The sequence below is a fragment of the Streptomyces sp. NPDC018000 genome, from assembly GCF_044328025.1.
Lineage (GTDB): Bacteria > Actinomycetota > Actinomycetes > Streptomycetales > Streptomycetaceae > Streptomyces.
The window spans coordinates 1-57671 of the sequence record NZ_JBIRGM010000016.1; the positions used below are offsets into that span (position 1 = coordinate 1).

48 protein-coding genes and 2 pseudogenes are annotated in these 57671 nt (G+C 68.8%); 27 read left to right on the forward strand and 23 right to left on the reverse strand.

Annotated elements, in window-relative coordinates; translation table 11 throughout:
* Positions 1–198: 198 nt before the first annotated feature.
* Complete coding sequence (locus tag ACH4EW_RS25450; RefSeq protein WP_398260597.1) at positions 199–867, reverse strand: CBS domain-containing protein; 669 nt, start codon at positions 865–867, stop codon at positions 199–201.
* Positions 868–1146: 279 nt separating this feature from the next.
* Here ACH4EW_RS25450 and ACH4EW_RS25455 point away from each other — a divergent pair, with 279 nt between their 5' ends.
* The 3 genes from ACH4EW_RS25455 (at position 1147) to ACH4EW_RS25465 (ending at position 6133) form a co-directional block, all read left to right on the forward strand.
* Positions 1147–2049 (forward strand): universal stress protein, encoded by a 903-nt coding sequence (locus ACH4EW_RS25455; protein WP_398260599.1) that lies wholly within the window; start codon positions 1147–1149, stop codon positions 2047–2049.
* 261 nt (positions 2050–2310) lie between these two features.
* A complete protein-coding gene (locus ACH4EW_RS25460; RefSeq protein ID WP_398260601.1) occupies positions 2311–4230 on the forward strand; it encodes a multicopper oxidase family protein in 1920 nt (639 codons plus the stop codon).
* Positions 4231–4504: 274 nt separating this feature from the next.
* Positions 4505–6133: a GAF domain-containing sensor histidine kinase gene (locus ACH4EW_RS25465; protein ID WP_398260603.1), complete on the forward strand. Its 1629-nt coding sequence runs from the start codon at positions 4505–4507 to the stop codon at positions 6131–6133.
* 19 nt (positions 6134–6152) lie between these two features.
* On the opposite strand, the gene ACH4EW_RS25470 is transcribed toward ACH4EW_RS25465, so the two are convergent.
* The 5 genes from ACH4EW_RS25470 to ACH4EW_RS25490 all read right to left on the reverse strand — a co-directional run bounded on the left by ACH4EW_RS25470 (position 6153) and on the right by ACH4EW_RS25490 (position 10270).
* Complete coding sequence (locus ACH4EW_RS25470; protein WP_398260605.1) at positions 6153–6863, reverse strand: response regulator; 711 nt, start codon at positions 6861–6863, stop codon at positions 6153–6155.
* Positions 6864–6996: 133 nt separating this feature from the next.
* Positions 6997–7620, reverse strand: a complete 624-nt coding sequence (locus tag ACH4EW_RS25475) for a CBS domain-containing protein (RefSeq protein ID WP_398260607.1) — start codon at positions 7618–7620, stop codon at positions 6997–6999.
* A gap of 49 nt (positions 7621–7669) precedes the next feature.
* Positions 7670–8131: a Crp/Fnr family transcriptional regulator gene (locus ACH4EW_RS25480; RefSeq protein ID WP_398260609.1), complete on the reverse strand. Its 462-nt coding sequence runs from the start codon at positions 8129–8131 to the stop codon at positions 7670–7672.
* A 179-nt stretch (positions 8132–8310) separates the two neighbouring features.
* Positions 8311–9657 (reverse strand): nicotinate phosphoribosyltransferase, encoded by a 1347-nt coding sequence (locus tag ACH4EW_RS25485; RefSeq protein ID WP_398260611.1) that lies wholly within the window; start codon positions 9655–9657, stop codon positions 8311–8313.
* Positions 9658–10042: 385 nt separating this feature from the next.
* Positions 10043–10270, reverse strand: a complete 228-nt coding sequence (locus tag ACH4EW_RS25490) for a hypothetical protein (RefSeq protein WP_398260613.1) — start codon at positions 10268–10270, stop codon at positions 10043–10045.
* Positions 10271–10456: 186 nt separating this feature from the next.
* On the opposite strand from ACH4EW_RS25490, the gene ACH4EW_RS25495 reads away from it, so the two are divergent.
* Positions 10457–11353 (forward strand): aminoglycoside phosphotransferase family protein, encoded by an 897-nt coding sequence (locus tag ACH4EW_RS25495; RefSeq protein ID WP_398260615.1) that lies wholly within the window; start codon positions 10457–10459, stop codon positions 11351–11353.
* Positions 11354–11451: 98 nt separating this feature from the next.
* Here ACH4EW_RS25495 and ACH4EW_RS25500 read toward each other — a convergent pair.
* The 4 genes and pseudogenes from ACH4EW_RS25500 to ACH4EW_RS25515 form a co-directional block, all read right to left on the reverse strand.
* Positions 11452–11954, reverse strand: a pseudogene (locus ACH4EW_RS25500) (Tn3 family transposase); the annotation flags it as partial.
* Positions 11955–12575, reverse strand: a complete 621-nt coding sequence (locus tag ACH4EW_RS25505) for a CBS domain-containing protein (protein WP_398260617.1) — start codon at positions 12573–12575, stop codon at positions 11955–11957.
* 61 nt (positions 12576–12636) lie between these two features.
* The gene (locus ACH4EW_RS25510; RefSeq protein ID WP_398260619.1) at positions 12637–13329 is read right to left on the reverse strand and encodes a CBS domain-containing protein; all 693 of its coding nucleotides are present in this window, start codon (positions 13327–13329) and stop codon (positions 12637–12639) included.
* 27 nt (positions 13330–13356) lie between these two features.
* Positions 13357–14328, reverse strand: a complete 972-nt coding sequence (locus ACH4EW_RS25515; RefSeq protein ID WP_398260621.1) for a universal stress protein — start codon at positions 14326–14328, stop codon at positions 13357–13359.
* Between the two features lie 206 nt (positions 14329–14534).
* Between ACH4EW_RS25515 and ACH4EW_RS25520 the strand changes: the two genes are divergently transcribed.
* Positions 14535–15410, forward strand: a complete 876-nt coding sequence (locus tag ACH4EW_RS25520; protein WP_398260623.1) for a universal stress protein — start codon at positions 14535–14537, stop codon at positions 15408–15410.
* Positions 15411–15431: 21 nt separating this feature from the next.
* Here ACH4EW_RS25520 and ppk2 read toward each other — a convergent pair whose 3' ends face one another.
* Positions 15432–16253 (reverse strand): polyphosphate kinase 2, encoded by an 822-nt coding sequence (gene ppk2 / locus ACH4EW_RS25525; RefSeq protein WP_398260625.1) that lies wholly within the window; start codon positions 16251–16253, stop codon positions 15432–15434.
* Between the two features lie 434 nt (positions 16254–16687).
* Here ppk2 and ACH4EW_RS25530 point away from each other — a divergent pair, with 434 nt between their 5' ends.
* From ACH4EW_RS25530 to ACH4EW_RS25545, 4 genes are read left to right on the forward strand one after another with little or no spacing between them, the layout of a single operon-like run.
* Positions 16688–17563: a universal stress protein gene (locus ACH4EW_RS25530; protein ID WP_398260627.1), complete on the forward strand. Its 876-nt coding sequence runs from the start codon at positions 16688–16690 to the stop codon at positions 17561–17563.
* Between the two features lie 12 nt (positions 17564–17575).
* The gene (locus ACH4EW_RS25535; protein ID WP_398260629.1) at positions 17576–18463 is read left to right on the forward strand and encodes an oxygenase MpaB family protein; all 888 of its coding nucleotides are present in this window, start codon (positions 17576–17578) and stop codon (positions 18461–18463) included.
* A gap of 27 nt (positions 18464–18490) precedes the next feature.
* Complete coding sequence (locus ACH4EW_RS25540; RefSeq protein ID WP_398260631.1) at positions 18491–20737, forward strand: tetratricopeptide repeat protein; 2247 nt, start codon at positions 18491–18493, stop codon at positions 20735–20737.
* Positions 20738–20788: 51 nt separating this feature from the next.
* Positions 20789–22333, forward strand: coding sequence for a phytoene desaturase family protein (locus ACH4EW_RS25545; RefSeq protein ID WP_398260633.1), 1545 nt, complete (start codon positions 20789–20791; stop codon positions 22331–22333).
* Positions 22334–22416: 83 nt separating this feature from the next.
* Here ACH4EW_RS25545 and ACH4EW_RS25550 read toward each other — a convergent pair.
* From ACH4EW_RS25550 to ACH4EW_RS25560, 3 genes and pseudogenes are all read right to left on the reverse strand, one after another.
* A pseudogene (locus ACH4EW_RS25550) lies at positions 22417–22596 on the reverse strand (response regulator transcription factor); the annotation flags it as partial.
* An 81-nt stretch (positions 22597–22677) separates the two neighbouring features.
* Positions 22678–23199 carry an MFS transporter gene (locus ACH4EW_RS25555; protein WP_398260635.1) on the reverse strand — a complete coding sequence of 174 codons (522 nt, stop codon included), beginning with the start codon at positions 23197–23199 and terminating at the stop codon, positions 22678–22680.
* The gene (locus ACH4EW_RS25560; RefSeq protein ID WP_398260637.1) at positions 23178–25028 is read right to left on the reverse strand and encodes a serine hydrolase; all 1851 of its coding nucleotides are present in this window, start codon (positions 25026–25028) and stop codon (positions 23178–23180) included. The genes ACH4EW_RS25555 and ACH4EW_RS25560 overlap by 22 nt, the downstream gene beginning before the upstream one ends.
* Before the next feature lie 182 nt (positions 25029–25210).
* Here ACH4EW_RS25560 and ACH4EW_RS25565 point away from each other — a divergent pair, with 182 nt between their 5' ends.
* Together ACH4EW_RS25565 and ACH4EW_RS25570 are read left to right on the forward strand one after the other, a co-directional pair.
* Complete coding sequence (locus ACH4EW_RS25565) at positions 25211–26320, forward strand: NAD(P)H-dependent flavin oxidoreductase (RefSeq protein ID WP_398260639.1); 1110 nt, start codon at positions 25211–25213, stop codon at positions 26318–26320.
* On the forward strand, positions 26317–27867 hold the full coding sequence (locus tag ACH4EW_RS25570) for an acyl-CoA synthetase (protein ID WP_398260641.1): 1551 nt from the start codon (positions 26317–26319) through the stop codon (positions 27865–27867). The genes ACH4EW_RS25565 and ACH4EW_RS25570 overlap by 4 nt, the downstream gene beginning before the upstream one ends.
* A 316-nt stretch (positions 27868–28183) precedes the next feature.
* Here ACH4EW_RS25570 and ACH4EW_RS25575 read toward each other — a convergent pair whose 3' ends face one another.
* Entirely contained in the window at positions 28184–28402 is a 219-nt protein-coding gene (locus tag ACH4EW_RS25575; protein ID WP_398260643.1) for a hypothetical protein, read from the reverse strand.
* A 338-nt stretch (positions 28403–28740) separates the two neighbouring features.
* On the opposite strand from ACH4EW_RS25575, the gene ACH4EW_RS25580 reads away from it, so the two are divergent.
* Complete coding sequence (locus tag ACH4EW_RS25580; protein ID WP_398260645.1) at positions 28741–30249, forward strand: acyl-CoA synthetase; 1509 nt, start codon at positions 28741–28743, stop codon at positions 30247–30249.
* Positions 30250–30277: 28 nt separating this feature from the next.
* On the opposite strand, the gene paaK is transcribed toward ACH4EW_RS25580, so the two are convergent.
* Together paaK and ACH4EW_RS25590 are read right to left on the reverse strand one after the other, a co-directional pair.
* Entirely contained in the window at positions 30278–31567 is a 1290-nt protein-coding gene (paaK, locus tag ACH4EW_RS25585) for a phenylacetate--CoA ligase PaaK (RefSeq protein ID WP_398260647.1), read from the reverse strand.
* 231 nt (positions 31568–31798) lie between these two features.
* A complete protein-coding gene (locus ACH4EW_RS25590; RefSeq protein ID WP_398260759.1) occupies positions 31799–33427 on the reverse strand; it encodes an FAD-dependent oxidoreductase in 1629 nt (542 codons plus the stop codon).
* Positions 33428–33694: 267 nt separating this feature from the next.
* Between ACH4EW_RS25590 and ACH4EW_RS25595 the strand changes: the two genes are divergently transcribed.
* From ACH4EW_RS25595 to ACH4EW_RS25625, 7 genes are all read left to right on the forward strand, one after another.
* On the forward strand, positions 33695–34816 hold the full coding sequence (locus ACH4EW_RS25595) for a SchA/CurD-like domain-containing protein (protein WP_398260649.1): 1122 nt from the start codon (positions 33695–33697) through the stop codon (positions 34814–34816).
* Between the two features lie 76 nt (positions 34817–34892).
* Positions 34893–35327 (forward strand): cupin domain-containing protein, encoded by a 435-nt coding sequence (locus tag ACH4EW_RS25600; protein WP_398260651.1) that lies wholly within the window; start codon positions 34893–34895, stop codon positions 35325–35327.
* A complete protein-coding gene (locus ACH4EW_RS25605) occupies positions 35324–36592 on the forward strand; it encodes a beta-ketoacyl-[acyl-carrier-protein] synthase family protein (protein WP_398260653.1) in 1269 nt (422 codons plus the stop codon). The genes ACH4EW_RS25600 and ACH4EW_RS25605 overlap by 4 nt, the downstream gene beginning before the upstream one ends.
* The gene (locus ACH4EW_RS25610; RefSeq protein ID WP_398260655.1) at positions 36589–37839 is read left to right on the forward strand and encodes a ketosynthase chain-length factor; all 1251 of its coding nucleotides are present in this window, start codon (positions 36589–36591) and stop codon (positions 37837–37839) included. Before ACH4EW_RS25605 ends, ACH4EW_RS25610 begins: the two co-directional genes overlap by 4 nt.
* 16 nt (positions 37840–37855) lie before the next feature.
* On the forward strand, positions 37856–38113 hold the full coding sequence (locus ACH4EW_RS25615) for a phosphopantetheine-binding protein (RefSeq protein WP_398260657.1): 258 nt from the start codon (positions 37856–37858) through the stop codon (positions 38111–38113).
* A gap of 1 nt (position 38114) precedes the next feature.
* Positions 38115–38594, forward strand: coding sequence for an SRPBCC family protein (locus ACH4EW_RS25620; protein WP_398260659.1), 480 nt, complete (start codon positions 38115–38117; stop codon positions 38592–38594).
* Between the two features lie 75 nt (positions 38595–38669).
* Positions 38670–39002, forward strand: a complete 333-nt coding sequence (locus ACH4EW_RS25625; protein WP_398260661.1) for a TcmI family type II polyketide cyclase — start codon at positions 38670–38672, stop codon at positions 39000–39002.
* A 78-nt stretch (positions 39003–39080) separates the two neighbouring features.
* On the opposite strand, the gene ACH4EW_RS25630 is transcribed toward ACH4EW_RS25625, so the two are convergent.
* The 3 genes from ACH4EW_RS25630 to ACH4EW_RS25640 all read right to left on the reverse strand — a co-directional run bounded on the left by ACH4EW_RS25630 (position 39081) and on the right by ACH4EW_RS25640 (position 43128).
* Positions 39081–40157, reverse strand: coding sequence for a methyltransferase (locus ACH4EW_RS25630; RefSeq protein WP_398260663.1), 1077 nt, complete (start codon positions 40155–40157; stop codon positions 39081–39083).
* Positions 40158–40193: 36 nt separating this feature from the next.
* Complete coding sequence (locus ACH4EW_RS25635; RefSeq protein ID WP_398260665.1) at positions 40194–41285, reverse strand: nitrous oxide reductase family maturation protein NosD; 1092 nt, start codon at positions 41283–41285, stop codon at positions 40194–40196.
* Between the two features lie 211 nt (positions 41286–41496).
* Entirely contained in the window at positions 41497–43128 is a 1632-nt protein-coding gene (locus tag ACH4EW_RS25640; protein ID WP_398260667.1) for an acyl-CoA synthetase, read from the reverse strand.
* 167 nt (positions 43129–43295) lie between these two features.
* On the opposite strand from ACH4EW_RS25640, the gene ACH4EW_RS25645 reads away from it, so the two are divergent.
* From ACH4EW_RS25645 to ACH4EW_RS25670, 6 genes are all read left to right on the forward strand, one after another.
* Positions 43296–44096 carry a crotonase/enoyl-CoA hydratase family protein gene (locus ACH4EW_RS25645; protein WP_398260669.1) on the forward strand — a complete coding sequence of 267 codons (801 nt, stop codon included), beginning with the start codon at positions 43296–43298 and terminating at the stop codon, positions 44094–44096.
* Positions 44097–44111: 15 nt separating this feature from the next.
* Positions 44112–45074: a Zn-ribbon domain-containing OB-fold protein gene (locus ACH4EW_RS25650; RefSeq protein ID WP_398260671.1), complete on the forward strand. Its 963-nt coding sequence runs from the start codon at positions 44112–44114 to the stop codon at positions 45072–45074.
* On the forward strand, positions 45075–46127 hold the full coding sequence (locus ACH4EW_RS25655) for a thiolase domain-containing protein (protein WP_398260673.1): 1053 nt from the start codon (positions 45075–45077) through the stop codon (positions 46125–46127).
* Entirely contained in the window at positions 46120–47286 is a 1167-nt protein-coding gene (locus ACH4EW_RS25660) for a thiolase domain-containing protein (RefSeq protein WP_398260675.1), read from the forward strand. The genes ACH4EW_RS25655 and ACH4EW_RS25660 overlap by 8 nt, the downstream gene beginning before the upstream one ends.
* Positions 47287–47649: 363 nt before the next feature.
* A complete protein-coding gene (locus ACH4EW_RS25665) occupies positions 47650–48051 on the forward strand; it encodes an ACT domain-containing protein (protein ID WP_398260677.1) in 402 nt (133 codons plus the stop codon).
* Between the two features lie 143 nt (positions 48052–48194).
* Entirely contained in the window at positions 48195–48695 is a 501-nt protein-coding gene (locus ACH4EW_RS25670; protein ID WP_073789562.1) for a hypothetical protein, read from the forward strand.
* Positions 48696–48853: 158 nt separating this feature from the next.
* Here the strand turns inward: ACH4EW_RS25670 and ACH4EW_RS25675 are convergent, their stop codons facing one another.
* Positions 48854–51067: a germacradienol/geosmin synthase gene (locus tag ACH4EW_RS25675; RefSeq protein ID WP_398260679.1), complete on the reverse strand. Its 2214-nt coding sequence runs from the start codon at positions 51065–51067 to the stop codon at positions 48854–48856.
* 385 nt (positions 51068–51452) lie between these two features.
* Here ACH4EW_RS25675 and ACH4EW_RS25680 point away from each other — a divergent pair, with 385 nt between their 5' ends.
* Positions 51453–52784: an N-acetylmuramoyl-L-alanine amidase gene (locus ACH4EW_RS25680; protein ID WP_398260681.1), complete on the forward strand. Its 1332-nt coding sequence runs from the start codon at positions 51453–51455 to the stop codon at positions 52782–52784.
* 230 nt (positions 52785–53014) lie between these two features.
* Here ACH4EW_RS25680 and ACH4EW_RS25685 read toward each other — a convergent pair whose 3' ends face one another.
* Positions 53015–54151, reverse strand: coding sequence for a phosphotransferase (locus ACH4EW_RS25685; RefSeq protein ID WP_398260683.1), 1137 nt, complete (start codon positions 54149–54151; stop codon positions 53015–53017).
* A gap of 231 nt (positions 54152–54382) precedes the next feature.
* Between ACH4EW_RS25685 and ACH4EW_RS25690 the strand changes: the two genes are divergently transcribed.
* Positions 54383–55882: a hypothetical protein gene (locus tag ACH4EW_RS25690; protein WP_398260685.1), complete on the forward strand. Its 1500-nt coding sequence runs from the start codon at positions 54383–54385 to the stop codon at positions 55880–55882.
* 154 nt (positions 55883–56036) lie between these two features.
* On the opposite strand, the gene ACH4EW_RS25695 is transcribed toward ACH4EW_RS25690, so the two are convergent.
* Positions 56037–57482, reverse strand: coding sequence for a PP2C family protein-serine/threonine phosphatase (locus ACH4EW_RS25695; RefSeq protein ID WP_398260687.1), 1446 nt, complete (start codon positions 57480–57482; stop codon positions 56037–56039).
* Positions 57483–57671 lie beyond the last annotated feature (189 nt).

The following is a 57671-nucleotide window of genomic DNA, read 5'->3' on the forward strand; positions in this document are numbered from 1 at the left end:
TCGCAGCTACGCACCGGGATGGGGCCTTACGGTGTTCTGTCGCGAAGGCCGTCCGGCGCCGGTCAGCGGACGAGGACGGCCTCCCCGGGCCTGGGTGCGACCGCTGTCCAGCCCATCTCACGGTCGATCCGGCCTCGCAGGGTGTCGGACGACGACTCAGCGGCCCCTCGGCTCTGCGGGCGGTCCCTGCGCGGCACGCTACGGGGAAGCGGACACGGGGCCGTCCGTGTCGTGCGCGGTCACATGGTTCATGACCGCGACCACCCCGTCGAGCTGTTCGGCAAGGCGTGTCAGGATCGCGATCCGGTTCCGGTTCTCCAGCCGGCCTTCCAGGGTGACTACGCCGTCCACCACATGAATGGTGACCGTGCCGGGGCCGATCTCCATGGTGTCTTCGAGTACGTCCTCGACGAGGCGTCGTCGTATCTCCGCGTCGGGTCGCAGGAAGAGGCGCAGCAGGTCCCGGCGGGTGAGGATGCCGACGAGCCGGTCCTCGTCGTCGACCACCGGGAGCCTCTCGACGCCGCTGCGTGTCATCAGCCGGGCGGCATCCGGTGCGGTCTGCTGCGCGTGGATGGTCACGGCCGGTGCCGACATGATCTCGGCAGCGGTGAATTCGCCTTCCGACGAGGCCACGGTCCTGGTGGCGGCGTCAGGGGCGTCGCCCGTTACCGGATGCCCCGCCGCCTGTCGGCTCAGCAGGTCGCTCTCGGAGACGACGCCGACGACCCGGTCCTCGGCGTCCAGCACGGGCAGTCCGCTGATGTTGTGCTGCGCGAGCAGCTTCGCGACCTCCTTGAAGGAGGTGACCGGCACGACCGAGACGACCTCGTCGGTCATCAGGTCGCCCACTTTGATGCGCTTCATCGCGGCACCCCCTGCCGTCTCGCCAGGACTCGCACGGACGCAGCGCCCGCGTGCTGTTCAGAAACCACGATCTGCCGGGCCGTGCCCGGATGAGGAGGGCCGAACGGGTCTTGGCCGGGACCGGTCGGACCAGGCTCGGGAGTCTGGGCATCCGGGCACGGCAGGATTCCCCGTCAGGTCCATTGGGCCCCGGGGTGGTCCTGAACGGCCCTCTTGCCCCAGAGCCCGCAGTGCCAGCGTGATAGCTGACCGTTCAGCAGCCCTCGGCGAGGAGGAACTATGAAAGGCACCGCCGGCAGCCCGGAACTGGGCTCCGTCATCGTTGGCGTCGACGGCTCGGGGCCGGCCCGCCGGGCAGCGCTGTGGGCAGCGGCCGAGGCCACGCTCCGTGACAGTCCGCTGCGCATCGTCTACGCGGCCGACACGGACGGCCGGGTGCTCTACCTCTCGGCGGAGAGCATCGAGCGCGTTCGCAGCGCGGGCCACGAACTGCTGCGGGAAACCGCCGCTGCCGTCGCGGAAAAGTACCCCGGGCTGCATGTCACCACGGAGTTCAGCCGCGGCGCACCCGTCCCCGGCCTGCACCGGGCCGCCGGCCTCCGCGGCACTGTCGTGGTGGGCAACCGCGGCCTCGGCGGGTTCAAGCACCTCATGCTCGGATCCGTCGGACTGAAGGTCGCCGCAGGTGCCACGACGCCCGTCATTGTGGTCAGGGGCATTGACGAGGGGGCCGAGACCGGAGTGGTGCTCGCCGCGGTCCGCGACGAGCACGACGCCGAATGCGCCCGGTACGCGGCACGCGAAGCAGAGATCCGTAAGGCCTCGCTGAGACTGCTGTACGTGTGGAACGTTTTCGAGTCCGCCGGACTCGCCGTGACCATGCTCGACGACATCGAGGCGATCGCCGGCGAACACGTCCATCACCTGACCGCCGTGGCGGATCTGATCCGCGACGAATTCCCGGCCCTGACCGTGCGGACGGATGCTGAGAAGAGCCTGACCGTGGCCGGAGTCCTGGTGGAGGCATCGCGCCACGCGGACCTGCTGGTGATGGGCGGGCGACGGTCACCCGGATACATCGGCCCCACCCTCGGCCGGGCGGCGCACAGCCTTCTGCACCACGCGCACTGCCCCGTGCAGCTCATCCCGCGGCACGGCCCCGCACACAGGGGTGAGTCGTGACGGGCGTCGTCAGTACGTCTCTGCTTGCCCAGCACGTCCAGATCCACCGGCGACAATTCGGCTGCCGTCGGCGGTGGTCGAGAGGATCCTCGACCGGAGTAGTCCAGCAACGCACTGACTTACCGACTGCGGCAACCTGATGATGCCCAGGGCCTGCTGGTGGCGGTCTCGGGGCACTGCCGAGCGGAGTTGGAACAGACCGCAGGGCTGGAGTCAGTCCGACGAGCGCTGGAGGAGCGGGTGGTCACGAGGCGGCGTGTCGTGCAGGCAGCGGCCGGCGGAATGCTCGCGCTCCTTCCGGCCGGTTATATGGCTCCGCGGCTCCGGACGTCGGCCGGTGGGGGCCTTCTGGACCCGGGGAAGGTGGACAAGTACGTCACGCGGCTCGTCGTTCCGCCCGTCATGCCGCAGGCCGGGGGCGGCGTCGCCGATCGCATCGACCACTACGTGATCGGTGTGCGGCAGTTCCAGCAGCAGGTGCTGCCCTCCGGTCTGCCGGCGACGACCGTGTGGGGGTACGGCTCAACTCTGCATCCGCGCAGCTTCCACTACCCCGCGTTCACCGTCGAGGCCCGTGCCGGAACGCCCGCGCGGGTGAGGTGGAAGAACCAGCTGCGTGATCGCGCGGGCCGTTACCTGCCGCACCTGCTGCCGGTCGACCCCACACTGCACTGGGCGAACCCTCCGGGCGGAGTATCGGGCCGGGACTCACGTCCGGGATTCCGCTCGACACCCGGGGCGTACTCGGGCCCGGTGCCGATCGTGACACACCTGCATGGCGGGCGGAATTCGGAGGAGAGCGACGGCTACACCGAAGCCTGGTACCTTCCCGACGCGGTCGACCTTCCCGCGGGATACGCCGAAGTCGGCTCGTTCTACGATGAGTTCAAGGACAAGTTCGAAGACCGGTTCGGCGATGCCTGGGACCGGGGGGACGCCGTTTTCCAGTATGCCAACGCGGAGAGAGCCTCGACCTTCTGGTTCCACGATCACGCCATGGGCGTCACGCGCCTGAATGTGTACGCCGGACTGGCGGGGTTCTACCTTCTGCGAGGCGGACCTGCGGACCTTCCCGATGGAGTGTTGCCGGGTCCTGCACCCCGAGCCGGTGATCCGCCCGGCCGGAAGTACTACGAGATCCCTCTCGCCATCCAGGACCGATCGTTCCACGTCGACGGCAGCCTCTTCTACCCGGCCGGACGCGCTGCCTTCGACGGATTCAGGGGCCCCTACATCCCGGGCAGCGACATCTCTCCGATCTGGAACCCCGAGTTCTTCGGCAACGCGATGGTGACCAACGGGAGAACCTGGCCGGTCCTTCAAGTCGAACCGCGCCGCTACCGGTTCCGGCTTCTCAACGGATGCAACTCGCGGTGCCTGATCCTGAAGATCGTCACCCGCGCACTCGCCCACCGCCCCGCGGCCCCCGCCCTCCCCTTCTGGCAGATCGGCAGCGAGGGAGGCTTCCTCCCCACGCCCGTACGGCGCGACCAGGTGCTCATCGCTCCCGCCGAGCGCGCCGACGTGATCGTCGACTTCGCGTCGCTCCCGGTGGGGACCGAGTTGTATCTCATCAACGAGGGCCCCGACAAAGCATTCCAGGGCGGGAAGGCGGGTGCGGACTTCTCCCCGGCGGACCCGTCCACCACCGGGCAGGTCATGAAGCTCGTCGTCGAAGCGCTCACCACACCGGACACGACCGTGCCACCCTCCCAGCTGTCGCTTCCGTCGTTCGAGCCGTTGGGGAAGGCGAGCCGCATCCGACAGCTTTCCCTCAGCGAACAGAACTCCGCGTCGCTGCCGCACGTCGGCCCCCGGCAAATGCTGCTCGGAACCCTGGACCGCAACGGAGCCGCTGTGCCGATGCGCTGGGACGACCCCGTCACGGAGAATCCGGCCCTGGGCGCGACCGAGATCTGGGAGATTCACAATCTCACGAAGGATGCCCACCCGATCCATGTCCACGAGGTCCAGTTCCAGGTCCTCGACCGGCAACAGGCCGGCCGTGCCGCCCGTCCTGCCGAGCCGTGGGAGAGCGGGTTCAAGGACACAGCAATTGCCTACCCGGGTGCTGTGACGAGGCTGAAGGCGACATTCGACCGGCCAGGCCGGTACGTCTGGCACTGTCACATACTCGAACACGAAGACAACGAAATGATGCGGCCCTACACCGTCGGATGAAGGCGGAACCTTTGCCGTCGGGCAGGCCGAATCACCGGTGTTCGAGTCCCAGTGGTCCTGGTCGGGGGACCTCGGCGTCGGGGGTGCCGCGTACCGGATGCCGATCGGCGTGCGGAAACTATCGGCCCCCAGGTCGTAACGTGGAGGTGTGGCCGGCCCGGGATGCACAGGGCAAGACGGAGGCACGGTGGGCGACGACGGAACCGAACGCTGCGGCAGGGAGAGACGCCGGCTGAGCACATTGCCGGAGGACCTTCACGGGCGCCTCGACACCGTGAAACGTGGACCTGCCGAGGCGGCCCTTCTGCTGGAGGCCGTCATGTCGGTCGGCAGAGGGCTTGACCTGCCCCAGGTGCTGCGCCGGATCGTCGAGGCCGCGGTCGTCGTGGCCGACGCCGAATACGGGGCCTTGGGCGTGGTCGGTGAGGGAACCCGGCTCACGCAGTTCCTGCCGGTGGGTACAACACAAGAGCAGCGCGAGGCCATCGGACCCTTGCCCGAAGGGCACGGCATCCTGGGCGAGCTGATCCGCCACCCCCGGCCGCTGCGGCTCAGGGAACTCTCCGAGCATCCGTCCTCCTACGGGCTTCCACCGAACCATCCCCCGATGCACTCGTTCCTGGGAGTCCCCATCCGGGTCCGCGACGAGGTGTTCGGCAATCTGTATCTCACCGAAAAACGGGGCGGCCGCGCATTCGACGCAGAGGACGAAACCGTCCTCTCGGCACTCGCGGTGGCAGCGGGGGCCGCCATCGAGAACGCCCGTGTGTATGCGCAGACCCGCGACCGTCAACGCTGGCAGGAAGCCAACAGTGAGATCGTGGCGACTCTGCTGAGCGGGGCGGACGAGGCCCACGTCCTGCAGATGATCGTCGATCACTCCGCGCGCATTCTCGGCGCGGATCTCGGCGTCCTGGCGCTTCCAGCCGGGGGAGAGTCCCTCCGTGTGGCAGTCGCGTCGGGCGTTGACGCCGAAGTGCATCATGGTCTGGTTCTGCCACGTGAGGGATCGTTCGCCGGTGCGGCTCTCAACGCGGGCGAGCCGATCACCAGCGTCGATGTCGTGCACGATCCGAGGATCACCGAAGGCCCCCCGAGGTGGGCGGGGCTCGGCCCTGCTGTCGCGGTACCGATGGTGACGGGGAAGCGGACCCGAGGGGTGCTGCTGCTGGCCCGGGTACAGGAGCGTCCTGCCTTCACCGATTCGGATACCGCGCCCCTCCTGGCGTTCGCCGGGCAGGCGGCCCTGGCGATGGAGCTCACCGAGCGGCGTGAGTCCGCCGAACAGATCGCCTTGCTGGAAGAACGTGACCGCATCGCCAGGGATCTGCACGACCTGGCCATTCAACGGTTGTTCGCCACCGGGATGACGCTGCAGAGCGTGGTGCGGCTGGTGGAACAGCCACAGGCGAGCGAGCGGTTGCTACGCGCAGTGGACGACCTGGACGAGACCATCAAGATCATTCGGTCTACCATCTTCGGCCTCCGCGCCCGTGAATCGGGCCGTGCAGGCCAGGGGCTGCGCTCTCGGACGGTGACCACGGTCGAGCAGGCCGTACGGACCCTGGGCTTCCAGCCCTCTCTGCGGATGGGAGGGCTGATCGATACGGACGTGCCGGCCGAGATCGCCGAGCAGATGATCGCGGTCCTCGGCGAGGCCCTGAGCAACGTCGCCCGCCATGCACGGGCGACAGCGGTGGACATCTCGCTGGTGGTGGCTGAGGGGGCACTGAACCTTGTCGTCTCCGACAACGGTGTGGGCATGCCCGAGCACGGCGGGTCCCGAAGCGGGCTCGACAACCTCGCACGGCGCGCCGAGAAACTCGGCGGCGACATGAGCGTGGGTGCGTCGGCGCAGGGTGGCACCCGGCTGAGCTGGCGGGTGCCGCTCCGGCCTTCCTGAGGCCCTGGGGTCCGCGGAGTCACCTTTGATGGCGCTCCGTACCGTGCGGGGAGTGTTCCGTGGCATGCGCCGCGATCACGGCTGCCTGAATGCGGCGCTCGACGCCCAGCTTGGCGAGCAGACGGGAGATGTGGTTCTTGACCGTCTTCTCCGACAGGTAGAGGCGCTTACCGATCTGACTGTTGGTCAGCCCTTCACCGATCAGAGCGAGGACGTCCTTCTCCCGAGGCGACAGCCCCGACAGCGCGTCGTCCTCTGCGGGTTCAGTGCCGAATTCCTCCTCGCGCAGGCTGCTCATCAGCCGTGCGGTGGTCGCCGGGTCGAGGGTCGAGCGCCCAGAAGCCAGCGTGCGGACGGCGGCGACGAGGTCCGAACCCTTGATCTCCTTGAGTACGTAGCCTGCCGCACCGGCCATGATGGCATCGAGCAGCGCCTCGTCGTCGTCGAACGAGGTGAGCATCAGACAGGCCAGTTCCGGCATCCATGAGCGCAGCTCACGGCAGACCGTGATCCCGTCGCCGTCCGGCAGCCGCACGTCGAGAATCGCGACATCGGGGCGGAGCGCCGGCCCGCGGACCAGCGCGTGAGCGGCTGTTCCGGCGTCGCCGACGACCTCGATATCGGGTTCCGCGTCGAGCAGATCCTGTACACCGCGCCTGACGACCTCGTGGTCGTCCAGCAGGAACACGCGGATCGGCTTCTGCGCCGAGAAACCGCTCTCGTCGCTCATGGCGTCCTCCTTGCTGTCGACGTGCTGCCCGCGTTCCGCACCCACTCATCGTGGTCTGCGCAGGGGACACGCACCAGGGCTGGACGGTCCCGTCCCGGACCGGCTGCTGCGGGAACAGTGCCTGGAGAGAAAATCAGGCAAGCTCCATGCGCACGTCCACGACGCCTTCGACCGCGCGAATGGCCCGAGCCAGCAGGGGCACCAGGGAACGGTTCCGGAGTGGCCCGTGCAGGGTGACGACTCCGTCCAGCACGGAGAATTCCACGCGGTCCAGGGGAGAGAGTTCGGCGACAACAGCGGATCTGATTTCCTCGTCGATCTCCTCGTCGGGGCGAAGGAACACCTTCAGCAGGTCGCTGCGGCTCACGACGCCCTCCAGCATGCCGAGGCCGTTGACGACGGGCAGGCGCTTCACTCGCTTGCGCGCCATGATGCGGGCGGCCTCGTCGAGTGTGGCATCGGGGTGCACCGTGACGGCCGGGCTCGACATCAGCTCCTCTGCCAGTACCGCGTCGGCTTTGGACGCCTCCTCCAACTGGCCGGGCAGTGCAGGGCCGTCCTGTCGGAACTCCTCTTTCGGCAGCAGGTCCGCCTCGGATACGACCCCGACGACACGGCCCTCGCCTTCGAGAACCGGCACCGCGCTGACCTTCCACTGGTGCATCAGCTCGACGATCTCCTTGTACGACGCCTCGCGGCCGATGGCCACGGCCGTATGGGTCATGACGTCGCTGACGGTGTACCGGGATGCAGCCATGGCGTGCTCCTCGGGCGTGGCTCTTGCAGTGGTGGCACGGCGGTGTGCATCACACAAAGCCGCCGCTGCCGTGAGGGGCGTAGAGATCGAGCAGACGGATCCGAGCGGCCTGCAGCCGGTGGGCGAGCACCTGCCCGACCCAATGGCCGATGGCCGAACCGAAAGCTGTATCCGCGTCCATCATCATCCGTACCGTCGCTGCGTCGAACTCATGGGTACGGACAGGTGTCATCGCCTCCGCGCCCAGGTGCCATACGTAGGGCTCGAACAACCAGGACCAGCCCACCAGTTCGCCGGACCCGAGGCTCTCGATCGTGGCCGGGGAGTTTCCCGGTACGCGGAAGTCCAGCGTGACGGTGCCCGAACGCAGGATCCAGAAGCGGTCTGCGCGGTCTCCTTCGTGGAAGAGACGGGTTCCCTCGGCGAAATTGACCTCATGCCCGATCTGCATCAGACGGGCACGGTACGGGGCGGGTAGGGCCGTGGTGATGCGAGTGGGGGAAGTGCTCATCGGTGGCCTCCTCTGTAGCCTTCGGTTTCAGCATCGCTGGAGAGCGGGCTCGCGGACATGGGTCGACCGGCCCCCTGCGTGGACCCGTCCGGCCCGGGGCGGGACTGTGTTCGATCTTTCGCAGCACTTGGCGCCCCCGTCGGCCGAGGGCACCTTCCGTGCCGGAGTGCGAGACCGGATCAGGCGGTGCCGTGAGCGTCCCCCAGCAGATTCTTCTCGATGTACCGACGGACATCTGCGGCCAGTGAGGCGAGGCGTCCTGAGAGTTCTGCCTTCGGGGCGGTCGGCGCCCTGATGGTGCGGGCCTCCGGCGGCAGTGCGGCGAGGTCGGCGAAGAACCGCTGCCGGGCTGTTTCCAGCTCTGTGGGTTTTGAAACGCGTCTCCCCTCCCGCATGACCGACTCCAGCAGCGGGACACTGTTCGGCGGCGGCTGCTCGTCGATGAGGGACATCAGATCCGCGTATCCCGGCCGGCGGAACACCTGCTTGCGACCTGGCGCCGTCACCTTGGCCGATGACAGTTTCATCACCGGCCGACCGTCGTACTCGACCAGCTTGTACGCGGAATCCAGGTAGGGGGCATCTGCACAGACGCCGATCCGGGTGCCGACGGCGTACGTATCGATGGGCGCTCCGGAACGGACCAGCCGGTCAACGGCGAACTCGTCGAGACCACCGCTCGCGACGATCCGGGTCTCCTGGAGGCCGGCGGCATCGAGGCCGGCCCGCGCCTGTACGGCCAGGGCTCCGAGGTCACCGCTGTCCAGCCGGATGGCGCATCCCGGGCCGAGCCCCAGATCGCGCAGTACGCGCGCCGCCGTTGCCACGCCTGCAACGGTGTCGTAGGTGTCCACGAGAAAGGTCACCGGACCCGGATGGGACCGGGCGAAGGCCCGGAACGCGTCTTCCTCGGTACCGAACGCCTCGATGTACGAGTGGGCCATCGTGCCGACTGCGGTCAGGCCCTCGGCGTGAGCCGCCTCCACGTTGCTGGTTCCGGCGAAGCCGACCATGGCACCCAGCCGGGCGGCCCGGTGCCCGGCTTCGATGCCATGGGTGCGGCGCAGGGAGAAGTCCACGACCGGGTGTCCTTCGGCCGCCAGAACACACCGGGCACATTTGGAGGCGATGGCGGTCTGGTGGCTGAGCAGGTTGAGTACGTAGGTTTCTACGAGCTGGGCCTGCGGGAGAGACGCAGTGATTTCCAGCAGGGGTTCTCCGGCCAGCACGATGTGTCCTTCGGGCACTGCCCGGACCTCGCCGCTGAATTCCAGGCCGAGCAGAGGTGCCAGATCCTCGGGCCGCCGCTTCAACACAGAGGCGAAGACGTCCACGTCCTCTGCGTCCACACGGTAGGCGGAGAGGAAATCGAGGACCGAATCCAGCCCGGCACAGACAAGAAAGCCCCGGTCCGGCGGCAGATCGCGTACGAACAGACTGAACGTCGCCGAAGCGGTCATGCCCTCGCACAGGTACGACTGAGCCATCGTGACCTCGTAGAGGTCGGTGCTCGTGGCATTCGACATCGAGGCACCTTCCTCCCCGTCGCGTCATTCCTCCAGGACTGCCTCCCGGCCCCCGCGCGGTCGCGCCGCACCCGCCTGCCTCTTCCCCTTCCACTATCGGCCCCCTGTGCCTCGTGAGCCAGCCAGATGCCGGAGCAGCTGCCCGACCCGGGTGTTCGTCGGTCGAGCGTCACGTCCTCGTCCAGGACGTCGTGCTCGCGCTGGTCGGCGGGCAGCGCCCTCAGCTGCTCGACGGCGGCGTCCAGGTAGCGGGTGGTCCACAGCACCGCGGCGTTCAGCACCAGGCCGAGGGCGCCGAGCTGGTCTTATCCGAACGAGCCCAGCTGACGCTCCGCCTGAGGCAGCTGGACAGCACAGGTGCGAGGGACCGGCGGTCGCACGGCGGTCAGTCGCCACCAGGGCCTGTCGTGCTCCGGCCGGCGCTGGTGCGGAAGTCGGGCATGCCGAGGTGGACCGTGGTGTGCCGGTCTGCGAGGTCGCGCATGGTGGCGAGCTTCTGCTCGGCGGCGGCGAGGCTGGCCTCGATCGCGGCGACTTCGCCGACCCAGCCCTGTTCTCTGGCCTCTTGGAGCCGGTCGAGCAGGTTCGCGTGGATCTCCTCCAGCCGGGGCATCTGCGCAGGGTCGGGCCGCAGGACCGGGCAGCGGATGCAGGCTTCTCTGAACTTTGGGGCCGTGCCGTCCCAAAGCTTCTGATCTGCAGCTTTTTGAAACCGAATTGGTGATGCCAGAGGGACCACAGCGAGATGTTCCGGAGAGCGAGAACTGCTCCGGCTGCCGCCTCAGTACTATGACTTCGCATGACCGACACCGAGATCGAGATCACCGCAGACCTGGTCCGCGACCTGCTGCAGGAGCAACATCCAGACCTTGCAGGGCTGGCTATCCAGGAGGTGGCGGGCGGCTGGGGCAACCAGATGTGGCGCCTCGGGGACGAGTTGGCCGTGCGCATGCAGCGCATGGACCCCACTCCGGAGCTCCAGCTGAAGGAGCGGCGGTGGCTACCTGTGCTGGCCCCGCGCTTGCCGCTCCCTGTGCCGCTCCCGGTGCGGTTCGGCGAACCGTCCGAGCGTTTCCCCAAGCACTGGACCGTGATGACGTGGGTTCCCGGCGAGCCGCTGGACCACGGCTCGATCAGCCGCGGCGCCCACGCGGCCGACACGCTGGCGGGCTTCCTCCGGGCGCTCCATGTGGAGGCGCCCGCCGACGCGCCGATCGCTACGGACTTCGGTGCCCATCCCAGGAACTGCACGGACGGCTTCGAGCACTTCTTCCAGGCCGTTGTCCCCGACGACATCGCTGCCGACGTCCGGGCTGTCTGGGACGACGCCGTTGCGGCCCACGCGTGGGAGGGTCCGCCGGTGTGGGTGCATGGCGACCTCCATCCCGCGAACGTCGTTGTCTCGGACGGAACGCTCTCGGGCATCGTCGACTTCGGTGCCATGTTCGCCGGCGATCCGGCGTGGGACCTCGCCGCCGCATGGGTGCTGCTGCCCGCAGGCGCGGCCTCACGGTTCTTCGACATGTACGCGCATGCAGACGAGGCGGCGATCCGGCGCGCCCGCGGGCTGGCTGCTATGAAGAGCCTGTTCCTGATGCTCATGGGGCAGAACGGAGATCGGGGCCTTCCCGGCGGCAAGCCGCACTGGGGACCTGGAGGCCGGGCGGCACTTGATCGTGTTCTGAAGGGCGTTTGACGCACCTTCTTTAAACCTGTTCTCGATTTCTTTAAACCTGTTCTCGATCTTGGTTGCCCGGTCGCGGCCAGCGCATTGATCAGCAGTTTGCGGATCTCCCGCAGCAGGTCGTAGGCGCGGATCTGGTTCGTGATCAGCGATCCCGCGACGCGGAGCGTGTCGGGCCAGTGCGTCTCGATCCTCTTCAGGTTGATCTTCCTTGCGCGAGACGAAGTACTCGTCGCGTGCCCTGAACCGGGGCGCGAACCGGAACCCGAGGATCTTGTAGATGCCGAAGGCGATGTCGGAGTAAGAGGCATTGTCGGTGGTCACCATGTCCGGGCGGACCCCGGAGTCCGGTTCGGGCGGTGTTGATGGAGCGGACCGGGACGACGAACCGCCGCCCGTCGACCGAGGCGAGCAGGCCGCCGCCCCTCATCTGGGCGATCTCGATCCGCGACTGCGCTGCGATCAGCAGGCCGTTCGCAGCGGCGATCGTATCCGCACGCAGGTAGGCCTGGTCGACGTGCGCGAGCCGGCCCCGTGTCAACGCTGGGATGTGCGGGTTGACCACCGGCACCCGGTCAATGTTGCAGCCCTCGCTGACGAGCAGCGCGACCAGCTAAGTGCCCGTTCGTACATCGACCGGCATGTCGTCCTGCTCGTAGCTGAGCCGATTGATCACGTCCACAACTCCGTCGACGCTCCCGCACAGACGCAGGACGATGGGGACGAGGCTGTGCCGTCCCACGGTGCCGCTGAGGGTCACGACACCATCGGCCACTTCGACGGTCAGCGACGACGGACTGAGCCGGAGCGTGTGGGTCAGGACGTCTTCGAGGATCTCCTCCTGGATCGCACGGTCCCTGCGCAGGAAGAGCTGCAGGAGGTCGCTGCGGCTCAGCACTCCGATGAGCCGGCCCTCGCTGTCGACGACCGGGAGTCGCTTGACCTTGTGCTTCTCCATGATGCGGGCCGCGCGGACGACGCTCCACTCGGGTGCCGCAGTGATCGCCGGGTGGCTCATGAGACCGACGGCGGTGTTCGCGCCGCTCCCGGAGCTGCGCCTGCGGAGCAGGTCGGCTTCGGAGACGACGCCCACAGGACACTCCTTCTCGTCCACGACGGGCACGGCGGTGACGCCGAACTCGTCGAGGAGCCGGGCGATTTCCTTGAACGTGGTGCCGCGCTGGACGCTGACAGCTGTGGGTGTCATGAGGTCGGAGACGCTGCGATGCCTCATCGTCGCTCTCCTTCATGCGGGTACTGCGGCGTCGAACCGGGCCGTCACGTCGGTGTGGACGTCAGCGGTCGCCGGTGTTACGCGCCGGTCCGGGATCCGGCGCCAGGTCGTCCACGGCGTATTCGAGGCACTGGTCGACGCAGACGACACCATCGACAGACAAGCACAGGTGCTCGATGATCGGGATGCTTGAGCGCTCCTCGACTGTGCCACTCAGGGTAACGACTCCTTCTTGCACGGTTGCTGTCACGCCGCCCGGGGCCATCCGGAGCGTTCGGCCCAGCACCTCGTCGATGATTTCATCGTGTATGGCTTCGTCGCGGCGGAGCATGGGGCGCAGTAGATCGGAGCGGCTGACGATGCCGACGAGTGTTCCGGTGTCGTCGACCACCGGAAGGCGTTTGACGCCCCGCTCGTGCAGGAAGCGGGCTGTCTCGACGATGCCCCACTCGGGCCGGGCTGTCAGCACGGGGGTGGACATCAGATCGCCTGCGGTGCGGGCGTCCATGATGTGGCGGTCCGTGGCTGCCGTCCGGTGCATCCGGTCATGGCCCTGCGTATCGGGCAGAGCGGCTTGCCTGCGCAGGAGATCGGCTTCGGAGATGACGCCGATGGGGTGGTGACGCGTGTCCACGACGGGCAGGGCCGAGACATGGTTGTAGTCGAGGCTCCAGGCGACCGTCTTGAGTGACGCTTCGGGGCTGGCCGTGGCCACGTCCCGGGTCATGACTTCGGAGACAGTGCGATGAGTCATGGTCCGAATCCCTTTCGCTCGGGGGCGTCAGTCGTGGGCGATGACGGCCACGGGGGCGGTGGCATGATGCAGGACGGCATGGGTCACCGGTCCGAGGTGCGCACCCAGAGGAGAGCGCCGCAGGTGCCGGCCGACGACGACGAGGTCCGCGCCCGCCGCGGCCTGGACGAGTCGACCGCCCGCGGACCCCATGAACGCCATCCGGTCCACGCTCACCGACGGGAATTTCTGGCGCCAGGGCAGCAGCAGTTCGTCCAGCATCTGCGCGGCACTCCTGCCTGCTGTCCGTTCGTCGTAGGAGTCGAAGAACGGGAGGGACCTGTAGGCGTGCGGGAGTTTCCAGCCGTGGATCGCCCGCAAGGTACAACCGCGGCGAGCGGCTTCCTCGAAGGCAAAGGCGAGAACCTTGTCGGGCGCGTCGTGGCTGTCGACACCCACGACGATCCGGCCGTACGGGGCGGGATCGGCGCGCTCCGGTTCATCCGACACGCGCACGAGGACCACGGGCGTATCGGTGGCCACGATTGTCGCCGTGCCCACCGCTCCGACGAGGAAGCCCATCAGACTGCCCAGGCCGCGGGAACCGAGGACGAGCAGGCCGACCTCGGCAGCCTCGACAGCCAGGGCGGCGGCGGGCCTGCCGGAGAGGCACCGGGAGGTGATCTCCAGATGCGGGTGCCGGCGGCGTACATCCTCCAGGGCCTCGGCCAGCGCCTCGTCGGCCCATCGGTCGGCCGTCTCGCGGCCCAGTCGTGGAACGGCAGGGCTGAGGGGCCAGTCGATGACGTGGACGAGTCTCAGCGGCACCTGCCGCAAGGATGCTTCCTGGGCGCCCCAAGCAGCAGCCGCCCGGCTCTCGGGGGACCCGTCGACACCGACGGTCACGAGGTTTTTCATGACGAGAACCTCCTGCGCGCCACAGGCCTGCGCTCTGTTCTCGGCCTCGCCCGGCTGCTCGCCGAGTGCCTCGACGAAGCCGAGGAAGTCCTGCGAATCCATCTCCAGTCTCTCCCGGAAGCTCGCATCGGGTGGGAGAGCGGCGAGACCGGCGGCGGACACCACGTCTGCCGGGACCTGCCGAACGTTCCGCATCGGGGCCGAACCGGCCCTCACAGCCGTCCTGTTTCAGTGCAACGGTGAGGACAGGTACTTCTTTCTCCAGCAGTCGAATTTCTTCAGCAGTCGAACGGAAGGCGGTGGGGACGATGAAGGTGCCCCTGGTCTCGGCTGTGGACGGATCGGAGACCAGCCTTCGGGCGGTCGACTGGGCCGTGGACGAGGCAGCCCTGCACGGGCTGCCGCTACGACTGGTGCACGCGTCCGGATGGGAGCAGTACAAGGTCGTCGCGCCGGCGCTCGGCCTCGGCCTCCCTCTGGAACAGCAGCTCGCCGACAGCATCGTCGAAATTGCCGCCCAGCGCGCCCGCCGCCGTCATCCGGACGTCGACGTCTCGGTCGAAGTGCTGCCCGAGGACGCGGTGATCGCCCTTGTGCGCGAGGGGCGCCGGGCCGCGGCGCTGATCACCGGGGAGCGAGGACGTGGCGGTGTCACCGGACTCCTCCTCGGCTCGGTCAGCGCGGCCGTGGCCGCACGGGCTCATTGTCCCGTCATCGTCGTGCGCGGTGACAAGGCAGGAATCGAAGGCGCGCATGGGCGGATCCTCGTGGGAGTCGAGGATCCGCAGGGCGGATCGGCAGCGGTCAGGTTCGCCTTCCGTGAGGCCGCAGCCAGGGGATGCGTCCTGGACGCCGTACATGCCTGGCGCTGCCCCTCGCATGAGCGCGCCGAGCATCCGCGTACCGCCGGTGAGCCGCACCTCTACTGCAAGGAACGTGCGGCGACCCTGATCGACGAAGCGGTGGCCGAGTGCGTACATGATCAACCGACGGTCCGGCTGCACTCGGCGGCGGTCGAGGGAACGGCCGCAAAGGTGCTGGTCCAGCGTTCGGCCGCCGCCGACCTGATCATCGTCGGAGCGCGTCGCCCCCGAGGTCCCCTCGGACTCCCGCTCGGCCGAGTCGCCCATGCTTTGCTCCACCACGCCGACTGTCCGGTGGCTGTGATACCCCGGGCGGCCTGATCGTGCGGAGACTGTCCCGCCTCACCCCCCGAGTTCTGAGGCATGATCGGGGACATAGGTCTGAAGGTCCCTCGGCGGCCGTTGGTATCCGGTGGCCGGCGGCCGCGGCGGCAGCTCGATCACCGGCGCAGTCACTGTCTCGTACGGCACGGTCGACAGCAGATGGGCGATCATGTTCAGCCGTGCCCGGCGCTTGTCGTCGCTCTCGACGACATACCAGGGAGCCTCCGAGATGTCCGTATGGACGAACATCTCGTCCTTCGCCCGCGAGTACGCCTCCCATCGGGTGATCGATTCCAGATCCATCGGAGAGAGCTTCCACCGGCGGGTGGGATCCTGCATGCGGCGTCGGAACCGCTCCTCCTGCACTGCGTCACTCACCGAGAACCAGTATTTACGCAGCAGAATGCCGTCCTCCACCAGCATCCGCTCGAAGATCGGGCACTGGCGAAGGAACCGCTGGTGTTCGTCCATGGTGCAAAAGCCCATGACGCGTTCGACGCCTGCGCGGTTGTACCAGCTCCGGTCGAGGAGGACCACTTCACCTGCAGCTGGAAGTTGCTCGACGTAGCGCTGGAAATACCACTGACTGCGCTCACGCTCGGTTGGCCGCGGCAGCGCGACGATGCGTGCCACCCGGGGGTTGAGGTGCTCGGTGACACGCTTGATCGTGCTGCCCTTGCCCGCCGCGTCACGTCCCTCGAACACCACGACGAGCCGTGCGCCTTCTGCCCGTACCCACTCCTGAAGCTTCACGAGCTCGGTCTGGAGTCGGTACAGCTCCCGTTCGTACAGCGAGCGGGGCAGCCTTCCGGGCCTGCCCGCGCCTTTCTCGTCTGCCATGGGACGACGTTACGGAGGAGACCACGCTCAAAGTCAAGCATCAGCGCCGAACGGCAGTGAGCCACGACGCCATGGGCCTACGCCAAAGCATCACCGTTACCGTCTTCGCACGAGCACATGGGCAGCCGTGCCCGCGCCCGGCCAGTGGCCCGCGGTGGCCGCATCGATACCGGATTCCGCGTCTGAAGGCGTGGGAGCGGGCCGAGGCAAGCGACCTGGCCCCTGCCCCACCAGGGCCCGCATGCGCCACAAGGAGATCTGGGGTACTCCTCGAATGAGACGAAGCCGCGCCCGGCCCAGATGCTCACACCGTCGGTGACCCCTCACCGTCGTCTGCCTGGTTACGGACCAGGACACAGGGACGACAGACAGCAGTCTGGAAAAGCGGGCTCGCTCACGTCGGTCCGGCTTCTTACGAGACGGAGGCAGTCGTCATGGAGCCAGTCGTCACCGTGGGCCTCGACGGTTCACCCGAGAGCCTGGCCGCTGCGTATTGGGCCGCCGACGAAGCCGAGCGGCGCAAGCTCACGCTGCGTCTGTTGCACGCGTGGCCTCTGCTGGTGCCCGAAACGCCAGGCGTCCCTGTGGAGATGGATCAGAACTACTGGGCGAAGCGGATTGTGCACAACGCGCGGGCGGAGCTCCAGGCGCGCCACCCCGGCCTCCCCGTCGTCGGCAACCTGGTTGCCGACGACGCCCAGCACGCGCTGCTGCGAGCGGCGTCGGAGTCCGAGATGACCGTGCTCGGTTCGCGGGGGCTGGTACCCGTCGAGAGTTATTTCCTGGGAGATATCAGCCTGCCCGTCGTGGCACGGGCCGAGAGGCCGGTGGTTCTGGTACGTGCCGAAGCGAGCGGAGAAGAGCCGCAGCCCACTCCAGCTGCGGCAGGTGGCGTAGTGGTGGCACTGAAACTGCACGGCTCCGGCGACGACCTGCTCGAATTCGCCTTCGGTACCGCAGCAGCGCGGGGCCTGCCGCTTCGGGCCGTCCATGGCCGAAGCCTGCCGCTCGAGGCCTATGTGCCCTGGGGCGTGGATCACGAAGTGACGGAAGGAATCACGCAGGACGCGCAGAAACTCCTCAGCCAGACCCTCCGCCCCTGGCGTGACAAGTTCCCGCAGGTGGAGGTGACCGAGAGCATCGCTCTCGAAAGCCCCGCCAAGGCTGTCGTACGGGCCGCGAAGGGCGCCGGGCTGCTGGTTGTCGGCCGACGCAAGCACCGTCCCGCCCTGGCGTCGCACCTGGGCTCCGTAGCGCAGGCCGCCATCCATCACGCACGGTGCCCTGTTGCCGTCGTCCCCCATGCTTGATATGAGCAAGACATGGTGGACGCCGACCCCGGGCTCTTCGGGCCCGAATCCGTCACTTGGCAGATGCACGGCGACCCGATGATGTGGGTCGCCGGAGTGCGTGCGCTCTACCTGCAGGCGCTGCACCCACGCGCCGTACGCGGTGTCATGCAGAACTCCGAATTCCGCAAGGACGCCTGGGGGCGGTTGATGCGTACGGCCGGCTTCGTCGGAACGATCACCTACGGCACCACCGAAGCGGCCGAGAAAGCGGGCGCCCGGGTCCGCAGGATCCACCGGCTCCTCAAGATCACCGATCCGGTGACGGGGCAGGCATACGGCGTCGACGAACCCGAGCTGCTGCTGTGGGTGCACTGCGCCGAGGTCGACTCCTACCTCCAGGTCGAACGTCGCTCCGGCTTCCCGCTCACCGACGACCAAGCCGACCGCTACATCGACGAGCACCGCCACAGCGCACGTCTCGTCGGCCTCGACCCGGCCGACGTACCGGCCACCACCGCACAGCTTGCCGCCTACTTCGAACGGATGCGGCCACAACTCGCCGCATCCCCGGAGGCGTTGGACGTCGACGACTTCCTGCGCCGTCCCCCGGTCCATCCGCTGCTCCTGCCGGCGCGCGCACTGCTGTGGCGGCGGGTCGCGGCACTTGCCTACCAGTCGCTGCCCTCTTACGCCCATGAGCTCTACGGCAGACCCGTGGGGCCCGTGCGCACCGTCGACCGCCGCCTGCGCATCGCCGGAACCGCGCTGCGCTGCATTCCCTCCCGGCTCCGCTGGCTGCTCCCGCCCGGTCACATTCTGAACGCGATGGCCCGACTCGGTCCCGGCAGCCGCCCCACCCCGTACAAACTGCGCAGCCAGGCAGCCATACTGGACGGGCCGGGGAGGGCGCAGGGGTAGGCGAAGCGATGGGGGCGACAGCAGGCGATGGCGGACACCAGGCTGATCCAGAGCCGGTACCGACTGCTCGATGTGATCGGGCGTGGAGGCATGGGCGAGGTGTGGCGCGCCCGCGACGAGTCGCTCGGCCGCCATGTGGCCGTCAAATGCCTCAAGCCGATGGGGCCCCAGCACGACCAGTCCTTCACCGGCATTCTGCGCGAACGCTTCCGCCGCGAGGCCCGAGTCGCCGCCGCGCTCCAGCACCGCGGTGTCACCGTCGTCCACGACTTCGGTGAGCACGAGGGCGTCCTCTACCTGGTGATGGAACTCCTCGACGGCCGTAACCTCAGCCAGCTCCTGGAGGACAACAAGCAGCATCCGCTGCCGGTTCCCGACATCGTCGACATCGCCGAACAGGTCGCCGACGCCCTCGGCTACACCCACCAGCAGGGCATCGTGCACCGCGACCTCAAGCCCGCCAACATCATGCGGCTGGCCGACGGCACGGTGAAGATCTGCGACTTCGGCATCGCCAGGCTCGGCCACGACATCGGCTTCACCTCCCGCCTCACCGGTACGGGCATCGCCATGGGCACGCCGCACTACATGTCGCCCGAGCAGATCAGCGGCGGTCATGTCGACCACCGCAGCGACCTCTACTCACTGGGGTGCGTCCTGTACGAGATCGCCACCGGAGCACCGCCGTTCGACCTCGACGACGCCTGGGCCGTCCTCGTCGGACACCGTGACACCCAGCCCGAGCCATTGCGCACCCACCGGGCCGAACTCCCCGGATTCTTCGACCGGGTCGTCCTGGAACTGCTGGCCAAGACCCCCGAGGAGCGGCCCGTCGACGCGGGCGACCTGCGGCAGCGGATCGCCGTCGGCCGGACCGGCGAGCAGCCGCAGCTCCAGCCTTCGGGACAGGTACGGCTCGCGCCGCCCGTTCCCGTCGTGCGTCCCGGGCAGGGGCTGCCGGCCTGGACCCGGGGCATGACCGCCGGACACAAGGCGTCCGGCGCCCACCTCGGGCTCGCGCCGCCCGACCACTCCGCGGGTCTCACCGGCGAGTGGACCACCGGCACCGACATGCGGCACCTCGCCGCAGAGCTGCCTCCGGTCAGGGCCGAGCGGCCGGCCCCGTCGCCGGAACTGCTCTCCATCCTCGCCGACCGGCACAGCGCGGGCCTCGAGCTGGGCAGGCTCGGCCGCTGGGAGGAGGCCGGCGAAGTACACCGTGCGGTCGCCGCCGAACGCGAGCACGCCCTCGGCCCCGACCACCCCGACACGCTCTCCAGCCGGTACGAGGTCGGCTTCACCCTCAGCCGCACCGGGCGCGCGTCGGACGCCCTGCGGGAATTCGGCCGCGTCGCCAAGGTGCGCGAACGCACCTTGGGACCCGACCACCCGCAGACCCTCGCGGCCCGCCAGGAGATGGCTTACGTCCTGGGCCGGCTCGGCCGGCACTTCGAGGCCCATCAGGTGTACGCGGCAGTCCTCGCCTCCCGGGAACGGTCGATGGGCCCCGACCACCCCGACACCCTGCGCTGCCGTCATAACCTCGCCTTCAACCTGAGCAGGCTCGGCCGCCTGGAGGACTCGTACCGGATGGCCAGGGACGTGGCGTCGGCCCGCACCCGTCTGCTCGGTGCCGACCACCCCGACACCCTGGTCACGCTCTACGAAGTGGCGTACACGCTGGGCCTGCTGGGGCGATGGACGGAGGCCCTGCAGACCTACCGGGAAGTCGCCCGGGCCCGGTCCCGGTCGCTCGGTGCCGACCATCCCGACACGCTCTCCGCCCGCTACGAGGTCGGCGTCAGCCTCGGCTGCCTGGGCCGCAGCGCGGAGGCCCTGGAGCTGTACCGCGCCCTCGTCGACGACCGGACGAGGGTGGGCGGCCCCGCCGACCCCGAGACGCTCCGCGCCCGCCACGGCCTCGGTGTCAACCTTGGGCGCCTCGCCCGCTGGGAGGAGGCGCTCGCCGAGGCGCGCGACGTGTGCGCGGTCCGCGAACGCGTCCTCGGCCCCGATCACCCCGACACCCTCGTCAGCCGCCGCGAGGTCGCTGTCGGCCTCGGCTGGCTCGGCCGCTGGGCCGACGCCCTCACCGTCTACCGCCAGGTCGCCGAGGCCCGCGAACGCGTCCTCGGCGCCGACCACCCCGACACCCTCGCCGCCCGCAACGACGAGGCGCACTGCCTGGAGCAGCTCGGCCGAGGACCGGAGGCCGTCGAGCTGTACCGCAGGGTCGCGGCACTGCGCCGCGGGCAGGGAGTGCCACCGCACTGACCGGACACCACCGCCTCTGGTCAGGGGGAACGCCCCGTGTTACGAAGAGGCATGCGCGCCCCCGACAGCTTTGACGCAGTGATCGTGGGCGGCGGCCACAACGGTCTGGTCGCCGCTGCCTACCTCGCCCGCGCCGGACAGTCCGTCCTGGTCCTGGAACGCCTCGTCACCACCGGCGGAGCGGCTGTCTCCACCCGCCCCTTCGACGGGGTCGACGCCCGCCTGTCGCGCTACTCGTACCTCGTGTCCCTGCTGCCGCAGAAGATTGTCCGCGATCTCGGCCTGGGCTTCGCCGTACGCAAACGGACCGTCTCCTCGTACACCCCGACCGTGCGCGGCGGCCGCGCCACCGGGCTGCTCGTCGGCGGGGACCGTACCCGGGACTCCTTCGCCGCGCTCACCGGCTCGGACCGCGAGTACGAGGCGTGGCAGCGCTTCTACGGCATGACGCGCCACGTCGCCGAGCGGGCCTTCCCGACGCTCACCGAACCTCTTCCCACCCGCGACGCACTGCGCGAGCGGATCGGTGACAAGGCGGCCTGGCGGACACTCTTCGAGGAGCCCATCGGCGTCGCCGTCGAGAAGAACTTCAGCGACGACCTCGTACGCGGCGTCGTTCTCACCGATGCCCTGATCGGCACCTTCGCCGATGCGCACGATCCGTCCCTGCTCCAGAACCGCTGTTTCCTGTACCACGTCATCGGCGGGGGCACCGGCGACTGGGACGTCCCGGTCGGCGGCATGGGCGCGCTCACCGATGCCCTCGTCCGGGCCGCCCGCGAGGCCGGGGCCCAGATCCGCGTACAGCACGAGGCGACCCGCATCGAAACCGACGGAACACGGGCCGAGATCACCGTCCGCTCGCCCGAGGCGGAACACGTCGTCGCAGCCCGCAGGGTCCTCGTCAATGCCTCGCCGCAGGCGCTCGCCGCCCTCCTCGGGGACGAGCCGCCCACCCCGGCCGAGGGCGCGCAGCTGAAGGTGAACATGCTGCTCACCCGGCTGCCCCGGTTGCGCGACCGCACCGTCGACCCGCGCGAGGCATTCGCCGGCACGTTCCACATCGCCGAGGGATACGGACAACTCGCCGACGCCTACCGGGACGCGGCGGCGGGCCGGCTGCCCGGCGCCCCGCCGTCCGAGATCTACTGCCACTCGCTGACCGACCCGTCGATCCTCGGCCCCGGCCTCGCCGCCCGCGGCTACCAGACCCTCACCCTCTTCGGCCTGCACACCCCCGCGCGGCTCTTCGCGGCCGACAACGCGGCGACGCGCGCCGAGCTGCTGACGGCCACGCTCGCCGAACTCGACGCGCACCTGGACGAGCCGATCACCGACTGCCTGGCACGTGACAGGAACGGCGAGCCGTGCATCGAGGCGAAGTCACCGCTCGACCTCGAACAGGATCTGCGGCTGCCCGGCGGCCATATCTTCCACCGGGACCTCGCGTTTCCGTACGCCACCGAATCCACCGGCCGGTGGGGTGTGGAGACGGCGCACGCCAATGTGCTGCTCTGCGGGGCGGGTGCCGTACGCGGTGGCGGGGTCAGCGGGGTTCCCGGCCACAACGCCGCGATGGCGGCGCTGGGCCGGTGATCCTCTTGTGCAGGCGACCGAACACACGCCGCCTGCGAAGGCGACACGGCATTTCCGACTTCACCATGGGCCCAGGGACGCGCTCAGCGAGGCGGCGTGACCAGTCCCAGCTCATAGGCGGTGATCACGAGCTGAACCCGGTCCCGGGCGCCCGGCTTGGTGAACAACCGCGCCACGTGCGACTTGGCCGTGGCCACCGTGATGAAGAGATCCTCCGCGATCTCGGTGTTCGACCGGCCGCGTCCGACCAGGGTGTGCACTTTCGCCGGGCAGGCATCCAGCCGGCCGACTCCGGGCCGGCCAGAGATGGCTGCGTAGCGGCTGCACTGTCGAAGACAGGTTTTCTAGACGCGATTGATGCGGTACACGTCTCGTACACAGAGGTTGAGGACTGTGGAGACCACGATGGCACCGGCACAGACCAGGAGCACGGTGCGATCGGCCCAGGCATGTGTGGCGAGCGCGGTGATGAGGTAGCCGAGCGGGATGGCGATTCGCTCACCGACACCGTTGAATGAGCTCATACGGCCCAGCTCCTCCTGGGGCACGTGCTGTTGGAGCGTGGTGGTCCACGCCACGATGGCGACATCCAGCCCGAAGCCCGCGAGTACGGCACTGAGCAGCACCCAGGGCAGGGCCAGACCCATTCCCAGCGCCGCCGGTGGCAGGCAGAGCCCGGAGCCGGTGATGACGGCAACGACCAGCAGACGGTGGGGCTTCCAGCGCAGGCACACCACCGTCCCCGCCAGCAGCCCGAACGCGAACGCGCCTTGGACGAGCCCCCAGAAACGCGCCCCCGAGCAGATCCTCTGACCGTGCCATCGGACCGGCGGCCCGGCGGGATTCAGTCCGCCGACGCCGTCCATCCCAGCGCCTCGATGCCCGCGGCATCGCCGGGCCTGCTCTCGTCGAAGACCGTCCGGTGGCCGTCCTCGACCCGGAAGGCATCCACGTACACCCCGCGCCCGACGTACCGCTGATCCGTGGCGTACCGCCACCGCAGCCGCACCTCCTTGCCGCGCCATGCGGCGAGGTCCGCGTCGAGACGGTGCCAGACCCGGCCGGACCAGCCGGAGACCGAGCCCGTTGGATGCGGTTGGGGTTCCGGGTGGGGTTGATCGGCCATCGGTACGGTGGTGAACGGCACCGGCTGCCAGGTCGCTCCGGCGTCCGCCGACGCCTCCAGGAAGAGGAAATCGGACCCGGGCTCGGTGTCCCACCACAGGGCCGAGCTCAGCCGGGCCCGCGATGATGAGAGATGCAGCGCGGGCAGCGTGAGCGTCGCGCTGGTGGCGCTCGCCAGCCCCGAGAACCACGCCGTACGTCCCCGGGCGGGACGGACCGCGACGGCGCGCGCCATCTGGTTGGCGGTGGCGACGCGCGGCGCGCTGCCGGAGCGCCAGCTGCGCACCGGATGCACCGAGTTGCCGAGGACGACGAGGAACGAGTCGGTCGTGGGGTCCAGGACCAGACTGGTGCCGGTGAACCCGGTGTGGCCTGCGGTACGAGGGGTTGCCATCGCCCCCATGTACCAGTGCTGGTAGAGCTCGAAGCCGAGTCCGTGTGCATTGCCGGGGAACGCGGTGTTGAAGTCCGTGAACAGCAGGTCCACCGATTCCTCGGAGAGAATCCGCGCGCGGCCGTAGACGCCGCCGTTGAGCAGCGTACGGGCGAGGACCGCGAGATCCCAGGCGCAGGAGAAGACTCCGGCATGGCCCGCCACGCCGTCCAGGCTGTGGGCGTTCTCGTCATGCACCTCGCCCCAGACCAGTCCCCGGTCGAGACCGGACCAGGGGAGCCGGGCATCCTCGGTCGCGGCGATCTTCGGCTTCCAGGAGGCCGGGGGGTTGTACCGGGTGCGGTGCATTCCGAGCGGAGCAGTGATCTGCTCACGGAGCAGGACATCCTGCGTGCGGCCGGTGATCTTCTCCAGGACCAGTTGCAGCGAGATCAGATTGAGGTCGGAGTAGAGATAGACCGTGCCCGGAGGGTTGGCGGGCACCTCGTTCCACAGCAACTCCAGCTTCCCCTCCCGCGTCGGTGCCTTGTACAGCGGAATCCAGGCACGGAAGCCCGACGTATGTGTGAGCAGCTGACGGATCGTGATGTTCTGCTTGCCGCCACCGGCGAAATCCGGCAGATACGAGGCAACCTCCGCCTCCAGCTCCAGCGTTCCGCGCTCGATCTGCTGCACGGCCAGGATCGAGGTGAACAGCTTCGACACCGAAGCCAGATCGAAGACCGTGTCCTCGGCCATGGCGATCTGTTGATCGGGCGGGAATTCCACCCCGGTGTCGGTCTTCTCGTCGTACGCCGCGTAGCGCACGGCCTTGCCGATCGGGTGGTGCAACGCCACCGTGCCGCCCCGCCCGGCGAGCAACACCGCACCGGCGTACCAAGGGTGTTTGGGGGAGTCGGAGAGGAACTTCTCCGCATCGGCGACCAATTGGTCCAGCGGCCCCTGCAACAGACCGGCACGGGCAGCGGATCCGCGCCGCAGCGTCGGCCGTGCCGGCTCGGATGCGGCGCTCGTCCCGCTCCCTGCGTGCATGCCCGACGACCCCGCCCCCGACTCCATGGCCGACGCCCGTTCCGCGAACGGAATCGGCGCCAGGGCGAGTGCTCCGCCCAGGGCCAGCATCCCACCGCCCAGCCTGCGTCGGCTGATCCCTCTGCCGGCCGTGTCCTCGGTCATCCGGAAACCCTTCCTGCTGCGCGAAAGTAACTTTCGAAATTTCGTCCGACGATGAAACTTCCTGCCGCCGCAGAGATTACTGTCACCACTGCCGTCGCGGAGGACTCCTGAGCCACAAAGAATCTGACACTGCATCAGAAAATCTCTTCCCTCGGATGTCCGACTGCGGCATCCTGCGCCCCATGGAGACGGAGCTGAGCAAGAAACTGGGAGTCGAGCACGCCATCTTCGGCTTCACGCCGTTCCCCGCGGTGGCCGCGGCCATCACCAGGGCCGGCGGATTCGGTGTGCTCGGCGCGGTCCGCTACACCGCCCCCGACGACCTCGCACGTGACCTCGACTGGATGCAGGAGCACACCGACGGCAAGCCGTATGGTCTCGACGTCGTCATGCCCGCGAAGAAAGTGGAGGGAGTGACCGAGGCCGACGTCGAGGCCATGATCCCGGCCGGACACCGCCAGTTCGTCCAGGACACCCTGGCCAAGCACGGCGTACCGGAGCTCGCCGAGGGCGAGGCGTCCGGCTGGCGCATCACCGGGTGGATGGAGGAAGTCGCCCGCAATCAGCTCGACGTCGCCTTCGACTACCCCATCGGCCTTCTCGCCAACGCCCTCGGGTCGCCACCCGCCGACGTCGTCCGACGCGCCCACGACCAGGGCGTTCTCGTCGCAGCGCTCGCCGGAAGTGCCAGACACGCCCGCCGCCACGCTGACGCGGGCATCGACATCGTCGTCGCCCAGGGGTACGAGGCGGGCGGCCACACCGGTGAGATCGCCTCCATGGTCCTGGTGCCGGAGGTGGTCGACGCCGTGGGACCGCTCCCCGTCCTCGCCGCCGGCGGCATCGGCAGCGGAGAGCAGATCGCCGCCGGACTCGCCCTCGGTGCCCAGGGTGTCTGGCTCGGCTCCCTCTGGCTGACCACGCAAGAGGCCGACCTCCACTCCCGCGCGCTGACCCGCAAACTCCTTGCCGCGGGCTCCGGCGACACCGTCCGCTCCCGTGCGCTCACCGGCAAACCCGCACGTCAGCTCCGTACCGAATGGACCGATGCCTGGGACGACCCGTCGGGCCCCGGCACTCTGCCCATGCCGCTCCAGGGGCTGCTGGTCGCCGAAGCCGTCTCCCGTATACAGAAATACGAGACCGGCGCGCTGCTCGGCACCCCCGTCGGCCAGATCGTCGGCCGGATGAACAGCGAACGCAGCGTGCAGGCCGTCTTCGACGATCTGACCCGCGGCTTCGAGCGCGCAGTCGACCGGATCAACCGCATCGCCGGACGGAGCGCCTCATGAACCGGCCGCCCAACGGCTTCTGGGCCCAGGCCGCCGTCGATCCCGGCCGTACGGTCCTGACCGCACCCGACGGCGAGAGCTGGACCGCTGGCCGGCTCCACGCCGCAGCCAACCGCCTCGTCCACGGACTGCGCGCGGCCGGGCTCCGAAAGGGCGACGCCTTCGCAGTCGTCCTGCCCAACGGTGTCGAGTTCTTCACCGCCTACCTCGCCGCCTGCCAGGCGGGCTTCTATCTCGTCCCCGTCAACCACCACTTCGTCGGTCCCGAGATCGCCTGGATCGTCTCCGACTCGGGCGCCAAGGTACTCATCGCCCACGAGCGGTTCGCCCAGGCGGCGACGGGGGCCGCGGACGAGGCGAAGCTCCCGGCGAGCCACCGCTATGCCGTGGGAACGGTCGACGGATTCCGTCCGTACGCCGAACTGCTCGAAGGACAGCCCGACGCACCTCCCGAGGCCCGCACTCTCGGCTGGGTCATGAACTACACCTCGGGCACCACTGGCCGCCCGCGCGGCATTCGCCGTCCGCTCTCCGGCAAGCTCCCCGAGGAGAGCCACCTCGGCGGATTCCTCGGCATCTTCGGTATCAGGCCCTTCGACGACAACGTCCATCTGGTCTGCTCGCCGCTCTACCACACGGCCGTCCTCCAGTTCGCGGGCGCGTCCCTGCACATCGGGCACCCGCTGGTCCTGATGGACAAGTGGACGCCCGAGGAGATGCTGCGGCTCATCGGCACCCACCGTTGTACACACACGCACATGGTCCCGACCCAGTTCCACCGACTCCTCGCCCTCCCCGACGAGGTGAAGCGGAGATACGACGTCACAGCCATGCGCCATGCCATCCACGGTGCGGCGCCCTGCCCCGACCACGTCAAACGCGCCATGATCGACTGGTGGGGGCGGTGCGTCGAGGAGTACTACGCCGCCAGCGAGGGCGGCGGCGCCTTCGCCACCGCGGAGGACTGGCTGAAGAAACCCGGCACGGTCGGCCGGGCCTGGCCGATCAGCGAACTCGCCGTCTTCGACGACGACGGCAACCGCCTGCCGCCCGGCGAGCTCGGCACCGTCTACATGAAGATGAACACCGGCGGCTTCAGCTACCACAAGGACGAGACCAAGACGAAGAAGAACCGCATCGGCGACTTCTTCACCGTCGGCGACCTCGGCATCCTCGACGAGGACGGCTATCTGTTCCTCCGCGACCGCAAGATCGACATGATCATCTCCGGCGGTGTCAACATCTACCCCGCCGAGATCGAGAGCGCCCTCCTCAGCCACCCCGCGGTCGCCGACGTGGCAGTCTTCGGCATCCCGCATCCCGACTGGGGCGAGGAGGTCAAGGCGGTCGTCGAACCGGCCGGGACATACGAGACGGGGGACGCTCTGGCCGCCGAGATCCTGCGCCACTGCGAACACCATCTGGCCGGGTACAAGCGCCCCCGGAGTATCGACTTCATCGAGGAGATGCCCCGCGATCCCAACGGCAAGCTGTACAAGAGGCGGCTGCGTGACCCGTACTGGGAAGGGCACCAGCGAGCACTGTGAACCGCTGCCCGCCCGGACCGGGTCGTGCGCGGGGCCGCGCCCTCGCCGTCGGGAGACAGGCCGCCGCGCCCTGCGCTGATGGCCGTGACAGCGGTGAGCGTGGGCGCGGCGCTGGGGCAGTACGGCGCCTCTGGCTGGGACTTGCGCCACCTGCTGTTCGCGGTGGGAGGGCTTGCCCTGTTGGTGGTGTTCGCGCCGCGGCTGCTGCCGGCCGGCACCTGGCGCGGCGCGCGCGGCCTGCCGGTCACGGTGCCGCTGCGCGGGCTGAGTTCAGGGGTGTTCTTCACGCTGGAGGCACTCGTGCCGCTGATGCTGGTCACCGGCTCCCGGCCGGCAGCAGCCGCGCCGCGCCCACGCTCACCGCTGTCGCGACGCGATGCCCGCGCAGCAGCACCGTGCTGTCGGCCGGCACCTGGCATGCCGCGCCGGCCGCGACCGCCTCCTCGCCCCCGGGCAGCGAGGATCCGCCGCCCCGGGTCGTGTGCGGGGCCGCGCCCTCGCCGGCCGCGTTGGGTGTCTCCTCCGCTTCGTTCAACGCCTGCGTGGGCGCCGGCTCGACCGACTTCGTCGGCTACCGCGCCGCCTTCGGGCTGCTGCTCGCGCCGTGCATCCTGGCGGCTCTGCTCGCGACTCGCGCTCGCGCCGGCAGCGCGTGAGCGAACCGCACCTCCTCCGGACAGCTTCAACTCGGTCCCCGCATCGCCCATATGGTGCCGCTCGCGATCGGCCCCCGACCGCCCCACGGGCGCACAAGGACCGATCGCACCTCACGGAGCCACTGGCGTTCGTGCCCCCGCACCACCGCAGCGCCGGCGAGCAGCGGGCAGTTGCCAACCCCTTGACCACCGGGTTCCGGCCGCACAGGATCACACCATGACAGGCGTACGGAGCAGCACAGTCGATGGTGTCGTGGCCCGCAGCGCCCGGCGCACCCCCGCGAGGACCGCCCTGCGGTACGCGGAGAGGTCCTGGACCTACGCGGAACTCGACACGGCCGTCAGTACCGTGGCGGCGGTCCTCACCGGCGAGCACGGGCTGCACCCCGGCGACCGGGTCGCCTCGTACGCGCACAACTCCGACGCGTATCTGATCGGCTACCTCGCCTGTGCCCGCGCGGGCCTGATCCATGTGCCGGTCAACCAGAACCTCACCGGCGACGATCTCATGTACCTCCTCGAACAGTCCGGCAGCGTCCTCGTCCTCACCGACCCGGACCTCGCCGACCGGATTCCGGCCGCGTTCTCCGTACGCGCGCTGCGCGACGCACCGGACTCCCTCCTGGACGCCACCGCCACCCCGCGCCCCTTCACCCCGGAGCGCGAACCGGCCGCGGGAGACCTCGTCCAACTGCTCTACACCTCGGGCACCACAGCACTCCCCAAGGGTGCGATGATGACCCACGGCGCGCTCGTCCACGAGTACGTCAGCGCGATCACGGCACTCGATCTGCGCGCCACCGACCGGCCGGTCCACTCTCTGCCGCTCTACCACTCCGCACAGATGCATGTGTTCCTGCTGCCCTATCTCGCGGTCGGCGCAGTGAACATCATCCTCGACGCGCCGGATGTGAACCGGATCTTCGATCTCGTCGAGACGGGGCAGGCCGACAGCGTCTTCGCGCCGCCGACCGTCTGGGTCGGCATCTCCCGGCACCCCGGCTTCACCACGCGCGAACTCGGCGCGCTGCGCAAGGCGTACTACGGTGCGTCGATCATGCCCGTACCCGTACTGGAACGGCTCCGCGACCGGCTGCCCGCACTTGCCTTCTACAACTGCTTCGGACAGAGCGAGATCGGCCCGCTCGCCACCGTCCTCGGACCGGACGAGCACGAGGGCCGGATGGACTCCTGCGGCAGGCCCGTCCTCTTCGTCGAGGCCCGGGTCGTGGACGAGGACGGCAAGGAGGTCCCCGACGGCACGGCCGGTGAAGTGGTCTACCGCTCGCCCCAGCTGTGCGAGGGCTACTGGGACAAGCCCGAGGAGACAGCGCGGGCCTTCCGCGACGGCTGGTTCCACTCCGGCGACCTCGCCGTGCGTGACGCGGAGGGCTTCTTCACCGTCGTCGACCGGGTGAAGGACGTCATCAATTCCGGCGGTGTCCTCGTCGCCTCCCGCCAGGTCGAGGACGCTCTCTACACCCATCCCGCCGTTGCCGAGGCCGCGGTCGTCGGGCTGCCCGACGACCGCTGGATCGAGGCTGTCACCGCCGTGGTCGTCCTGCGGGGCGAAGCGACGGAGACAGAACTCATCGACCACGCCCGTGAGCGGCTCGCTCATTTCAAGGCCCCGAAGAAGGTTCTCTTCGTGGAGGAACTGCCGCGCAATGCGAGCGGTAAGATCCTCAAGCGGAAGCTGCGCGACCGGTTTGCTCGGCAGGCGTGAATGTCCTGCGGTGCGTCCGTGGCCGGCCCTACTTCCCCCCGCGCTCGTCGACGATGCGCTTGACTTTGCCGACCGACCTCTCCAGCGTCTCGGGATCGACGATCTCGACCCCGACCGACACCCCGATTCCGTCCTTGACGGCTGCCCTGATCGACTCCGCCGAGGCTATACGCTGCTCCGGCGTGGCCCCCGCCCGTGCCTCCGCCCGCACGGTCAGTGCGTCGAGGCGGCCCTCGCGGGTCAGCCGCAACTGGAAGTGCGGCGCCACCCCCGGTGTGCGCAAAACGATTTCCTCGATCTGTGTCGGAAAAAGATTCACCCCGCGCAGGATCACCAGATCGTCACTGCGCCCCGTCACCCTCTCCATCCGCCGGAACACCCGCGCCGTGCCCGGCAGCAGCCGGGTCAGGTCCCTCGTCCGATAGCGAATCACCGGCATGGCCTCTTTGGTGAGCGAGGTGAACACCAGCTCGCCCGTCTCACCCTGAGGCAGCACCTCGCCGGTGAACGGATCGACGACCTCCGGATAGAAGTGGTCCTCCCAGATGTGCAGCCCGTCCTTGGTCTCCACACACTCCTGCGCGACACCGGGCCCCATCACCTCCGAAAGGCCGTAGATGTCGACCGCGTCGATCGCGAACCGCTCCTCGATCTCGCGCCGCATCCCCTCCGTCCATGGCTCGGCACCGAAGATCCCGACCTTCAGGGACGTCGAACGCGGATCGACGCCCTGGCGCTCGAACTCGTCGAGCAGCGTCAGCATGTACGAGGGTGTCACCATGATGATCTCGGGCCGGAAGTCCTGGATCAGCTGGACCTGGCGGGCCGTCATGCCGCCGGAGGCCGGGATGACCGTACAGCCGAGCCGTTCCGCTCCGTAGTGTGCTCCCAGACCGCCGGTGAACAGCCCGTATCCGTACGCCACATGGACCTTCTGCCCGGGACGGCCGCCGGCGGCCCGGATCGAGCGGGCGACCACGTCCGCCCAGGTGTCCAGGTCCCGCTGGGTGTATCCGACGACGGTCGGACGGCCCGTCGTCCCGCTGGACGCGTGGATCCTCCGTACACGCTCCTCGGGGACGGCGAACATGCCGAAGGGGTAGTTGTCCCGCAGATCCGCCTTGGTCGTGAAGGGGAAGCGGGCGAGATCGGCGAGTGTACGGCAGTCGTCCGGGTGCAGCCCGGCCTTGTCGAACGCGGCCCGGTAGTGACCGACGTTCTCGTACGCGTGGTGCAGCGTGGCCCGCAACCGTTCCAGCTGGAGTGCCTCCAGCTCGTCCCGGGCCAGTCGTTCCGCCGCGTCCAGCAGAGCCGTCATCCGGATCTCCTCTTCCGTACAGGCGACCGATCGTTCGGTCGATCTTTCGGTAGAAGTAATTCAGGATGCTCCGCCACATGGCAAGAGGGACGACACGGCTGATCTGTGTCGCCCCTTCACCGCCGTCGCACCGCTGCGCCTGCGCCACCTCTCGCGGATACGCTCATACCGGACACGGCTGCACCCCTGGCCGGTCCTGTTCGGATGGCCTACGTCGCCCCGCCGACAGGGTCAGGGCCGGTGCAGCAGGGAGGCCAGGACCTCCTGGAGGGTGGCCTCGGCGTCGGCCACGGAACCCGTCGACCGCCAGGCCACGAAGCCGTCGGGACGCACCAGCACGGCGCCTTCGGGCGTCGTGCCATGGATCTCGGCCCAGTCGGCCCCGTTCTCCGGCTCCAGATCGGCGCCCGGGCCGATGCCGTACGCCTGCAGCCGTACCGAAAGCCGGGCGGCGACCCGCGCCGCCGCCCGCTGCCATGCCACGTCCTCACCGTCGGTGAGCAGCACGAGAGTGCGCTCGTACAGATCCAGAGTGGACTTGCGATCACCGGCCTGACGGACCCACAGATGCGGTGCACGACTTCCTGGTTGACCATTCAGCTGCATTCCCTGCGGCACGACCGGCTGCTGCGGATCGGCACCCAGCACGGCGCCGCGTACATAGCGGTAGCCCAGAGCCACGGTGAGCATGCCGCCCTGCTTCCCGCCGCCCACGCCCGGCGCTGCCGCGTATCCCGGGTGGCTGTGCTCGCTCGAGCGCGCCGAGGCCCGCGCGCTCGTCGCCTGCGCCACCGGCATTCGCTCCGCCTCGTAGGTGTCCAGCAGACCCGGGCCCGCCTCGCCCTTCAGTACGGCGGCGAGCTTCCAGGCCAGGTTGTGCGCGTCCTGAATACCGGTGTTGGAACCGAACGCCCCGGTGGGGGACATCTCATGGGCTGAGTCCCCGGCGAGGAAGACCCTGCCGGAGGCGTACCGCTGCGCGACCCGCTCCGCGGCGTGCCACGGGGCCTTGCCGGTGATCTCGACGTCGATGTCCGGAGCGCCGACCGCCGTACGGATGTGCTCGGCACACCGTTCGTCGGTGAAGTCCTCCAGAGTTTCGCCCAGTTGGGGATGCCATGGCGCGTGGAACACCCACTCCTTCTCGTTGTCCACCGGCAACAAGGCCCCGTCCGCTGCGGGGTTGGTCAGATAGCAGACGATGAAGCGCCGGTCGCCCACGACATCGGCGAGCTGCCGGGATCGGAAGGTGATGCTCACGTTGTGGAAGAGATCACCGGGACCGGTCCGGCCGATGCGCAGCTGCTCGCGGATGGGGCTGCGCGGCCCGTCGGCCGCGATGAGGTAGTCCGCGCGCACACTGACGTGCTCTCCGGTCTCCCGGTTCTTGAGTACCGCGTCCACCCCCGCCCCGTCCTGGTCGAAGCTCTGCATTTCGGTGGAGAACCGCAGGTCACCGCCCTGCTTGCGGGCCAGTTTCACCAGCACGGGTTCCAGATCGTTCTGGCTGCACAGACACCAGCCGGACGGGCTGAAACGGGCGAGTCCGCCACCCGGGTCGATCTCCTTGAACAGCCACTTCTGGTCGTCCCCGGTGAGCGAGCCGGCTTGCAGAATTCCGTGGTTGTCGGCGAGGACCGAAGCAGCCTCCCGGATGCCCCGCTCGGCGCCCGCCGTGCGGAACACCTCCATCGTGCGCACGTTGTTGCCGCGTCCGCGAGGATGCGTCGAGGTAGCTCGGTGCTTCTCGACCAGCAGATGCTCGATGCCGAGCCGGCCGAGAAAAAGTGAGGCGGACAAGCCCACCAAGGAGCCGCCCACGATGAGGACCGGTACGCGAATGTCGACGTTCTCGTTCATCAGTTGCTCCAGCTCGGACGCCGTTCGGATGCCTTGTTCAATGCCCTTGTCGGAGCGGTTCGGACGGCCGCTCACCTGAACGGTTCATAAATCTCGCGCCACCCGGACCAGCGTTTCACGATCGGTCACGGAGACGATGCCCGCAGTCACGGGGGCGGACCGACCACATCCGTCGGGAGAGTCCCCGCTCCGAATCCACTCGCCAACCGACGGTTGACGGCATGCCATCCGGCCTGACCACGACACCGTCTCGAAGGAGATCAAAAGATGACCGCCACCCTCTCGGAACGGATCTCCCAGTCCGCCTTCGACGGTTCCAGGCTGCGTGTCGTTCTGCTGCTGGACCTCTACGACGGGGCCCAGAAGCAGTTCCTGGAGGCGTATGAGCACCTGCGTAATCAGGTGGCATCCGTCCCCGGACACATCAGCGACCAGCTGTGCCAGTCCATCGAGAACCCCTCCCAATGGCTGATCACCAGTGAATGGGAGAGCGCACCGCCGTTCCTCGCCTGGGTGAACAGCGAAGAGCACGTTGCGACAGTTCAGCCGCTGCACCACTGCGTACGTGACACCCGTTCGCTGCGCTTCAGCGTCCTGCGCGAGACCGGCAAGGCGTTCGAGCTGGCGTCCGAGGCGGCCAAGGGCCGGCTGCAGGCGTCACCCCGGCTGGGCGACGGAGTGGTGCGCCACGCGCTCACCTTCACGGTCAAGCCGGGCACAGAGGACATCGTGGCGAAGATCCTGGCCGATTACGAGTCGCCGCAGGCTCGTGTCGACGAAGGCACCCGACTGCGCCGCACTTCGCTCTTCATGCACGGAAACCGCGTCGTGCGGGCAGTGGAGGTCGAGGGCGACCTCCTCGCGGCCCTGCGGCACGTCGCCCGGCAGCCCGAGGTGAGGGCCGTCGAAGAGGCCATCAACCCGTATCTGGAGCAGGACCGGGACCTCAGCGACCCGAACTCCGCCCGGATGTTCTTCACCCGAGCCGCGCTCCCGACCGTCCACCACGTGACCGCAGGCCGGCACAGGGCCGAGGACATCCGTCGGCATGCTCTTTTCTACGAGGCCAAGGAGGGCTGCGGCATGGCACTCGCCCGGCTGCTCGCCGGCCACGACGAGGAGGCGGCCGACGACCCGGCGAGCGTCATCGACAGCAGCACCATCTTCCAACGCGACGACGTCGTCGTCCGCCTCCTCGAAGCGGTCGGACCGATCGACGCGCAGCCGGCCCAGGTGGTCGGAATCGACGGCCCCGGCAAGCTGGCCAGGCTCGGACGCCTCCTCGGCGGCGGCGCGATCGCCGTGCCCACGACGGAGCAGGGGATCTCGCGCTTCCTGACGGAGTCCGAGATGACCCTGATCACAGATCGGCGGGCCACGGAGTCCTGAATCGCGCATCCGCACCCTGGGGGGTTCTCGCTCAACCCGTCAACACAACGCGCAATGTGCCAGGAGGAAAGCAGTCATGACCATGCACCGGCCACGCATCGTGGACCTCAGCGAGACACAGCCCAACCGCAGGCGTGGAGGTGACCTCCGCGCCATGCTCACGCCGACGGCGGTGGGAGCCACCAGCGGTTTCATGGGGCTGGCCATCGTTCAGCCCGGCGACCGCATCGGCGAGCATTACCACCCGTACTCCGAGGAGTTCGTGTACGTCGTGAACGGTCTCCTGGAGGTGGATCTGGACGGTGAACCGCACCGGATGCGGCCCGACCAGGGCCTGCTGATCCCTCCCCATGTACGCCACCGATTCCGAAACGTGGGCGACGTCGAGGCGCGCATGGTCTTCCACCTCGGCCCCCTCGCCCCACGCCCGGAACTCGGCCACGTCGACACCGAGCACACGGAGTCCGCCGAGCGCATCGCGCCGCCGGAACGAACCGAGGCCGCCTCATGACCCGCCGCGTGGGGGTCACCGGTGTCGGCGTCGTGGCCCCCGGCGGCATCGGCGCACCGGCCTTCTGGGACCTCCTCGCGAACGGACGCACCGCGACCAGGGGCATCACGCTCTTCGACCCGGCCGGCTTCCGCTCCCGTATCGCCGCCGAGTGCGACTTCGACCCGGCGGCACACGGACTGGACGCGGACCAGGTCGCCAGGTCGGACCGGTACGTCCAGTTCGCGATGGTTGCCGCCAGGGAGGCTCTTGGTGACGCGGGGCTCGATCCGGAGAAGGTGGACCCCTGGCGGATGGGCGTGTCGCTGGGCACCGCTGTCGGCGGCACCACCCGACTGGAGCACGACTACGTCGCCGTCAGCGACAGCGGCGCCCGCTGGGATGTCGACCACCGGTCGGCCGGCGCCCACCTGGAGCGGGCCTTCTCACCCAGCTCCCTCGCCTCGGCGGTGGCCGAACAGGTCGGCGCACACGGCCCGGTGCAGACCGTCTCCACGGGCTGCACCTCCGGTCTCGACGCAATCGGGTACGCCTTTCACTCCATCGAGGAGGGCCGCGTCGACGTCTGTATCGCCGGGGCGTCCGACTCACCGATCACCCCGATCACGGTGGCGTGCTTCGACGCGATCAAGGCCACCTCGGCGAACAATGACGACCCCGAGCACGCCTCCCGGCCGTTCGACTCCCGCCGCGACGGCTTCGTCATGGGAGAGGGCGGAGCGGTGCTCGTGCTGGAGGAGCTGGAACATGCCCGGGCCCGCGGAGCGACCGTGTACTGCGAGATCGCGGGCTACGCCACCTTCGGCAACGCCTACCACATGACCGGGCTGACCCCCGAAGGGCTGGAGATGGCCGAGGCGATCAACCGGGCCCTCGATCACGCCCGCATGGACGGCTCGCAGATCGACTACGTCAACGCGCACGGCTCCGGCACCAAGCAGAACGACCGGCACGAGACGGCCGCGGTGAAGCGGGCTCTGGGCGCGCACGCCTACGACGTACCGATGAGCTCGATCAAGTCCATGATCGGCCACTCGCTGGGCGCTATCGGCGCCATAGAGATTGCCGCGTGCGTACTCGCCCTGGTCCACCAGACGGTGCCGCCGACGGCGAACTACGAGAGCCCGGACCCGGAGTGCGACCTCGACTACGTGCCGCGCACCGCACGTCCCCTGAAGCTGCGCAGCGTCCTGTCGGTCGGCAGTGGGTTCGGCGGCTTCCAGTCCGCGGTGGCCCTGACGAGAACAGGAGGGAGGACACCATGAGAACCCGCAAAGTGCGGCGCACCGTCGTCACCGGTATCGGTGTCGTCGCCCCCAACGGAACCAACACCGAGGCCTTCTGGAAGAGGACGCACGAAGGAATGAGCGTCCTCGACCGGGTCACCCGCGAGGGATGCGAGCAGCTTCCCCTGCGGGTCGCGGGCGAGGTGCGGGGCTTCGAGGCGTCCGAGCTGATCGAAGAGCGCTTCATCGTCCAGACCGACCGGTTCACGCACTTCGCTATGGCTGCGGCGGACATCGCGCTGGACGACGCCCGGCTGGGCCGCGCCGACTACGAGAGTTCGCCCTTCGACGTCGGCGTGGTGACCGCTGCCGGGTCCGGGGGCGGCGAATTCGGCCAGCGTGAACTCCAACGGCTGTGGGGACAGGGATCCACCTACGTGGGTCCTTACCAGTCCATCGCCTGGTTCTACGCCGCCAGCACCGGCCAGATCTCGATCCGTGGCGGCTTCAAGGGGCCGTGCGCGGTCGTGGCCAGCGACGAGGCGGGCGGTCTGGACGCGCTGGCGCATGCCGCCCGTTCGATCCGCCGCGGCACCGAAGCAGTCGTGGTCGGTGCGGCCGAGGCACCGCTCGCGCCCTACTCGGTCGTCTGCCAGGTCGGGTACGAGGACCTGAGCACCAGCGACGACCCGGCCCGCGCCTACCGGCCGTTCACCTCGGATGCCTGCGGCTTCGTGCCGGCCGAGGGCGGCGCGATGCTGGTGGTCGAGGAGGAGCAGTCGGCCCGTCGGCGCGGGGCCCGTGTGCGGGCCGAAGTCGCCGGGCACGCTGCCACGTTCACCGGAGCGTCCCGGTGGGAGGAGTCCCGGGAGGGTCTCGCCCAGGCGATCATCGGCGCCCTTCGGGAGGCCGACTGCGCGCCGGACGAGATCGACGTCGTCTTCGCGGACGCACTCGGCGTACCCGCGGCCGACCGCGCCGAGGCCCTCGCGATCGCTGACGCACTCGGCGCGCACGGCCGGCGGGTACCGGTGACGGCGCCCAAGACCGGCATCGGGCGCGCCTACTGCGGTGCGCCGGTGCTGGACGCAGCCGCCGCCGTGCTTTCCATGGAGAACGCGCTGATCCCGCCCACCCCGAACGTCTACGACGTGTGCCACGACCTCGATGTGGTCACCGGCCAGGCGCGCCCCGCGGAAATGCGGACGGCGCTCGTGCTCAGCCGCGGGCTCATGGGCTCGAACGCGGCGATGGTGCTGCGGCGCCCCACCGACATCCAAGTGTGAGTAAGGAGAAGTCCTCATGACCGATCGACTGACCTATACGGAACTCGCCGTCCTGATGAAGAAGGGCGCCGGACTCACCGTCGACCCGCGGGACATGGAGAAGCGACCCGGGTCCGCCTTCGACGAGTTCGGCCTCGACTCGCTCGGCCTCCTCGGCATCGTGGGCGTGCTGGAGAACCGGCACGGCAGGGCGCTGCCGGCCGATGCCGACCGCTGCAAGACCCCCCAGGAATTCCTCGACCTCGTCAACAACAGCCTCATGACTGGAGCCTGAAGTGTCCGGACACACCGAGAACGAGATCACCATCGCCGCCCCCCTGGACCTCGTCTGGGACGTGACGAACGATCTGGAGAACTGGCCGCGGCTGTTCAGCGAGTACGCCGCGGTCGAAGTCATCGAACGGGACGGCGACAGCACGACGTTCCGCCTGACCATGCACCCCGATGAGAACGACAAGGTGTGGAGCTGGGTCTCCGAGCGGACCGTCGACCGCGCCGGCCGCACGGTCCGCGCCCGCCGTGTCGAGCCGGGCCCCTTCCAGCACATGAACATCCGGTGGGAGTACTCGGAGGTCCCCGGCGGTACGAAGATGCGCTGGGCCCAGGACTTCGCGATGCGGCCCGACGCACCCGTCGACGACGCGTGGATGACCGACAACATCAACCGCAACTCCAAGATCCAGATGGAGCTCATCCGGGACAAGATCGAGCAGCGCGCCCGGGAGCGCCGTACCGCCTCGGTCACTGCCGGCTGACCCGTCGTCCGCCCACGACTCGCCGCCCGGCCGCCCGGCCGGGTGGCCGGGCCGGAACCAGAAAGGCATCCCACGATGCACCATGCTCTGATCGTCGCCAAGATGGCGCCGGGTTCGGCGCCGGACATCGCCGAGCTGTTCGCAGCCTCCGACAGCAGCGAACTGCCGCACCTCGTCGGGGTCTCCAGGCGCAAGCTCTTCCAGTTCGGCGACGTCTATCTGCACCTGATCGAATCGGACCGCCCGCCGGGCCCCGAGATCGCCAAGGTGACGGAGCACCCGGCGTTCAAGGACATCAGCGACAAGCTCACCGCCTATGTGAGCGCGTACGATCCGCAGACCTGGCGCAGCCCCAAGGACGCCATGGCCCACGAGTTCTACCGGTGGGAGCGCGGCAGCAACGCTTGAGAACAGGAAATCGCCTGGGGTCCGGCCGATCGGCCGGACCCCAGGCGATTTCCGTCGTTCCCGGGGCGGGGAGAGAGATCAGTCCGGGACCACGCATTCGAACGCGTGGAGGTAGGCGTTGACCGGGACCACCTTGCCGATCAGCAGCCCGGCATCCGAGATCCGGCTGACCAGACTTTCCCTGGTGTGCTTCGCACCGCCGACATTGAGGAGCAGCAGCAGGTCCATCGCGGTGGTGAACCGCATCGACGGGGTGTCGTCGACGAGGTTCTCGATGACGACGACCCTGGCTCCGGGGCGGGCAGCCGCGATGACATTGCGCAACGTCCGGCGCGTGCTTTCGTCGTCCCACTCCAGGATGTTCTTGATGATGTAGAGATCGGCCTCGATGGGGATGGCCTCGCGGCAGTCCCCGGCCACGATACGAGTCCGGTCGACGAGCGGCCCCTCGTCCCGCAGCCGGGCGTCGGCCCGAGCCACCACACCCGGCAGGTCCATCAGGGTGCCGCGGAGCGACGGGTGCTTCTCCAGCAGACTCGCCAGTACGTGCCCCTGGCCGCCGCCGATGTCCGCGACCGCGGACACCCCGGTGAGGTCGAGGAGTTCGGCGACGTCCAGCGCGGACTGGATGCTGGAGGTGGTCATGGCCCGGTTGAAGATCTGGGCCGACTCGTGGGCGTCCTGGTGGAGGTAGTCGAAGAACCCCTTGCCGTGCACGTCCGCGAAGACGCTCTTGCCGGTACGCACCGCGTCGTCGAGGTGCGGCCAGACCTCCCAGGTCCAGGGCTCGGTGCACCACAGGGAGATGTCACGCAGGCTGTTCGGGTCGTTTTCGCGCAGCAGGCGGGACATCTCGGTGTGGGCGAAGCACCCCTCCGGGGTCTCGGTGAAGATTCCGTAGCAGGACAGGGCGCGCAGCAGCCGGCGCAGGGGCACCGGCTCGGTCTTCACCAGCGTCGCGAGCTCCTGCGCGGTCGTCGGCGTCTCGCCCAGCGCGTCGGCCACGCCCAGCTGGGCCGCGGCGCGTACGGCGGCCGCGCGGGCCGCTCCGAAAGCGATCTCACGCAGTTGCATCGCCGGCTGAGGGGGTGTGACGGGGTGCGGGAGGGCTGTATGTACGGGGGGCGGTGTGGGGGTGGGACTCACAGTGGTCACGCTTGTTTCGCCTCTCCTCGTGCGGGGGTGCAGCGGTCAGCACATCCCGGTCGGTGTGGACTTCGTGCAGACGTTGGCGACGAAGGTGTTGCCCTTACCGGTGTCCCCATTGACCAGGTCGGCCGGCTTGTTGCCGAGCGCGACATTGCCGCTGATGTTGTGGCCGGTGTTCTTCGTGCCCACGAAGCTCTTGAACAGCACGACCCCGCCGGAGAGTGGCGTGGCGCCCACGTTGTTGCTGATCGTGTTCGAGCGCACCTTGGTGTCCGCGGCACCGGTGAGTACGATGCCGGAACCCTGGATGGCGGGCAGCCGTTTGGTCTTGGGGCAGAACTTGTTGTTGTCGTTGATCTGGTTGGCGTGGACCGTCATGGCTCCGGCCTGCGGCTTGCCCTCGTCGCCCACGACGAACACACCGCTGCAGTTGCCGGTGAAGGTGTTGTCGTGGACCGACAGGTTTCTGACGCGCCTGGCGGTGAACCCGATCCGGTTGTCCGTGAGCGTGTTGTCCTGGAGCTCGGTGCCGCGGGTGTCGGTGGCGCCGCCCTCCTCGTCGACGGTGTTCGCGACGAAGATGCCCGCGTCGCCGTTGGCGCGGGCGGTGTTGCCCGTGAACCGGCCGCGGGTGGAGCGCTCCTGGGCGATGCCCCAGACGCCGTTGTGCTCGGAGGTCACCCGCCGGACGGTCAGCCGGTCCGTCCGGGAGGCCCAGATGCCGTTCTTCTTGAATCCCGAGACGTTGAGCGAGTCGATGCTCACGCCGTCGACGGTCCGGCCCGGTCTGCCCAGGACGCAGATTCCGCTGCCGGCTTTCACGCAGGCGTCGGCGGACCGCGTTTCCTTTGCCGGGGGCTTGATGACGGTCCGGCTGCCGAGGCCGCGCAGGGTCAGGTTCGCCTTGTCGATCAGGACGCTCTCCCGGTAGGTGCCGGGCAGGACGACCACCGTTTCGCCGGGCTTGGCGGCGTTCACCGCCTTCTGGATCGACTCGCCGGGGTGCACCACACGCGGGCTCGCGGCGGTGGCGGTGGCGTTGGCGGAGGTGGACTGAATGACCGTGACCGCGCCGAGTCCTGCGGCCGAGACGACCGCGACCGGGACAATGGCCTTGATGTGTCGTTTCCTCATGAGCCGAAGTTATGGGCGATTTCCCCCTATTGCCACATAAGGTGACCAATTGGGTGCAGAGCGCGTCCGAATGGCTCACACCACCGCCCGCCGCCCCGGAGTGGACGCGCGGCGGTGCACTCGGGTGATCCGGGCCGGAGCCTGTACAGGCGTCCCTCGGGCGAACCGGCCCGGCGCCGTTCGGGTGACATTCGGTCCTCGGTTGCCAGTCTCAGAGCTTGTCGGTCCCGCGTGCGGGCGCGACGACCGATCGGGCCCACCGGTAGTCGGCCTTGCCGCTCGGTGAGCGCTGGATCTGTGGGGTGATCACCAGGCGGCGGGGGATCTTGTACCCGGCCAGACGGGTCCTGCAGTGCGCCTGGACGTCGTCGAGCGAGGGCTCGGCCGCCCCTTCGCGCAGCTGCACCACCGCCGCGACATGGTTTCCCCACCGTTCGTCGGGCACTCCGGCGACCAGCGCGTCGTACACGTCCGGATGAGCCTTCAGTGCCTGCTCGACCTCCTCGGGATACACCTTCTCGCCCCCGGTGTTGATGCACTGCGAACCGCGGCCGAGGACCGTGACGATGCCGTCCGCGTCGACGGTCGCCGAGTCGCCGAGCAGCACCCAGCGCTCGTCGGCCCTGTGGAAGAACGTCTCCGCGGTCTTCTGCGGGTCGTTGTAGTACCCGAGCGGCACATGGCCGCGCTGGGCGAGCCGCCCCGGCTCGCCCGGGGCCACCGGCTCGCACGTCGTCGGATCGACCACCGCTGTACGCGAGTTGACCTGGAGACGGAACCCCTTCTCCGGGCCCGAGTCGGCCGTCGCCGTACCGTTGAAACCGGATTCCGACGAGCCGAAGTTGTTCAGCAGCATCACTGTCGGGACCAGTGCCTGGAACTCCGCACGCACCGAGTCCGACATGATCGCGCCCGAGCTGGAGACGGAGAACATCGACGAACAGTCGGTGCCCTTCAGCGGACCCTTCAGAGCGTCGATCAACGGCCGCAGCATCGCATCGCCCACCAGGGAAACGCTGGTGACCTTTTCCTTCTCGATCGTACGGAGAACCTCCTGGGGCGCGAACTTGCGGTGGATCACGACCCGCTGCCCGAAGTTGAAAGCGATGAACGCGGTGAGCGTCGAGGTGCCGTGCATCAGCGGGGGAGTGGGGAAGAAGGTGATCCCGTCGCCGCCCGCGGCCACCCGCTCGGCCAGCTCCTGCGGGGTCTTCACCGGCTCACCGGTCGGTGCGCCCCCGCCGAGGCCGGAGAAGAAGAGGTCCTCCTGGCGCCACATCACTCCCTTGGGCATTCCGGTCGTGCCGCCGGTGTAGATGATGAACTGGTCGTCGGCCGACCGCGGCGGGAAGCCGCGCTCCGGGCTACCGGCCGCCTCGGCGTCCGTGAACGCCACGGCATTCGGACCGCGGACACCCGCCACCGGTGCCCCCACCCGGATCAGGTGACGGAGGGTCGGTGCCTGCGGTGCGGCGGCCGAGACCCGTTCGTCGAACTCGGCGTCGAAGACCAGCGCCGCCAGATCCGCGTCGCGGTAGAGATAGGCCAACTCCTCTTCCACATAGCGGTAGTTGACATTGACCGGGACGATGCGGGCCTTGAGGCAGGCCAGCACCGTCTGGAGGTACTCGACCCCGTTGTACAGGTGCAGCCCCAGATGCTCGCCGGCGGTGATGCCCGCCTCGATCAGATGGTGGGCGATGCGGTTGGCGGCCGCGTCCAGCTCCGCGTAGGTCAGCCGGCGCTCCGCACCCGTACCGGGATGATCGAGGTAGACGAGCGCCTCGCGTTCCGGGACCGCGTCGACGACCGACTCGAACAGGTCGGCAAGGTTGTACTCCACCGTTCCTCCTGACCCCGGATGCAGACTGGCTCGGCGGTCATTAGAGCGCCGGTGGGCGCAAGTGGGAAGAGGCGCCGTCGAAGAAATCTGACTGACTGTCAGAAAACTATTGATCTGAACCCCCGCCTACTGCAACCTGTTCTAGGTCTTGAGACGGGAGGCAGGCAATGGGTGGTACGGAACACCTCACCGTGCAGCGCGAGGGCGCCACACTGGTGCTCACCTTGAACAGGCCGGAGGCGAAGAACGCGCTCTCGCTGCCGATGCTGGTCGGGCTGTACGACGGCTGGCTGGCGGCGGACGAGGACGACACCGTACGCTCGGTGGTCCTCACCGGTGCGGGCGGCTGCTTCTGCGCCGGCATGGACCTCAAAGCCCTTGCCGGCAAAGGGATGGAACGCGATCAGTACCGCGACCGGATGACCGCAGACCCCGATCTGCACTGGAAGGCGATGCTGCGCCACCACCGCCCCCGCAAACCGGTCATCGCCGCCGTCGAGGGCCACTGCGTGGCCGGCGGCACGGAGATCCTGCAGGGCACCGACATCCGAATCGCCGGGGCGAGCGCCGTCTTCGGACTTTTCGAGGTCAAGCGCGGCCTCTTCCCCATTGGAGGGTCGACGGTACGGCTTCCGCGCCAGATCGCCCGCACCCACGCGCTCGAAATGCTCCTCACCGGACGCCCGTACAGCGCCGAGGAGGCAGCCGGCATCGGGCTGATAGGCAGGGTCGTCCCCGACGGCACCGCGCTTGAGCAGGCCCTCGCCGTCGCCGGGCAGATCAATGCCTGCGGACCGCTCGCCGTCGAGGCCGTCAAGGCCTCCGTGTACGAGACCGCCGAGCTGACCGAGACCGAAGGACTCGCCGCGGAGCTGAAACGCGGCTGGCCGCTCTTCGCCACCGACGACGCCAAGGAAGGCGCCCGCGCCTTCGCCGAGAAGCGCCCGCCCGTTTACCGGCGTGCCTGAGCCAAGGAGGCAACCGTGCCCGACATCCTCAGCGCACCGATGGTGGTCGAATTCCCCTTCACCCGTTCCCTCGGGCCGGTGCAGAGCGCCTTCCTCACCGGGCTGCGCGAACGCACCGTCCTCGGCGTCCGCACCAGCGAGGGAAAGGTCCTGGTCCCACCCGTCGAGTACGACCCCGTCACCGCACAGGAGATCCGCGAGCTGACCGAAGTCGCCGCCACCGGCACCGTCACCACCTGGGCCTGGAACCCCGCCCCACGCCCCGGCCAGCCCCTCGATACCCCCTTCGCCTGGGTACTCGTCCGGCTCGACGGCGCCGACACCGCCCTGCTGCACGTTCTCGCCGCGACCGGCCCGGAAGCGGTCCGCACCGGCATGCGCGTACGGATTCGCTGGGCCCCCGAGCGGACCGGTGCCATCACGGACATCGCCTGCTTCGAACCGTACGACGGACCGTACGGCGACTCCATCGGTCAACCGGCCCCACACGGCGGCGAGTTCACCGACCCCGTCCGCGGCATCGTCACCCCCGCGCGCCTGGACTACCGGTACACACCCGGCCGCGCCCAGGGCGCGTACATCAGCGCACTCTCCGAGCAGCGCATTGTCGGCGAGCGCTGCCCCTCCTGCACCAAGGTCTATGTACCGCCCCGAGGAGCCTGCCCCACCTGCGGTGTCGCCACCGCGGAACAGATCGAGGTCGGCCCGCGCGGCACAGTGACCACGTTCTGCATCGTCAACATCAAGGCTGCTCACACCGCGAATCTCGACATCGAAGTCCCGTACGTCTACGCGCACATTGCCCTCGACGGTGCGGACCTCGCACTGCATGCGCGGATCGGCGGTATCCCGTACGACCGGGTGCGCATGGGCCTGCGGGTCGAACCCGTATGGACCGAGGGTGGGCGTCACCCCGATCACTACCGGCCGACCGGGGAGCCGGACGCCGACTACGACGCGTACAAGGAGCTGCTGTAGATGCGAGACGTAGCGATCGTCGCCTTCGCGCAGACGGACCATCTCAGGCGCACCGACGAACTCTCCGAAGTCGAGATGCTGATGCCCGTCCTCCACCAGGTCCTCGACGCGACCGGTCTCAGGGCCAGCGACATCGGCTTCACCTGCTCCGGCTCCAGCGACTACCTCGCGGGCCGCGCCTTCTCCTTCACCATGGCGCTCGACGGCGTCGGCGCCTGCCCGCCGATCTCCGAGTCCCATGTGGAGATGGACGGCGCCTGGGCGCTGTACGAGGCATGGGTGAAGATCCAGACGGGCGAGGCGGACACCGCGCTCGTCTACTCCTACGGCAAGTCCTCGCCCGGTGAGGTGCGCGACGTCCTCACCCGCCAGCTCGACCCGTACTACATCGGCCCGCTCTGGCCGGACTCCGTCGCACTCGCCGCACTCCAGGCACAGGCGCTGATCGACGCGGGCGACACCGATGAGGCAGCCCTCGCCGCGATCGCCATCCGCAGCCGTGCCGCTGCCGCCGGCAACCCGCACGCCCAGATCGCCGGCCCGGTCCCGGCCGGCGAATACGTCGTACAGCCGCTGCGGACCGGCGACTGCCCGCCGGTAGGCGACGGTGCGGCCGCCGTGATCCTCGCAGCCGAGGACACCGCACGGGCCCTGTGTCCCCGCCCCGCCTGGATCCGCGGTATCGACCACCGCATCGAGGCGCACAGTCCCGGGGTCCGGGAGTTGACCGAATCACCGTCCACCCGGCTCGCCGCCGAACGCGCCGGCGTCTTCGAACGGCCCGTGGACACAGCTGAATTGCACGCACCCTTCACCTCCCAGGAGGTGGTGTTGCGCAAGGCGCTCGGACTCGACGACAGCGTCACCGTCAACCCGTCCGGCGGTGCGCTCGCCGCCAACCCCGTCATGGCCGCCGGGCTGATCCGCCTCGGCGAGGCCGCGGCCCGCATCCACCGCGGCGAGTCCGACCGGGCACTCGCCCACGCCACATCCGGACCCTGCCTGCAACAGAACCTGGTAGCCGTCCTCGAAGGGGAGAGTGCTCATGCCTAAGGAGCCAGTGGCCGTCGTCGGCATCGGCCAGACCAAGCACGTCTCCGCCCGCCGGGACGTCTCCATCGCCGGACTCGTCCGCGAGGCCGCCGTCCGTGCGCTGGAGGACGCGGGGCTGACCTGGGCGGACATCGACGCCGTCGTCATCGGCAAGGCCCCCGACTTCTTCGAGGGCCTGATGATGCCTGAGCTCTATCTCGCCGACGCCCTCGGCGCGGTCGGCAAACCGATGCTCAGAGTGCATACCGCTGGCTCGGTCGGCGGCTCGACCGCACTCGTCGCCGCCAACCTGGTCTCCGCACGGGTGCACCGCACCGTCCTCACGCTCGCCTTCGAGAAGCAGTCCGAATCCAATGCCATGTGGGGCCTGTCGCTGCCCATCCCGTTCCAGCAACCGCTGCTGGCCGGAGCGGGCGGGTTCTTCGCCCCGCATGTCCGGGCGTACATGCGCCGCACCGGGGCGCCGGAAACGGTCGGCTCCCTCGTCGCGTACAAGGACCGTCGCAACGCGCTCAAGAATCCGTACGCGCACATCCATGACCCGGACATCACCCTGGAGAAGGTCCAGTCCGCACCGATGCTCTGGGACCCGATCCGCTACTCGGAGACCTGCCCGTCCTCCGACGGGGCCTGCGCGATGGTCCTCACCGACCGTGCCGGTGCGGACCGTTCGCCGCATCCGCCCGCGTGGGTGCACGGCGGCGCGATGCGCAGTGAACCGACGCTCTTCGCCGGCAAGGACTTCGTCTCGCCGCAGGCGGGCAAGGACTGCGCCGCCGATGTGTACCGGCAGGCGGGCATCGACGACCCCCGAAGGGAGATCGACGCCGTAGAGATGTACGTGCCGTTCTCCTGGTACGAACCGATGTGGCTGGAAAACCTGGGCTTCGCCGATGAGGGCGAGGGCTGGAAGCTCACCGAGTCCGGCGTCACCGAACTCGACGGAGATCTTCCCGTGAATCCCTCGGGCGGGGTGCTCTCCACGAATCCCATCGGCGCCTCCGGCATGATTCGCTTCGCCGAAGCCGCGCTGCAGGTACGCGGACAGGCAGGCGAGCACCAGGTGGCGGGGGCGCGAAAGGCGCTCGGTCATGCGTACGGCGGCGGGGCGCAGTTCTTCTCCATGTGGCTGGTCGGAGCCGAACCCCCCACCCGCTGACCGCAGGCCGTCCCGGACCGGAAGAAGCCCGACCCGCGGCCTGTCGGGGACGACCGTTTGCGCCGAAGACGCCATTGGTCCTGTGTCCGGCACCAGGCTTGCGCTCGGCCCCGCCTTCACCATCCGCCACGACGGGCGGGGCGCGGGACCACGTCCCGTCGCCCATGACCACCCGGCCGGAGGAACAGCGCAACGCTTTTCCGCTGCCCTTGCCCGCGCCCCGTCGGCTTCCTCGCAGGGGGACCGCGAGGCCCTGCGTTAACGAGGAGCACCCTCGCCAGGAGTGGTGCAAGCGGTCCTGCGGAAACCGCGCCCGGCTGGCACGTCACCACGAGCGCCACCGCGCCACGTACTGTGGTGATCGTGACAGGAGAGCGCGATCTTCGAACCCTGCTGAGCAGCATGCGGCCGGAGCTGAACCCGGGACGCTATGTCTTCGCCACCGCGCCCGACGGCGTGGTGCCCGAGGGCGTCAACCCGGTCGTCACGGTTACCGAGCCCGAAGGGCTGACCCTGGTGCTGCCGGAGGCGGAGGCCGTCTCCGCCGGGCTGCGATACGACTACGCAGCAGGCTGGATCACTCTCCGGATCCACTCCGCGCTGGACGCGGTAGGGCTCACCGCCGCTGTGTCCCTGGCGCTCGCCGACGCCGGGCTGAGCTGCAATGTGGTGGCCGGCTTCCACCACGATCACCTGTTCGTTCCGTACGGCCGGGCCGCCGAGGCCGTCGACGTACTGGAGGTACTGGCCACGGAATCCGGCTAGGGCGTGGTCAGGGACCAGCCCGAGCCGTAGAACCGCCGGAGTGCGGCCCTCGCCCCGCTGGAGCCCGAGCTGCGGATCCGACTGTTCTGCGGCCGGCGCAGACCCGGCTCCGCAACGTGAGCCCGGACACGTAACATGTCTGCATGTCCTTCCTCCGCCGCCGTAGCGCCGCCACACCCGCGGGCCCCGACTTCGACGTCCTGGCCATGGACCCGGGGGACTGGCCCGGAAACCTCGGCGCCGGTCTGCTGCCGGCGCCCGACGGGAGCTGCCAGGGTGTCTTTCTGCGCTACGACCTGTTCGGCGGCCGCGGCCCGGCGATGATCATCGGCAATCTCCCGGAGGGCTCGCCCGCCCGCGAGACCGAGGAGGGCCAGGTCCCGTTCGAGGTTGCCCAGCTGCTGCTGGCGCTCGAGAACGACGAGCCGGTCGAGGTCACCGGCACCGAGGACATGCCCGTGATGCAGGGCGACAACCTGCTGATCGTCCGCCGCATCAAGCTGTCCGAGAGCCGGATCTCCTGTGTCCAGTTCGACCGCAGCGACGGTGTGCTCGTCACCATCGCCAGCTGGGACCGGCCGATCACCGACGATCTGTACACCCTGCTGAAGCCCCTGCCCGCAGAGCTGTTCCAGCAGGGCTGAAACGCCCCCCCCCGCAGCCGCCCGTACGAGTCGGGCGGCTGCGGGGCGCATGACGCATTTGGTGTGTGGCCTCTGCCCAAGGGGGCCACTGTGTGGAAGACGGGCCGCGACGGCCCGGCCGACGAACACCGCCATTTCAAGGCCCGTGCGGGCGGGCGTTACATGCTGGTGGCCGAGGGCTGAGCGAACAGCGCGGTCACCCGCGCCGCCGAGACACCGAGCCCCGTGGGACCACTGAGGTGCCACGGGGTGCCGGTGCCCCGCCGCAGATCCTGCTCACGGTAGCGACGGCAGTCCCGGTGCCAGATCAGGATGCCCGCGATCCAGTGCTTGAGCTCCTGCACGTACCCGGCCAGGATCTCCCTCGCCTCCGTATCCAGCTCGAAGTCGTCGTACAGCACCGGGAGCTCCTGCTCGGCGACGTGCAGGAACTGCCGCAGGCGCGACTTCATCAGGTCGTAGACGATCGCCACTCCGGTCGGATAGTCCACCCCGAAGAAGTTCTGCACGACCAGGACGCCGTTGTGCACCTCACCCTCGTACTCGATCTCCTTCTGGTAGGAGAACAGGTCGTTGAGCAGACACGCGTAGTCCGCCGCCGCGTTCTCAAGCGAGCGCATCGGCCCGCTGTGGTAGATCTCCGGCGGCACCTTCCTGCCGTGCCCCAGTCGGCACAGACTCATCGTGAGATCGGAGCCGAAGGTCTTGCGGCGCATCTCGACGTAGTCCACAGGGTCCGGAATGCGGTTCTGCGCCTGGTTGGCCAGTTCCCACACCCAGCTCGCGGTCATGTCCTCGATCGCCGTCCGGAAGGCGCGGCGCCCGCTCGTGTCCATGGGGGCTGAGGTCTTCGCCCAGAGATCGGCCAGAGCGCGCTCCAGAGCGTTGACCGGCTCGGGCGTCCCGGACCCGTCCAGGGGCATGAACAGCGACAGACGCTCATTGGCCAGCTTGGCCCCCGCCAGGTCGCGGGCACGCCCGTGCACCACGGGGAACCAGTCGTCGCCGTACGTGCCCCAGGTCAGCCACTGGGAGGACAGATCCAGCTCCTCCGGCGTGGCATCCGGGTGCAGCCCCGCCGCGCAGAGCGGCAGGTCGGTCGCGACGAGCCGCTCCTCGTCCCAGATGTGCGATCCCGGCACCCCCGGTTGTGCCTCCAGGATCCCCATGCGCCTCGCCCAGTCGACGATCCGTACCCGAGCCCCGTCCAGGTGCGGGCTGAGCGTTGTGCCGAAGGGCAGCTCGAAGTCGGGCAGCAGGGAAGGGCCGACATGCTGGTAAGGCACATGGGTGTGGCTGCGCAGCCGGGCTGTTTCCGAGCGGGGAGTGAACCGGATCGACGCCGCGGCCATACCGAAGCCGAGCCCGGCCTCACCGGCCCCGCCGTCGTTCATGTAGCGGCTGGAGCGCATGTGCCACTCATGACCGCCCGACTGCCAGTCCTGCAGCCCCTTGACGTAGGCCAGAACCGCCGCCGTTTCCGCCGGGTCCAGCCCCTTCTCCGCGCAGAGGGGACCGAGTTCGGTGAGTGCCGTGTTCTCGAACTGCTGCAGCCGCGACGTCAGCAGATCGTTCACCGCATCGGCGGCTTCCTGCGTGGAGCAGCCGAGGAAGTGTTCAAGGACCAGCACGCCGTTGCTGTTCTCACCCTCGTCCTCGACCTCCCGCTGGTACGAGAAGAGGTCGTTGCGCAGATGTACGCCGTCGGAGAAGGCATCCCGCAGCACCTGCAGCGCACGCTCGTCGGCCACCGACTCGGGGACCTCCGCGCCCGCCGCGTACTCCACGAGACCCGCCGACCACGGGGCGCCGCCCACCTTGCGTCGCATCTCGATGTACTCGACGGGGTTCGCGATACGCCCCTCGTTGATGTTCGCGAGCTCCCACAGCGACTCGTTGAGCAGGTTCTTCGTCGCCTCGGCGAACCGGACCCGCCAGGCGTCGGACATGCTCGGCACCGTCCGCGCCCACAGGTCGGCCAGCCCCGCCTCGACCGGATTCGTAGGTTCCGGCATCTGAGCCCCACGGTCCATCGGCATGAACGCCGGCAACCGGTCGAGATACTGCTTGCCGCCCTGACGGTCGGGGGTGCGCTTGAACAGCTCCAGGAAATGGTCATCGAAGAAGAAGACCCAGACGTACCAGTCGGTGACCAGCGAGAGCGCCTCCGACGAGCAGTCGGGGTGGGTGTATGCACACAGCAGCGCGTAGTCGTGGGAGTCGAGGTCCTCCTCCTCCCAGATGCCCGAACCCTCCAGCATCCCTATGGCGCGCGCCCACTTCTTGGTGTGCTGTCGCGCCTCCTCGACATGGGCGTTGAGCCGCGCCGGATACGGAACGTAGAAGTCCGGCAAGGTGAAGGGCTGAGCCATGTGCGTCCGGCCTTTCCGAGATCTCCGCGCGTACGTCGCACGGACCGGTCGTGTCCGCGCGAGCACTACCCTTCGGCCGTTCAGGGCACGCACATCGCCAATTAGTCACATAATCAGCGCGGCCATTCGTGGCATGCGGGCGCATGTCGCCGGTCGGCCGGCCGCTCCGCAGAACCCAGGTGACGAGGCGCCGTCAGCCACCAGTTGCTTCTTTCCGACCGCAGGTCAGACCCCCTGCCAGTGGTCTGGTCCAGTGGCTCGACTCGCGGCCTCAACTGAGCCCTTGACGTGCTGTCACCTCAGGTCAGAGAGTGTGCGCGCACAGCGGAACAGTGAGATCGGATCACGCACGGCTCCAGCACGCACGGCTCCAAGAAGGGTTGTCATGACGTCGAAGCAGAGGACCGGACTCGCACTCGCGTTGACCACGGTCGGCGCACTGAGCATGGCACTGCTCAGTCCCGCGGCGCAGGCCGGTGCGGACGGGGTTCGGCCGGAATGCCCGCGCGGCCTCGAATGCGACTGGGTGCCGGCCGCCTACCAGCAGACGGGTGACCCGGCCGACAAGGAGACGTACGGGAATTACGACACCTCGGACCGGCCGCACACCAACAAGATCAGATTCATTGTTCTGCATGACACCGAGGAAGACTTCGACACCACCCTGAAGATCTTCCAGAACCCGCTGAAGCAGACCTCCGCACACTACGTGGTGCGCTCGGGCGACGGTCATGTCACCCAGATGGTCAAGGGCAAGGACGTCGCCTGGCAGGCGGGCAACTGGTACGTCAACAGCCACTCCATCGGTATCGAGCAGGAGGGCGTCGCTGTCGAGGGCGCCAAGTGGTACACCCCCGAGATGTACCGCTCGACCGCCAGGCTCGTGCGGTACCTCGCCGCCAAGTACGACATCCCGCTCGATCGCCAGCACATCATCGGCCACGATGGTGTGCCGCCCACCAGCGCGTCCGGCACCAGGAACATGCACTGGGACCCGGGCACGTACTGGGACTGGAACCATTTCATGGCGCTGCTCGGCAAGCCCACCGTGCCGACCGCCTCCAGCAGCAGTGAACTCATCACCGTCAACCCGGACTTCAAGAAGAACAAGCAGGCGTTCCGCGACTGCGAAAAGGGAGTCGACCTGCCGGTCCAGGGCTCCAGTGCCGTTCCGCTCCACACCGCACCGTCCACCGACGCACCGCTCTTCTCCGACCCCGGCCTGCACACCGACGGCTCGCCCGGCACGAACTGCGCCGCCGACTGGGGCAGCAAGATCAGCGCAACCCAGCAGGCCGTCGTCGCGGACCACGCCCCTGGCTGGACGGCGATCTGGTGGTACGGCCAGAAGGCATGGTTCCAGACCCCGGCCCGCACCCGGACCACCACACCCACCTCCGGCTACGTGGTCAAGCCGAAGGCGGGTCGTACGGAGGTGCCGGTGTACGGGGTGGCGTACCCGGAGAAGTCCGATTACCCCGCGGACTTCGCGGACCAGCGGGTGGGCTCGCCGCTGAAGTACACCATCAAGGCCGGCCAGTCCTACCCCGGTGGCGGTGAGGCACCCACGGGCTTCTTCTACGCCCCGACGATCGACGCCTCGTACCCGCTCGACCACGTGTACTTCCCCGGAAAGGAGAAGTACGTGACGGTACAGATCGGCCACCGGGTCGCCTTTGTGAAGGCATCCGACGTGGACATCGTGCGAACGCGCTGAGACCGCAGGGGCGTCATCGCAGCAGGACCGGGGATTGCGTCCATCCGAACAACGAAGAGGAGGTGTTCATGCGCAAGCTGACTCCGCAGGACGATGTCTTCGACGTGGACGCAGTGGACTTCGAGAGCCCCTGACCGAACTGCCCACGGGCCGGAGGGGACAAGACAACAGCGCGCTGCGGGCCCGGTGTGTCGGCATCGGCCCCGCAGCGCGTGTCCCCCGGGGCAGGGTCAGCGAGTGCCGACCGCGGCACGCACGGCCCGGCGGGCCATCGCGCAGTCGTCGTGCAGCCGACGCAGCAGCCGCCGCTGCTCCTCGCTCGACGAGAGCGCACCCGGCCGGTCCTGACCGGCACCCGAGGGTACCGACTCCCGCATGGCCCGTTGGACAGCCGTCTCGTACGTACGGATCTCGCGCGTCAGCACCAGCATCAGATTTACCAGGAACGCATCCCGCGCCGCGGGCCCCGCGGCCTGTGCCTGCTGGCTGATCTGGCGCCGCACCGCCGTTGCGTCGCCCAGGACCGCCCAGAGCGTCGCCAGGTCGTAGCCCGGCAGATACCACCCCGCATGTTCCCAGTCCACCAGTACTGGACCCGTGGGCGACAGCAGGATGTTGGAGAGCAGCGCGTCACCATGACAGAACTGCCCCATGCTCTGACGGCTGCCCGCATGCGCCAGACCGTGCAGCAGCTTCTGCAGATCGCCCAGATCACGGTCGGTGAACAGCCCCAGCTCGTGATAGCGGGCGATTCGCGAGGCGTAGTCAAGCGGCGCACCGAAGAGCCCCGGAGCCGGCCGCCAGGCATTGACCCGGCTGATCGCGCCGAGCGCGGCCCGCACATCCGCACGGGGCGGTGCCTCCGACGGGTGCCGGGTCAACGCCGCCACCCTGCCCGGCACCCGCTCGATCACCAGAGTGCAGTTCTCCGGGTCGGCCGCGATGAGCCGAGGCGCCCGCACCGGCGGACGGTGCCTGACGAACGCGCGATATACAGCTATTTCATGACGGAACCGCTCCGACCATGCGGGGGAGTGGTCCAGTAAACACTTGGCGACCGCAGTGGTGCGACCGGCGGAGCCGACCAGGAGCACCGAGCGGCCACTGCGCCGCAGCACCTGCACCGGATGGAACTCCGGGCAGATCCGGTGCACCGAGGCGATCGCCATCCTCAGCTGAGCGCCCTGCGGGCCGGACAGGTCCAGCCGCCCGCTGAGCGGCGGGCCACCCAGCCCTGCCGGCCGCCGCGGCCGAACCGTGCCGGGTGACGACGGAGCGGCGTGCGGTGCGAGGTATGGCCCCACGCCCGCCCCCAGGGGGCGAAGCGGCCGGGGCGGGGCGGTCACGGAGGACGATGCTGTGTACATGGGCGAGACAGATCCCTTCGCGCGCCGACAAGTTGCGTTCACCGCCCCGGCCGGCGGCCGTTCGGCACCCTGGGGAGTACCTAGGGCTGCCGGGCGGGGTGGCGCTCTCCTACCTGACATGGAACCGCGGGTGGCAGACCATCTGGCGTGCCCTGGCGAACCCTGGCGAATAGTCGCAAGGCATCTGACAGGCGGTTACTGTCAAAACAGCCGAGAACCTGGGGGCTTGAAGTGACCGGAGGACCCAACACCCGCCTGTCCGACCTGTTCGGCCTTGCCGGCTGGTCCAAGGGCGAACTCGCGAGGATGGTGAACCGGCAGGCGGCGGCCATGGGCCACCCGCAGCTGGCCACCGACACCTCGCGGGTGAGGCGTTGGATCGACATGGGGGAGTGCCCCCGCGATCCCGTGCCCAAAGTGCTGGCTGCCCTGTTCACCGAGCGGCTCGGTCGTGTCGTGACCATCGAGGACCTCGGGTTCGGCCGACGCGGGCGCGCGGGGAAACAGCGGGAGGCCGGGAAGCAGCACAATCCCGACGAACTGCCGTGGGCGCCCGAGCGGACGGCAGCGGTCCTCACCGAATTCACGGGAATGGACCTCATGCTCAACCGACGCGGCTTGGTGAGCGCGGGCGCCGCGCTCGCCGCAGGATCGACCATCACCGGCCCCATGCACGACTGGCTGCACACCGACCCTGTGCTGGCGGCCGACGCCCCAAGGATCGACGACCCTCTGCACGCGGACCCGGCCGGTTTCGACCGGTACGAGGCCGCGCCCATCGGGTCGGAGGAGATTGAGGCGCTCGAACGGTCCGTGGAGGTGTTCCGCGCCTGGGACGCGTCCCGGGGCGGCGGACTCCAGCGCAAGGCAGTGGTGGGCCAGCTCAACGAGGTGGGCGGCATGCTCGCCTTTCGCCACCCCGAACATCTGCAGCGCCGTCTCTGGGGCGTCGCAGCCAACCTCGCCGTACTCGCGGGATGGATGTCCCACGACATCGGTCTCGAACCAACCGCCCAGAAGTACTTCGTCATCGCCGCCCATGCGGCGCGCGAGGGCGGCGACCGCCCGCGCGCGGGCGAGGCGCTCTCCAGGGCGGCCCGTCAGATGATCCACCTGGGGCGTCCGGACGACGCCCTGGACCTGATGAAGCTTGCCAAGTCCGGCTCCGGAGACATGGTGCTGCCGCGAACCCAGGCCATGCTGCACACCATCGAGGCCTGGGCGCAGGCGTCCCTGGGGCGCGGCCAGGCCATGCGCCGCACCCTCGGCAAGGCCGAGGAGCTCTTCGTATCGGACAAGAGCGATGTGCCGCCACCCAGTTGGATGCAACTGTTCGACGAGGCAGATCTGCACGGAATGCAGGCTCTGGCGTTCCGTACGCTCGCCGAACACGATCCGTCGGTGGCGATCGTGGCTCAGCGCCACGCCAAGCAGGCACTGGAGCTCCGGGCCAACGGACGCCAGCGGTCCAAGATCTTCGACTACATCTCACTCGCCTCGGCGTGCTTCATCGCCGACGATCCCGAGCAGGCCGACCGCTATGCGCGGCTCGCTCTGGTGACGATGGGCGAGACCTCCTCGCACCGCACGTGGGACCGGCTGCGCGAGATGTACCGGCTGACGGGCCGGTTCGCGGGCTACGCGAAGATCGAGGACCTGCGCGAGGAGATCAAGCTCTCCCTGCCGCAGAGCTCCATCATCAAGCAGCCAATGCGCTCGTCGGAGATCTGACGGGCGGGTGTCGCCCCGACCGTCATCTGTCCGACCGGCCACAGTTCGGCCACCGGTTGTCCGAGCACTGCTCCTGTAGGCGGCTTGTTCCTGCGTACAGCGCCGTGTCCGGTGTTTGGCGTGTCCGTGTTTCTGCGCGGCGTGTCGCTGTGTCCTACGCTCTGATTCGGGCGATGAGTACGCACGCGTCGTCCAGACGCTCGGTGCCACCGAACTCAGCCACGACCGTCCGTACGCACTCCTGTGCCGTACGGGCCTGAGCGAAGCGCGGTGCGAGAGCAAGCAGCGCGTTTGGGCTCGCACCCCGGTCGATGTGATGGATCAGCCCGTCGGTGTGCAGTACCAGCACATCACCGGGCAGCAGGTGTACTTCTTCCTGCTCGTACGCGACTTTGGAAGCCGCGCCGAGCAGGATGCCGTCCGGTGGCGTCAGCGGGCGCCCCTCTCCGTTGCGGATCAGCAGCGGTGCGGGGTGTCCCGCTTGTGACCAGGCAAGGGCTCCGGTGGCCGGATCGAAACGGCAGCACACCGCACTGCCGAGAGCGGGCTGGACGGAGGATTCCAGCAACTGATTGAGATGCCCCATCAGGGCCCCGGGCTCGATGCCGGCCACGGCCATTCCGCGCAGCGCGCCCAACAGCATCGCCATGGCCGAGGCGGCTTGGACGCCATGGCCGGTCAGATCGCCGACCGTGAGGACGGTCCTGCCGTCCGACAGTTCCAGCGCGTCGTACCAGTTACCGCCGATCAGGGAACGCGACTCCGACGGAAGGTAGTGGGCCGCGATGTCCAGCGCGCCCTCTCCCTGCGAAGGAAGCCGCAGCGAGCCCCGCCACGGGGGAAGCACGGCCTCCTGAAGCTCGACCGCCATCCGGTGCTCGGTTCGTGCCATGTGCTGCCGGCGCTGTAGCGAGTCATGAGCCGTGCGCACCACTTGCTGGCTGCGTCGCAGTTCGCTGACATCGCGTAGAACCGCCCACATGGAGGCAGTGCACCCCTCCGCGTCGAGGACAGGCTCGCCCATCATGTGGAGTGTGCGCATCCGTCCGTCGGTCCGCAGGATGCGGAATTCGCCGTCTATCGGCTTGCCATCGACCAGACAGTCCGTCACCAGAGCGGTGAGCAGGGGCTGGTCCTCGGGAAGGAGCATGGAGGGAAGGTCGTCCAGCGAGAGAGGCCCCGCGTCGGGAGACCTGCCGAAAATCTGGAACAGCTCCTCGGACCACGTGACCTCGTCGGTCAGCAGATTCCACTCGGCGCTGCCCACCCGGCCGACCAGAGAACCGGGCCGCGGCTTGTCGAAGGTTTGCTCCGCGGCGGCCTGCGTCGAAGCCCCCGTGGGCTGTTCCGAGGTCTCCGGCGCAAGGCCCTCCCGGAGCTGTCCCAGCTGTGTGCCGAGGTCGTCGAGATGATGGACCGCCAGTTCGCAGAGCGCGCGCTGCCAGCGCATCTGAAGGTCTTCCTCGTCGATCGGCATGGCGTCCCGCCGCACGGCATCCACGTCACCACGCAGCCGATGGGTTTGGTTGATCAACGCATCGACGGCATCACGCTCGGGTGTCTGAGCGGCGGGGCGGTCCGCGGACAGATGGGACGGCATCTCGTACTCCGATACAGGCGCGGCACGACCAGGTCTGAAGGGTGGGCCGTAGACGACTGTTGCACAGGCCGCAGGACCCCGTAAGGCATTTGGCAACACTCGACGCGCTGTTGCTTCTGGCATATGTCATAGGCTGCACGGGAAGCCGGTCCGTCGAACAGCCTTACTTTCGACGGACGTTGACGCAAG

Excerpts from the sequence above, each read along its gene's own strand:
- ACH4EW_RS25505 (WP_398260617.1), bottom strand. The coding sequence starts at position 12,575 with ATGAGGCATCGCAGCGTCTCCGACCTCATGACACCCACAGCTGTCAGC.
- ACH4EW_RS25490 (WP_398260613.1), bottom strand. The coding sequence starts at position 10,270 with ATGCCCCGGCTGGAGGAGATCCACGCGAACCTGCTCGACCGGCTCCAA.
- ACH4EW_RS25530 (WP_398260627.1), top strand. The coding sequence starts at position 16,688 with ATGGAGCCAGTCGTCACCGTGGGCCTCGACGGTTCACCCGAGAGCCTG.
- ACH4EW_RS25570 (WP_398260641.1), top strand. The coding sequence starts at position 26,317 with ATGAACCGGCCGCCCAACGGCTTCTGGGCCCAGGCCGCCGTCGATCCC.
- ACH4EW_RS25610 (WP_398260655.1), top strand. The coding sequence starts at position 36,589 with ATGAGAACCCGCAAAGTGCGGCGCACCGTCGTCACCGGTATCGGTGTC.
- ACH4EW_RS25495 (WP_398260615.1), top strand. The coding sequence starts at position 10,457 with ATGACCGACACCGAGATCGAGATCACCGCAGACCTGGTCCGCGACCTG.
- ACH4EW_RS25510 (WP_398260619.1), bottom strand. The coding sequence starts at position 13,329 with ATGACTCATCGCACTGTCTCCGAAGTCATGACCCGGGACGTGGCCACG.
- ACH4EW_RS25580 (WP_398260645.1), top strand. The coding sequence starts at position 28,741 with ATGACAGGCGTACGGAGCAGCACAGTCGATGGTGTCGTGGCCCGCAGC.
- ppk2 (WP_398260625.1), bottom strand. The coding sequence starts at position 16,253 with ATGGCAGACGAGAAAGGCGCGGGCAGGCCCGGAAGGCTGCCCCGCTCG.
- ACH4EW_RS25695 (WP_398260687.1), bottom strand. The coding sequence starts at position 57,482 with ATGCCGTCCCATCTGTCCGCGGACCGCCCCGCCGCTCAGACACCCGAG.
- ACH4EW_RS25605 (WP_398260653.1), top strand. The coding sequence starts at position 35,324 with ATGACCCGCCGCGTGGGGGTCACCGGTGTCGGCGTCGTGGCCCCCGGC.
- ACH4EW_RS25535 (WP_398260629.1), top strand. The coding sequence starts at position 17,576 with ATGGTGGACGCCGACCCCGGGCTCTTCGGGCCCGAATCCGTCACTTGG.
- ACH4EW_RS25635 (WP_398260665.1), bottom strand. The coding sequence starts at position 41,285 with ATGAGGAAACGACACATCAAGGCCATTGTCCCGGTCGCGGTCGTCTCG.
- ACH4EW_RS25645 (WP_398260669.1), top strand. The coding sequence starts at position 43,296 with ATGGGTGGTACGGAACACCTCACCGTGCAGCGCGAGGGCGCCACACTG.
- ACH4EW_RS25615 (WP_398260657.1), top strand. The coding sequence starts at position 37,856 with ATGACCGATCGACTGACCTATACGGAACTCGCCGTCCTGATGAAGAAG.
- ACH4EW_RS25685 (WP_398260683.1), bottom strand. The coding sequence starts at position 54,151 with ATGTACACAGCATCGTCCTCCGTGACCGCCCCGCCCCGGCCGCTTCGC.
- ACH4EW_RS25555 (WP_398260635.1), bottom strand. The coding sequence starts at position 23,199 with ATGGACGGCGTCGGCGGACTGAATCCCGCCGGGCCGCCGGTCCGATGG.
- ACH4EW_RS25560 (WP_398260637.1), bottom strand. The coding sequence starts at position 25,028 with ATGACCGAGGACACGGCCGGCAGAGGGATCAGCCGACGCAGGCTGGGC.
- ACH4EW_RS25515 (WP_398260621.1), bottom strand. The coding sequence starts at position 14,328 with ATGGATTCGCAGGACTTCCTCGGCTTCGTCGAGGCACTCGGCGAGCAG.
- ACH4EW_RS25655 (WP_398260673.1), top strand. The coding sequence starts at position 45,075 with ATGCGAGACGTAGCGATCGTCGCCTTCGCGCAGACGGACCATCTCAGG.
- ACH4EW_RS25595 (WP_398260649.1), top strand. The coding sequence starts at position 33,695 with ATGACCGCCACCCTCTCGGAACGGATCTCCCAGTCCGCCTTCGACGGT.
- ACH4EW_RS25485 (WP_398260611.1), bottom strand. The coding sequence starts at position 9,657 with ATGTCGAATGCCACGAGCACCGACCTCTACGAGGTCACGATGGCTCAG.
- ACH4EW_RS25455 (WP_398260599.1), top strand. The coding sequence starts at position 1,147 with ATGAAAGGCACCGCCGGCAGCCCGGAACTGGGCTCCGTCATCGTTGGC.
- ACH4EW_RS25565 (WP_398260639.1), top strand. The coding sequence starts at position 25,211 with ATGGAGACGGAGCTGAGCAAGAAACTGGGAGTCGAGCACGCCATCTTC.
- ACH4EW_RS25625 (WP_398260661.1), top strand. The coding sequence starts at position 38,670 with ATGCACCATGCTCTGATCGTCGCCAAGATGGCGCCGGGTTCGGCGCCG.
- paaK (WP_398260647.1), bottom strand. The coding sequence starts at position 31,567 with ATGACGGCTCTGCTGGACGCGGCGGAACGACTGGCCCGGGACGAGCTG.
- ACH4EW_RS25480 (WP_398260609.1), bottom strand. The coding sequence starts at position 8,131 with ATGAGCACTTCCCCCACTCGCATCACCACGGCCCTACCCGCCCCGTAC.
- ACH4EW_RS25670 (WP_073789562.1), top strand. The coding sequence starts at position 48,195 with ATGTCCTTCCTCCGCCGCCGTAGCGCCGCCACACCCGCGGGCCCCGAC.
- ACH4EW_RS25450 (WP_398260597.1), bottom strand. The coding sequence starts at position 867 with ATGAAGCGCATCAAAGTGGGCGACCTGATGACCGACGAGGTCGTCTCG.
- ACH4EW_RS25475 (WP_398260607.1), bottom strand. The coding sequence starts at position 7,620 with ATGGCTGCATCCCGGTACACCGTCAGCGACGTCATGACCCATACGGCC.
- ACH4EW_RS25590 (WP_398260759.1), bottom strand. The coding sequence starts at position 33,427 with ATGAACGAGAACGTCGACATTCGCGTACCGGTCCTCATCGTGGGCGGC.
- ACH4EW_RS25470 (WP_398260605.1), bottom strand. The coding sequence starts at position 6,863 with ATGAGCGACGAGAGCGGTTTCTCGGCGCAGAAGCCGATCCGCGTGTTC.
- ACH4EW_RS25660 (WP_398260675.1), top strand. The coding sequence starts at position 46,120 with ATGCCTAAGGAGCCAGTGGCCGTCGTCGGCATCGGCCAGACCAAGCAC.
- ACH4EW_RS25680 (WP_398260681.1), top strand. The coding sequence starts at position 51,453 with ATGACGTCGAAGCAGAGGACCGGACTCGCACTCGCGTTGACCACGGTC.
- ACH4EW_RS25600 (WP_398260651.1), top strand. The coding sequence starts at position 34,893 with ATGACCATGCACCGGCCACGCATCGTGGACCTCAGCGAGACACAGCCC.
- ACH4EW_RS25675 (WP_398260679.1), bottom strand. The coding sequence starts at position 51,067 with ATGGCTCAGCCCTTCACCTTGCCGGACTTCTACGTTCCGTATCCGGCG.
- ACH4EW_RS25540 (WP_398260631.1), top strand. The coding sequence starts at position 18,491 with ATGGCGGACACCAGGCTGATCCAGAGCCGGTACCGACTGCTCGATGTG.
- ACH4EW_RS25545 (WP_398260633.1), top strand. The coding sequence starts at position 20,789 with ATGCGCGCCCCCGACAGCTTTGACGCAGTGATCGTGGGCGGCGGCCAC.
- ACH4EW_RS25520 (WP_398260623.1), top strand. The coding sequence starts at position 14,535 with ATGAAGGTGCCCCTGGTCTCGGCTGTGGACGGATCGGAGACCAGCCTT.